Source organism: Streptomyces sp. NPDC031497, assembly GCF_055580905.1.
Genome location: NZ_JBVIKO010000003.1, coordinates 338,281 through 395,951, shown reverse-complemented (window position 1 = coordinate 395,951; position 57,671 = coordinate 338,281). Strand labels below are relative to the sequence as shown.

Below are 57,671 nucleotides of genomic sequence, written 5' to 3'. Positions count from 1 at the left end.
CGTACTGCGCCACCCGGGACGGCCCGAGCGGGACGTCGCCTTCGTCGGCGGAATCGACCTGTGCCACAGCCGCCGCGACGACACCGCTCATCAGGGCGACCCGCTCAGCCAGCCGTTCGCCGCCGCCTACGGGTCGCGTCCGCCCTGGCACGACGTCCAGCTCGCGATCCACGGCCCCGCCGTCGGTGATGTCGAAGCCCACTTCCGCGAACGCTGGGAGGACCCGGCTCCGCTCAGCCGCAGCCCGCTGGGGCGGCTGCGAGAACTCCTGCACCATGAGGACACCACAGCGGACACGCTGCCTCCGCAGCTGGACGACCCGGAGCCCTGCGGAACGCACACCGTGCAACTACTGCGCACCTATCCGGCCCGCGTCCACGGCTACGACTTCGCCCCGCACGGCGAGCGCAGCATCGCCCGCGGCTACCAAAAGGTCATGCGCCGGGCCCGCTCGCTGATCTACCTGGAGGACCAGTACCTGTGGTCCGCCCAGGTCGTCAGGTGCTTCGCCGAGGCACTGGCCGCCCACCCCGGGCTGCGCCTCATCGCGGTCATTCCCGCCCATCCCGACGAGGACGGCCGGGTGACGCAGGCGATGAACCTCGTCGGGCGGATCAGCGCCCTGAAGTTGCTGCGCCGCGCGGGCGGCGACCGTGTCGCCGTCTACGCGGTGGAGAACCACGCCGGGACTCCCGTGTACGTCCACGCGAAGGTCTGCGTCATCGACGACGTGTGGTCCTCAGTCGGATCGGACAACGTCAACCGCCGTTCCTGGACGCACGATTCCGAGTTGAGCTGCGCCGTCGTGGACGAGGCGATCGACCCCCGTGAGCCACGCGACCCCGGAGGTCTCGGCGACGGCGCCCGCGCCTACGCCCGCGACCTGCGACTCGAACTGGCCTGCGAGCACCTGGACCGCGCTGACCCGCAGGGACTGTGCGACCCGGTGAAGGCCTTCCGCGCCTTCGCGGAGTCCGCCGCGGCGTTGGACGCGTGGTACGACGGCGGGTGCCAGGGGCCCCGGCCTCCCGGCCGCCTGCGGACCTACCGCACCCCGCGTCTGTCGCCCACTACGACGGCCCTGGTCACCCCGCTCTACCGACTGCTCGCCGACCCCGACGGCCGCCCTCTGGCCCTCCGCCGCACCAACGAGTACTGAAGCTCCCTGGGCGGACTCTTTCTGACCAGCCGCCGCCCCAACGCGTTCACCGCGCTGGTGCCGGTCCGTCAGGGCGGTCAGCGGTGGATAGCCGTACGTGTGGTGCGCCGAGCCGGACATCGTCCCGGGGCACGCCGACCTCGTACGGCGAGTGCGAGCACCCCGCACACGAGGATCCCGGCGTAACCGACGGAGATGACCGCGGCGACGGCGGGTGGGAGAGCATCGCCTGGGTCCAGGCCGAGCGGGTGCCGATGAACACGCTGATCGTGTCGATCAGTGTCATGCCCCGGTGCCCCTGCTGAGGGCTGTCCGCGTTGCCGGAAGCCGGCGGCCGGTCTGCGGCGGGCGCACGTGTGCAGCGCCGCCGCACTCCCGCATCGGCGGTACGGGCGGCCATATCCACCTTCTCGAGCGTCTCCGTCCTGGGGAAAGCCGGGCCCGCTTGGTGAAGACCCGACCGCTCATTCCGGGCGTGTTCACACATGCGCCGTTTCCGGTACACAAGGCGGGACTCTGATGAGCCCGGCCCCCCGCAGCCCGCCCCGAACACCCGGGAGAAGCCAGATGTCCAGACGTCACGTCAGGCCCGCAGCCGTCCTCGCCGCCGCCGGAGTTCTGACCGGCGTGACCGCCGCCCAGCCCTCCGCGTTCGCCGCCTCCCACCACCCGGCCGCCGCCCGGCACGTCCTGCTGGTCTCCGTCGACGGGCTGCACCAGTCGGATCTGTCCTGGTACATCGCCAGGCACCCGAAGTCCGCGCTGGCCCGGCTGGCCGGCGGCGGCGTGGAGTACACCCACGCCAGGACCACCACGCCGTCCGACTCCTTCCCCGGCATGGTCGCCCAGGCGACCGGCGGCAGCCCCGGCACCACGGGCATCTACTACGACGACACCTACAATGCCGCGCTCCTCCCGGCGGGAACCACCAGTTGCAAGGGCGTCAAGCCCGGAGTCGAGGTGGACCTCACCGAAGACCTGGACAAGGACCAGGCCTCCATCGACGCCGGTCAGGGCCTCGTGGGCCTGCCGGACAGCATCCTGTCGATGACCGGCCGGCCGCAGAGCCTGATCAACGCGTCGAAGCTGCCCGTCGACCCGAAGACCTGCAAGCCGGTCTACCCGCACTCGTACCTCAAGGTGAACACGGTCTTCGAGGTGGCCCGCCAGGCGGGTCTGCGTACCGCCTGGTCGGACAAGCACGCCGCATACGAGATCCTCGACGGCCCCTCGGGCACCGGCGTCCAGGACCTGTTCACCCCGGAGATCAACAGCGACGCCCTCGGCTACGCCGCCGGCAACGACTGGACCACGGACAACAAGGCCACCGAGCAGTACGACGGCTACAAGGTGAAGGCCGTCCTCAACGAGATCGACGGCTACGACCACAGCCGCACCCACAAGGTCGGCACCCCGGCGATCTTCGGCCTCAACTTCCAGTCCGTCTCCACCGCACAGAAGCTGCCCGCCTCCGACGGCCTCACCGGCGGCTACACCGCCAAGAACGTCCCGGGCCCGCTGCTGGTGAAGAACCTGGACTTCGTCAACACGGAGATCGGCGCCCTGACCGCCGAGATCCGCAAGCGGCACCTGTCCGGCAGCACCGCCGTCATCCTCTCCGCCAAGCACGGCCAGTCGCCCACCGACCCCGCCGCGCTCACCCGCGTCGACGACGGCCCGCTGCTTGACGGCCTCAACGCCGCCTGGAAGAAGCTGCACCCCGGCGCCGCCGACCTGGTGACGCACGCGGTGGACGACGACGCCATGCTGCTCTGGCTGTCCGACCGCTCCGCGGTCGCCACCACCTTCGCCAAGAAGTACCTGCTCGCGCAGAACGGCACCGGCACCGACATCAACAAGGCGCCCAAGGCCTACACCCACAGCGGGCTCCGCAAGGTCTACGCCGGCCAGGCCGCCGCCGACTACTTCCACGTCAAGGCCGGCGACGCCCGGGTCCCTGACCTCCTCGGAGTCGCGCAGTACGGCGTCGTCTACACCGGCGGCACCAAGAAGATCGCCGAGCACGGCGGCGGCCACTCCGACGACCTCGACGTCCCCCTCGTCGTGTCCGGCGCCTCCGTCCCGGGCGGCGTGCGAGACTCCGCGAGCGTGCAGACCAAGCAGATCGCACCGACGATCCTGAGCCTGCTCGGTCTCGACCCGCGCTCCCTCAAGGCCGTGCGCGAGGAGCACACCGCCGTCCTGCCGGTCCGCTGACCTGGTCGTTTACGAATGGCCATGAGGCCGCCCAGGTGATAGTCAGCCGGGCGGCCTCATGCATGGTGCGGGCTCAGCCGTTGGACCCGGCCGGGGTCGTGGTCGTCTTGAAGCCCTCGGTCTTGTTGGCCCGTACGGCGAAGTCATCGGTGAACGTCTTGCCGAGGTCCACCGACCCCTTCACGTTGCCGACCAGCTTCTCCGTCGCCAGAGAGGTCTTGGGACCGCCGGCCGGCATGAGACCGTCCGGGAGAAACTGGCCCTTGTCCTCGGTCAGGGCGGTGATGTAGTCGGCCTTGGTCACCAACTGGTTCGAGACGAACGAAGGTGGCCAGGTGCGTTACCGCGGCTGTCGTCGCCCGGTATCCCGCGACGACGCGGCCGCTGATACGGGGTTCGCCGGCGCCGTGCAGTCGCTCCGTCCCACGATCACATCGCCTGCCGGGTACCCGCTGTCAGGGCCGGCCCAGGAGGGTGCGCAGCCGGCCGAACTCACGCCCACGGATCATGGATTCGATCACTTTGCGCAGGGCGGGCTGCTGGGCGGGGCTGGCTCGGTAGAGCCGTTCGACGCCGTCGAGGTCGTCGCTGCCGATCGCCCCGGAGAGCAGGCGTTGCACCATGCGTACCCTCTCGTCGAGTGGCATGTCGCGAAGCGCTCCCTCGGGCTGGCGCGCGATCCATTCCCTGGCGCGCGTGTCGCCGTTCACGGCCAGCTGTCCCGGCAGCTCCGACCAGGCCAGCTGTCCGATCTCCGCGGCAAAGTCGTCCTTTCCCCAGCGATCCTCGGTCCAGTTGTCGACGATCGGCACGAGTTGCTCGGCCGTGAACGGCCCGCTCGGCACCTTGCGCGCGTTGATGGCCCTCTGGATGTCCGCCTTCGATGCCTCGACGGCCTCACGGGCGATGCGCACACCGTCACCCTCCATCAATGGCGAGGGAGGCACCATGCCGGGAATCGGCTGCCGTCCGGCCAGCGCGCCGAAAGCCCCCTGGATGTCCGGCGCCCGTGCCTCGAAGGACTTCTGGACCATGTTCTGGACTTGGTTGAGGTGGTCGTCGCCGTACGCGAGCCAGCGGTCACCTCGCCGGTTGTGGACCGCGACGCCGAACTCGTTGTCGAGGTCGTGCCATATCTTGCTCTTGACACTGCCCAACCCCGGTACCGTGCTGTGCACTTCGCGTACACGGTCCGGGCGCAGATGGCCCGCGGCGAACGCGTCGGTGAGGAAGTGGTCGGCGGCCGCGTTCATCGCCCACGCGGCGTTCGCCTGGCCGGTGGCGGCGAGTGTGAGCGCGGCCTTGTGCCCTTCCCGCCAGGTGCCGATGTTGTTGTGGCCGTCGCCGACGTTGGAGAAGTGCGAGACGTTCTGGGCCGCGAGGCTCAAGTAGCGGCCACCGGTCGCGGTCTCGATCCTGTTGGTGGAGGCGATCTCGAACTCCCCGGTGGCCGAGCGCGAGTGCAGGATCGGGATGAGGTCGTAGATCTCCACCAGGGACGCGGTGTTGATCCGCTGCATCGTCCCGGCCACCGAGGTGGCCAGGGTCTGGGGGTCGATGTCGGCGTACATGTCCCCGGACAGCGCCAGGATCTCGCCGTACGTCAGTCCCTGGGTGATCGCGCGGCGCTGGTCCGCCGAGCCCTTGTTGTAGCGGGCGATCCAGTCCGGCGGCCAGCCGGCGGTCGGCGTCGCATGCTGCGGCAGGTCGCGGGCGTGAGCGTCGAGCAGGAGATACCCGGTGGGACCGCCGGCGGCCGTGTCGCCGAGCTGGACGTGCTCGAAGCTGTCGAACCGCTGGACGTGTCCGGCCGCGGCGGGGTCCCGGCGCACCGCTACCGGCGGCTGCACGTGGCCGGCGCCGGCGGCGCCGCGAGCCACGGCGTTCGCCTCGCGTTCCGCCGCCGCCGGGCCGGGACCGGAGCGCGGCGGGGCGGTCCCGGGACCCTGCTGCACGACGTGCGCCAGCTCGTGAGCCAGCAGGTACCGGCCGACAGGTGTGGAGGGGGCGTACTGCCCGGCGCCGAAGACGATGTCGGCGCCGACCGTGTAGGCGCGCGCTCCGAGCGAACGGGCGGCCTCGCCGGCCTCGGTTCCCGTGTGGACGCGTACCGCCCCCAGGTCCGTGGCCAGCCGCGCCTCCATCTCGCGCCGCACACCGGCGTCGAGCGGATCCCCGGCCGAGTCCAGCGGGTGATCGGCCATGGACCCGGGCCCACGCGCCCAGATCGGTACGCGCGCCAGGGAGCCCGTGGAGGCCGCGGTCCCGGTGTCACAGTCGCCGGACTCCGGCGTCGGCGTCGTTCGGCGGACATCGTGGCGACCGCCTCGCCCGCGTGCGAGTTCGCTCATGCCCGCCATGGTTCACAGCCCGCGTCACCGTGCCGTCAACGGCCGCGAACAGTGCGGCAAAGGCGTCATTCCGCCTGCCTGCACGGGCCTTGACCCCCGAGTTTGAACATGTCCCGGCTGACCCAGGTGGTTTGGCCCCGCGAGTTCACCGGCCGCCGTTCGGGGCGCTGCCCGGAGTAGGTGGCCCAGGCGATCGCCGTGCCGGCCACGTGATGCTCCGCTCATAGGACCGGCCGCCCGGCTGGAGATCCGGGCGGCCGGAGTGTTGCAGAGAACCGTCGAGCCGAGAGTGTGGGCGTCCGGGCACGGCCCCTCGCCCGGTGTGAGCTGGAGTTCTTCCACCTGCTGGCTGACGGGGTCGGTGCTGCACAGCGGATGACTCGCCCGCGCGCGGGACGTCGCGGATATCCCGGCCCCACCGACCGGCAGCGCCGCAACCGTCGCCGTACACACGTCGAGGACGCCGATGTGGGCCAAGCAGTGGTGGCCCGCCGGGTCTTGGACGTCCTACGTCCTACGCAGCATGTCCCTGAGGTCGGTCTCTCGGGCAGTCCGGGAGAGGGCCACCACGATGCTTCTACGGCGTTGATCGGCGGCCCCGATGCCGTCCCGGGGCGCTGATCGCAGGTGAAACCCCGTTAGCCGGGCAGTCGTCCCGTTGTACCGTCCGCACCGCCGAAAAAGCCTCACATATGCCCCGTGCTCAGCGGGGGTGGCCGGCGGGTTGTCGCCGGCCTGCTCCTCGCTGTCCGTGATCACGCCGATTGCCGCGGCGTCGGTGACCGTAGGGCTCCGGAACTATCAAGGGACGTTGATGGAGAATCGCAGAGAAGAAGAGGCACGCGCGCCGAAGCGCAAGGTGCTCGACCTGACTGCCGTTCAGGTGGTGGCGAGCGCACTCGCGACGGTGGTGGGCGCGGTGCTGGCGTCCCTGCTGGGAGTGGCCGGGACGATCATCGGTGCCGGCGTGGTCAGCGCCAGCGCGACCACCGGCGCAGCGGTCTTCTCGCATGCTTTCCGGCGGACGGGCGAGGGGATCCGCAACCGGATACCGCCGGTGGGAGTGCCGAGGACGCCGGGCGAGGAGCGGGCGGAACACCGCGCGGACGCCCGGGCTGCGTTCGGGCTGCCGGCCGATGCCGCGGATGCCGGCGCGCCACGGTCCTTCGTGGACTCCGACGGCGAGTCGGTCACTACTTATCGGGGCGGATCCCTCCGGAGGTCCATCGGCTGGAAGAAGTACGCCCTGGCGACGGGCCTGGTGTTCGCCCTGGCGATGGTCACGGTGACAGTGGGGGAGCTCATCATGGGCAAGCCGGTGGCGGCCGTGGTCAGGAACGAGCAGGGCAGGGGAACCTCGGTGGGAGGGGGATCGGCCGGCAGCAGTGGTCCCGCAGACAGCGTGACGCCCACTCCGGGTGCGCCCAGTGGCTCGGCGCCGCAGACGGGCGGCTCTGGCTTACCGGACGCGAGCGTGGCGCCGGACGCGAGCGCGGCGCCGGACACCGGTCCCGGCCCGAGTCACAGTCCCAGCGCCACGGCTTCGGCGTCGTCCGGGCCGTCCAGGCCGTCCAGGCCGACCAGCGGCGGAGCCGTGAGCAGTTCCGATATCACCGCTCGCTGACCGGTAAAGAACCGGTCCGGTCCGGGCCGGCCGGCGGTGTTCGCGGACCTCGGGCGACAACGGGCTCCGTGAGGGAGCTGCGCTCCCTCACGTGCTGTTCGGCGGCTTGACGTCGCCGTTGTGGTCGGCGTCGGCCCCCCGCCGCGCCCGCGCGTCGTGAAGCCGGGAATCCAGAGGACCAGAAGGGCGGCGGCGCTCCACCAAAGGGCCTGCATGGTGAAGACGAACCCGAACACCACCAGGATCAGCAGAAAGAGAAGAATCCACAGGAGCATCGGCCGGCCTCCGGATCGCGGGAACTTACCTGACTTCCGCGGGGTCCGGGCGAAACGGGAGGGGGAATGTGTCACCCGAGTGGTCCCGAGTGGTCCCGAGTGGTCCCGAGTGATTCCGAGTGGGATGGCCCTACACCGTGCTGTCAGTCAACGAGGGGCGACCTCCCTTGTCAACGGAGTGTCGACACCCAGGAGTTCGGTAAGCGGGGCAGGGGCAAGCGGAGCCTCGCCGGAGGCTTCGGCCGGAAGCCGCGGACATGGGTCGCTGTCCGTAACCTCCAGGGAGAGCTAGGCTGTTTGAACAGGCCCCGGCCCCCGGCACTGATGCGTTGCTCCGCTCCGGGGAGGCCCGCCGTGTTCGTTCTGCTTCTCGTCCTGATCGTGGTCCTGTTCGGCCTCGGCTTTCTCCATTCCCTGTGGTGGGTGGCCGCGGCAGTGTTGATCTTCGGCATCACCCGCTACGGTCGCGATCGCGGGGGAGGCTGGATCCGCGGCGACGGGTCCGATCTGGGTGACTACCGGGATTACCGGGAGCGCCGGGACCGTCAGGACCGCTGGGACCGCCGTTACAGCCGTCAGAACCGGGCGCGCTGGAGGCGTGAGGACCGTCGGGACGAGGAACGCCGCGGGTGACCGGTGAACCGGCCTGGCATCCGGAGATTGCCCGGCGGCTCTTCGGCACACCGGGCACGCGAAGATCGTGGCGAGGCGGATGTCATGCATCGCACAGCCGGGCTTCCGAAGGACTGGTGGGGGCTGAGGGCCGAGGCCTCGATGGAGGACCCGCCGCGTCAGGATGTCGTGGCGCTGCGCGCCGAGAACGATCACATCGCGCCGAGAACGATCACATTACGTACGGCGCGGGAGAACCGTGCGGACTCCGCCCAGCGCTCGCGGTGACCCGCCACCGGTCACCTGGCTCGACCCGTCCGAGATGGCGAGTGGATGAACAGATCCGGCGGGCCGTCGCACAAACGCGATCCGTGCAAGTGTGGGAAGCGGACGGTCCGATGCGGAGCACCCGGATACCGATCGGCTGCCCAGGTCGGCCGTCCGCCACAGTGAGGAGCGCGCCATGAGCGCGAACACGGCCGAGACCCGGTTGCCCGACACCCTTGAGAAGCTCACCGACCATCTGACGGCCCTCTACGCCGACCTGCTGACGGCCGCAGTCGTGCGGGATGTCGTGCAGGACTGCTACCAGCGGCTCAGTAACGCTCGCATCGCCGCCTACGTGCCGATCCTCGTCGAGCACAACAGTCGCACCGTGCTACGACGACTCGCCCGGCGTCCCGGTCTCACGACTCCCCTTCGCGAGAAGTCCGACACCTGACCTGCTCGGCACGGACACCGTGCCCGTGGCCGCACACCGTGCCTGCGGGTTCGTGATCAGCACGACAACGGTTCTCAGGACGACGCCGACCGCCTGCCCGGCGGGGGCGTTTTCCGGCGCAGCTCCCAGAGCGGCCGCGACGGCGGCGGCCACGGCGAACAGCCACCAGCCGCCCGGCAGTCACTGGCCCGCGGCGGCGCAGAGCCCGACGCCCGAGGCAGCCACTGTGTCGAGCGCCAACGGCCGGGGCCCTCCGGGCTTCGCCGGGGTCGGAGCACGCTTCGGAGACTTACGGGTCCCGCGCACCGGCGGCCGGCGACTCACCACTGCTCGTGGCCACGGTCGTCGTCGCACCGTGGCGGCGGCCGTCCGGACCGCGCATCCCGCGTGGCGGCGGCCGGCGGTGGCGCCGAGTGGGTCAGGGCCCCAGTCCGGGAAGGGGTTCGAAGCCGTCGATGAAGGCGCGGGCCACATCGGACAGGCGCCGGTCGTGGGAACGGGCGTAGCCGCGCAGGGTGGTGAAGGCCTGTTCCATGTCGATGCCCTGTCGTTCGGCGTGGTGCGTCGACCTCATCCGGACCACCGCGTCCAGGCATCGTGCGCAGGTTGCTGCAACCGCGCCGTGGCTCGTTCGTTGACGGGAAGCACCAGCACGCGGAGCAGTGTGGCGCCGAGCGGCGGCTTCCAGATCTCTCCCACGTCCAGCCACCCCCAGGAACGGAGCGCGGCGAGGGAGGGGAGATCGGTCCCGTCCACCAGGGTGGCGCCGAGCTTCGCCTGATGGTCGACCAGCAGCCGGTCCTGTAACCGGCGAGCCACGTGCGCGTTCCGCGGATGCGGGCGGACCAGGATGTCGGTGACCGCGAAGACACCGTTGGGCCCGGTGAGTTGCCCGATTCCGCGCGACAGTGGCGCGTCGAACCCGAGCCACCAGAAGCCGTCGCCGCGCACCGGGAAGCCGAATGCGCATCCCACGAGGCCGTTCGTCTCCGCGACCACCATGGCGAAACCCGGCCGCCGGATGTCGGCGGTGAGACGGTTCAGGAAGCGCCGGCGGCTGAGACGCCGGCACGCCTCAGGAGGCGACATGTCGCGGGAATCCACGTACAGATCCGTCAGCTTCCCGCTCAGATCCTGCGCCTGGCAGCGGTTGACCCGACGCAACCGGACCGCGTCCATGGCGGACGACTCGCTGTCACGGCGCTTTCGGGGTTGTCCCTGCCCTGCCCGGGCCGTCACCGCGCATCGCCTGGGAGCACAGAGGCAAGCGGCTGTGTCCCGTGCGGCGGGATGTGGGCGGCCGGGGCCGGGACACCCCAGAGAGGAGGCGGCCGATGCCCGGACGGAACGCCGAGGAGCAGGAACCTGGAGCCGGTCAGGTCGAGGATCAGGCCCAGTGTCGGTGGCGGGTGGTGCAGTCGCAGGGTTCCACCGGCCTCGGTGGACTGCTGCGCGGCGTGCAGGAAGGTGTTGAGGCCGCTGCAGTCGCAGAAGGTGACGGGAGTGAGGTCGATGTCGATGGCGCGGATACCGTCGCTCAGGCACTGCGCCAGTGCCCTGCGCACCAGTGGGGCGGATTCCAGGTCGATCTCGCCGGCCAGGGTGATGAGTGCTCGTTTCCTGCGGTCATGACGGTAGACGGTGAGCTGGGGGAGGGGCATGACGCCTCGGTTCGGAGGACCGTACGGCAGCGGACACGGTGGCGCCGGGAAATCCCGGCCTCCTTGGCGCGCTGTCGGCCAGGGCGTGGGTTCGGCGGAGGTGAAGCAACGGCTGGGTCCGCGGCCTGTGTTGCAGAAGAGCGGATCCACCCGGTTCCTTCCGGTGATGCGCCGGGTGGCGGACGAAGTCTCCGCTCCCCGCAGCCATCTGTGTCGATCAACGACAAGCCGCCGGGGTCTGGGACGTCCGTACAGCAGCATAGTCCTCACCCCGGTCCGGCGGACGGTTCGAAGCCGTCCGCTCCCCGTACCGGGGCGATGCCGGGAGATGCTGCCGCGCGGGTGTCCCGTGCCCCGCACGGCATTTGGGCGGGCAGCGCGAAACACGGCGACCGACGGCCGCCCGGATACGACGGTCCGTGCACTGTCCGAGGAGATGGCTTTGCACGACGGGGTGGTGGAGGAGATCGCCGGGATCGCTGCGCGGGAAGTCCCGGAGTCAACGCGCCGGGCGGCGGATTCACCCGCGCCATGGGCGCCGTGCGATGAGCAGCGTCGGGCACCCGACCGCCGCCACCGATCGAGGCTGTACGCCTCGGCGAGGATCGCCCGTGCCGCGAGTGGCCCTTGCGAGGCACCGTGCCGGATGTCGCGGGACAGGCGGCAAGGTTCCGGCAAGGCGATCTGCCCATCGTCGTCATGTGCACCGAGGCGACCGCACCGGCCACCGGAGCGGAAGGTGCCGACGGCGGGCGCCTCCGCGACCATGCGCACAGGGCCCACCACCGCTTGCCCGAGTGCAGGTAGCTGATCCGGTCGGAGGCGGCATTCTGACGGCGCTTACTGTCACCCTGTAGGCCGACGGTAAAATGAGGACCTTTGAGACCTGTGGGCCGGAGTGGTCGGAGTAGTTGGCGATGGATATGACGCTTCGAAGGATGTCCGCCGCGGATGCGGACAAGGGATTCCGGCATGTCGTATCCGGGTTCTCGGGTGAACGCGGCGGTGCGGAGGGCGAGTGCTTTCTCGGCCGCGAGTGGGAAGTCCTGGAGCAGATCCTGCTGGCTCAGGGGTCTGAGGAGATCAGCGAACTTCCCATCACCATGGGCGACCTCCTCGGTAATGATGGCCTCGGCACCGCATGCTTCTACCTCCCGCCGGACGAGGCGGCGGTCGCGGCCCGTTTCCTGGTCTCCATCGACGCCGAACGGTCCGTCGCCGACCACGCCGACGAGATCGCGAGGGCGTTTCGCCACGGCGATGTCCCGGCCGGCTATCCGGAAATCCTCGGCCGTTACCTGGAGAAGGTCCGTGATCTCTACACCGCGGCCGCTCAGGCAGGCGAAGGCGTCGCGAAACTCGTCCAGGGCTGAGACCCGCCGCTCCGGGCGACGGCCAGTAAGGGCTGCGTCGTCGGTTGCCTGCCACAGACGACGGCCGGGGTGGCGAGCGTCGCACCCAGATGAAGGGGGCGCGGCGGCCGTGACCGTGTCGGACCGTGCGTTCAGCCGGGCAGAGACAGTCCGTTGAGGAGCACTTCGGCCACGTTCTCCGCGTAGAGCCGTACGCGTGTCTCCTCCGTCGACGTCAGCTCCGGGTTCATCATCGAGGCGAGCGCGATCTGGCCGTAGAGTGCGGATCCGCCCGAAGTGAGCAGGAAGTAGAAGGTCTCGTAAGGGATTTTCTTGATTCTGCCCTGTTCGTGCAGGAGTTCGAACACGGGCAGGTAGCGTGATCTTATCGGCTCGATGTAGTTGTGGTAGAGATAATCGAGCCGATCCGTGGCGGCCGCGCCTTCCAACGTGACAAGGCGAGCCAGATAAGGGCGAGTTGCCGAGTACTCGATGAAATTCCGGATCAGCATTCTCAACCGGATCATGGGGTCGGCCGATTCATCGTCCGAGGCCACCAGGTAATCCACGAGAGGGTGAAAAGCCCAGTCGACGGCCGCCTGCCACAGTTTCGCCTTCGATCCGAAGCGCTGGTAGAGCAGATTTCGGCTGACGCCCAGCTCGTCATTTACTGTCCGTAGCGACACGCCGTTGTATCCGTGCACCGAGAAAGCCTCGATCGCGGCGGCCATGACCTGGTCGGTCGGGGCGGGTTGCGCGTCTTTGGGCGGACGTCCACGGGGGCGGGTGACGCGGGGCGGATTATCAGGCATGGGGCCAGCTTAGCGGCCCCTCCTCTCCTCCGTGGGGGCGGAGGAGAGGAGACGAGAGGCGGCCGGACAGGGCGGATATTCCTTTACCGCGTGAGCCTGTCGACCGGCTTGAACTTCGCTTCGCCGCCTTCGAGGTTCGTATTGAGGAATGCGTGACGATCGCGACGGTTGACCTGGTCGATCCATCCGGCCACGCCGGGGACGTTCCGGCGCAGGGTCTCGCGCGTCAGGTTCCCGGGCACCCGGGCGAGAGGAGCGAAGCGCCACAGGCCGGCGCCGGGCAGGCCCGTATTCCGATAGCTTTCCTCGCCCAGATAGAAGCGCGCATGACCGAGCTGTGCTTTGTAGCGCAGCTTTCCGTATACCTGGCGCAGTCCCCTCGCGTTCTCCGGGGGAAGGTAGGTGTCCATGAACGACCGGCACAGTTCCCGGGAATCGTCGTCGATCTTCGGCTGCTCCGAAAGCCCGAGCAACAGGTTGGCCTTGAAACCCTCGGCCACCGTCTCCGGGTACCACGGGGCGTCGACGCCCATGAGGTAGCCGACATAGCGCCAGTGATGCATCATCGCCTCGACGTCGGCGTCGGTGGGGCGGTAGCCGAGCAGCTTCAGCTGCATCCCGGGGGCGAACGAGCTGAGCAGGAGCGTCCCGGTCTGCGCGAACTGGCTGATGGGCATGCCCAGCCGGTCCCGGTCCCACTCGGGGTGCGGCAGCAGGGTGTGCCGGATCATCGAGTGCAGCACGCGTACGAACACCGCGGAGCGGCGTCCCACGGCACCGGGCCGCATGGCTCCGGGCTCGGTGGTGTCGGTCCACAGGCGGGAGGTCTCCACGAACCGGCCGAACGCCGACCCGCCGGTGTAGGCGCCGGTCAGCGCGAGCGGCTTGGCGACGGTCTCCAGACCGTAGGCGTTGAACGTGGACATTCCGAAGAACGGGTACAGCTCCTTGTACCGCCGGAAGACCTCCGCACCGTGCTCGACCTTGTCCCAGTCCACCCACTCGGGGTCGGTGTTGATCTGGTCGAACAGCGCCTCCAGTTCCGGGGAGGGGTCGCTGACGCTCCTGATGCCGCCGTGCAGTGCCAGCTCGACGTCCTTCCGGGCACGGGACTTGCCTTTGGGCGAGGCGAAACAGGCGTCGATGTAGGCGTCGCCCAGCCGGTCTCCGGTGTTCATGGCCCGTCCGAAGGCCTTCGCCAGGTCCTCGGGGACGTCGAGCCGGCACTTGGCGTAGCGTTCGAGTTGCGCCTTGAACGCCTGGCCCTTGGGGCTCGCGGCCGTCTCGAAGTACGTGAAGATCGTGGGGATCGCCACTTCGGTCGGCTGCGTCGTCGACTGCGTCATTGGTCTCACCGCTTTCAGGTGGTCGGGGTGTTTCCGGTGGCCAGGTCGCCCGCCAGGTCGCGGGCGACGCGGAGGGCGGCCGCTTCGTCGGCCAGGGATGCGTCGCGGCGCAGCAGTCCGGTGACGAAGGCCGCGCCGCGCAGGTCTCGTCGGGGTGGTCCCAGCAGCACATGGGTGTGCGGACTGCCCTCGCCGAGTGAGTAGGTGCAGACCCGTTCCGAGCCGGTCACCCGCGTCACCGCGGCGCTCAACCGGGCCAGGAGCGGGCCGAGTTCGCCGGCCTCGGCGCCGTCCAGAGCGGCGAGTCCCTCGGTGTGCCGCAGTGTCTGGACCGCGACCCAGCCGGGCGCGGGTATCGCCGGGTGCATGGACACCCCCCAGTGCCCGGTCCGCAGCAGCCAGCCGGGATCTTCGTGCGCGAGCGTGCCGGCCCGTCCGCAGAGCACGCATCCGTCGCCCGTCATCCCTCCTCCCGCCGGATTCCGGCCCGTGGCGGGGCGATCGCGTTGGCCAGCGTGCCGATCCCGGCGAGCGTGACCGACACCTCGTCGCCCGCCGCCAGGAACCGCCCGTCCGCGATGCCGGTCCCACCAGGGGTCCCGGTGAGGATCACGTCACCGGCTTCCAAGGTCAGGAACGAGCTGACGTACGCGAGGAGTTGAGGGACGGAGAAGATGAGCTCGGCTGTGGAGGAGCGCTGGCGTACGACACCGTTGACCTCGGTGGTGAGGGCCAGCGCGTCGTGCAGGCGCAGTTCGTCGGCGGTGAGCAGGGCGGGCCCGAGCGGCTTGAAGCCGTCGAACCCCTTGGCGAGGGCCGGGCCGGCCATCGGCAGTGCCGGGTTCTCACCGAACTGGACGTCACGCGCCGACAGGTCGTTGGCCACGGTCCCGCCCGCGACGAAGTCCCAGGCGTCCGCCTCGGGAATGTCGCGGCCGGTGCGTCCGATCACGACGGCCAGCTCGCCCTCGTAGTCGACCCGCTCCTGCGCGGATTCCGGCAGGTGGACGACGGCTCCCGGCGAGGTGACGGCGGAACCGGGGATCAGGTGGAAGCGGGGGAGGGCGGGCGGCGGGCTGCCCGTCTCGGCGGCGTGGTCCCGGTAGTTGAGGCCGACGACGACGATCTTGCCCGGACGTCGTACCGGCGGTGCGAAGGCGACTCGCTCCCGGTCGATCTCCTTGACGGGCCGCAGGCCCGCCACCTCGGCCAGCCGGCCTTCGACGATGAAGTCCTCCAGCGTTCGGCCCCGGGCGTCGAGGAGTCGCAGTCCGTCGGGGCCGACCCGTGCGATGCCGTCGCCGGTCTGTGCGAGCAGCATGATGTTCTCCGTTCCTCAGTTCGTGGGGTGCCGGGCGTCCCGGTGCCCGGCCGACCGGCCGACCACCCGGTCCACCAGCGCGTCCGGGTCCGCGGGGCAGGTGTCTCCGCGCCAGGCGACGATGCCGTCGGGGCGTACCAGCGCGATGGCGCACCCGTACGCCTGACGGGCACCGTCGGCGCCGACCCACTCCTCGTCGAGGGGGATGCCTCGGGTTCGGAACGCCTGGGCCAGGGCCCCGCTGTCCACCGCGGGGGCGAGGTTCAGCAGGGCGAAGCGCCCGCGGAAGAGGTCGAGGACGGAGCCCCCGCCGGCCAGTGGGACGTGCGGGGCGCGATACCCGGGGCGGGCCGTGGGGACGTACTCCTCCGCATCCTCGGTCTCCTCCGCATCCTCGGTCTCCTCCGCGTCCTCGGTGGGCTGGGGGAGCCCGTCGGAGACGACGAGCGGCGACCGCGGGTAGCCCACGCCGAGCTGGACGCCGAGGGAGCGCCACTCGGTCCGGCGGGTGGCCGTGATCCGCTCGCCGACGAGGTCGCGTGCCTCCTTCTGCGCCGGGTCGTCCAGGGTCGGGTCGGGCAGGATCGCGTTGTCCGCGCGGTAGTTGCGCCAGGCGCGGCGGACCATGCGCTCGGCGTGCGGCCGGCGCTCGGCGGTGTACGTGTCGAGCAGGGCAACCGGGGCCCAGCCGCGCAGGACGCCCTCCAGCTTCCAGCCGAGGTTGGCCACGTCGCCGAGGCCGGTGTTCATGCCGTGCCCGCCAGAGGGCCACATGCGGTGCGCGGCATCGCCCGCCAGCAGCACATGGCCCGACCGGAAGGACTCGGCGACCACCGCGTCGCCGCTCCACTCCCGGGCGTCGAGCACCTCGACCTCCTCGACCGGACAGTCGAGCGCGTCGGCGACGGTGGCACGCACCTCGGTCGCGGCGGGCGACTCGCCGTCCCCGAGCGGATAGGTGACCCGCCACAGATCATCGCCGTCGAGCGAACCGAGGATCATGCGACGGGGGTTGAGCAGGTAGTACTGCACGGCCGGGGCGTGCGGGACGCGGTCGCGCAGCCCGGGAAGGCTGACGAAGGCGCCCTGCCAGCGGGCCCGGACGTCGTCCGAGTCCCGCAGCGACCCGATGCCCAGGGCCTTGCGGACCGGGGAGGCCGCGCCGTCGCACGCCACCAGGGAGCGCGCCCGCACCGTCCGGCGGCCGTACGCCTGAGAGGAGAGCCGTACGGTGACACCGTCCGTGCCGTCGTCGAACGCGTCGCACGTCCACCGGTAGCGCAGGTCCACCGAGGTCTCGGCGGCGGCGCGCTCCCGCAGGGCGAGGTCGAACCAGAACTTCGGCCACCACACGCCCCCTTCGGGGCTCAGCCCGTGCGTGGTGTCGCGCCGGTCCGCGTTGCAGGGGCGGGGGAAGCGGGCCAGTTCGTACGTGGTCATGCGGGAGACGAAGGAGATGTCCCGCCGCGCGTCGGCCGGGAAGCCGCTGCGCAGGACGGCGGAGTCGGCGATGCCCCAACGGCGCAGGAGTTCCATGGACGCGGTGTCGACGGACTCCGCTGTCGGGTAGCGGACCACGCCGTCCTCGCGCTCGACGAGAAGCACGGACAGTCGGCGGGAGCCCAGTTCGACGGCGGCCGCAAGGCCCACCGGGCCGCCGCCGACGATCACCACGTCGTACGTCGTGTCGTCCGGGAGGTTGCCGGTGGGGCCCGGCTCCGAGGTGAGTCTCATCGTTCCCAGACCAGTGCGCTCAGGTCCCGGCCGGCCTCGCGGCCCGCCAGCAGACGCTCCGGGTCCAGCGGGAAGCCGTTGGGGTTGCCCTTGAACTCCTCCGTCGTCATGAAGTCCCGCATCTCCTGCCGCGAGGAGAAGTTGAGGGAGGACAGCTCGACGCGGTTCCCGTCCGGGTCGAGGTAGTAGAAGCTCGTCCCCGGGCCGTGGTTGGACGCCTCGACCGGAAGGAAACCGGCCGCCTTCAGGGTGCTGTAGAGATCCAGCAGGGCGTCGGCGGTCGGCGTCCGCAGCTGGAAGTGGTGCAGTCCGCGCGAGGACCTGCCCGGCCCGATGTCCGGGCACTCGAAGACGGCGATGCGCTCGGTGTAGGGATGGTCGAAGTAGAAGTCGAAGAAGCAGATGCGCGACGGCTCGTCCGGGTCGTCGGACGGGGGCGGTGTCATCTCCACGCTGCGCGGCTGACCGAGCAGCAGCGAGTAGAAGTCGCAGAGGCGGTCGTAGTCGGTCGTCCGCAGCACGACCTCGGACAGACGAATCCCTGACATTGTCTTTCGTCCTTGCCTGATAGGGGAGTTGCCGCTCATAAGGGCAGTTCACGGGGGGTCGGCGGCTCAGTGGACGAGGACGGCCTTGACGGCCGCCCCCGAACGCACCTCGTCCACGGCCTTGTTGATGTCGTCCAGCGCGTAGGTGCGGATCATGGCCTCCAGCGGGAAGCGGCCCTTGCCGTGGAGGTCGAGGATGCGGGGGACGAGGACCGCGGGGGCCTGGTGGCCGACGATCGAACCGGTCACGGTCCGTCCTTCGAGGAGCGCGAACGCGCTGGTCCGCAGGTCCGCGTCCGGGGCGACGCCGAGGATCGCGGCACTTCCCAACGGGGCGAGCGCGGCCACGGCCCGCGACATCACCTCGGGGACGCCGCTGGACTCCACGCTGAAGTCGACGCCCGGTCCGCCGGTCAGCTCCCGTATCCGCTCGACGGTGAGACCGCCGGGGGCGTCGGTGGCGTCCGTGGCGTCGAGCACGTCGGTCGCGCCCAGGTGGGCGGCGAGGTCGAGCCGTGCGGCATGCGGGTCGGTGACGATGATCCGTGCGGCCCCCGCCGCCGCGGCCGCCATGACCGCGCTCAGCCCGACGGCTCCGGCGCCGAAGACGGCCACCGTGCTGCCGGGCGCGACCTTCAGCAGGTTCCAGACCGCGCCCGCGCCGGTGATGACGCCGCAGCCGAGGGGAGCGAGCACGTGGTCGGGCAGGTCCGTGTCGCCGACCTTGATCAGGCTGCTGGGGCGGCACAGCCCGTACCCGGCGAAGGACGACTGCCCGAAGAAGTGGTCGTGCACGGGTTCGCCCGAGGCGTCGCGCAGTCCGACCGAGCCGTCGGCGCGCCGGGCACCGAAGTTCAGCGGGAAGTGGAGGGGGCAGTACGCGGGCCGTCCGCTCAGACAGTTCCGGCAGGTGCCGCAGTAGCTGAAGCTGGCCACCACCCGGTCGCCGGGCCCGAACCCGGTGACGGCGGCGCCGACCGCCTCCACCACACCGGCCCCCTCGTGCCCGGCGACGACGGGGAGGGGCGTGGGCATACGTCCGGCGGCCACTTCCAGGTCCGTATGGCACAGCCCGGCCGCGGTGAAGCGCACCAGCACCTCGTCCGGGCGGGGATCGCCGATGCTCAGCTCCTCCAGCGCGAAGGGATCCTCGCTGTCCGGCCGGCACACCGCCGCTTTCACACTGTTCATGGCAAGCCCTTCGGAGGGGGCGGCCGGTTCATCGGAGCGAGACCGGCCGCAGTTCGGGGAAGTGCGGGCCGACGAGCGGCGTGTCCGTGGCGCGCAGCGTCTCCAGCCAGCGCGCCCGGGTGGCCGCCGCGGCCGGTGCGTCCCAGTCGAAGCCGCAGCGCCAGTGCGGGTGGTCCAGCGCCGCCGGGTGGTGGAAGAGGTCACCGACCAGGGCGAGGCTCCGGCCCCGCGACTCGATCAGGGCGACGGAGGCGCCCGGGGTGTGGCCCGGAGCGTGCACGAGACGCAGCCAGTCGTACGGCGAGACGGAACCGCCCTCCCACAGCACGGTCGCGTCCCGCAGCGGAGCGACCTTCCCCCGGACGGCGTCGTCGGCGTCCCCGTCCACGAAGTGCTTCCAGTCCTCGGCGTGGATGTGATGCCTGGCCTGGGGGAACGTGGGCACGCCCGCGGTGGAGGCCCAGCCCACATGGTCGATGTGCAGATGGCTGAGGACCACGTCGGTCACGGAGTCGAGTGGGCAGTCCAGCTTCTCCAGCCGCTCCGGGAGGAGTTCGCGGACCGGGGGCAGCTCGCCGTCGGGCAGCAACTGCGGGGCGAGGCCGCCGCCCAGGTCGAAGAGGACGCGATGGCCTCGCCGGTCTGTGGCCAGGAATCCGCCGAACGGGACCTGAAGCATCCCGTGCCGGTCGAGGACGCCGGGCAGCGCCTGCCAGACGGCCACCGGAACGTCCGGGTAGAGCAGGTTCGGCGGCATCGGTATGACGCCGTCGGTGAGGGGTTCGACTGTCACATCACCTATCCGCATGCCTCGACCGTAGCCATTAAAATGTCGACCGTCAATTTAATGAGCTCACGAGAGTGGCGGCGCAAGGCGTGTCTGACCGTCTGGCCTTGCGTGGAGCAGAGTCGAGATGGCATATAAATTGACTGGTGACATTTTGCTGCTTAGGGTCGGCGGCACACCACAGAGCAGAGGAGCAGCGTCGTGCCCGGTCAACGGATTGATGTGCACACTCATGGCGTCTCGGACGAGGCGATGGCGGCGATCGCGGGCCGGGGCTTCCGGCCGACCGGTGGATACCGCATCTCGGTGCGATGGACCCCGGAGGCCGCGCTCGCCTACATGGACAGGCAGGAGATCGCCGCCCAGCTCGTGTCCCTGCCGATCTCGTTCGCCGGGACGGACGACGACCCGGACTTCGGGACGCGCCTGGCCCGCCTGATCAACGATGGGCACGCCGAACTGATCGCGAAGCATCCCGATCGCTTCGGAGCCTTCGCGACGCTCCCGGCGGACGGTCCTGACGAGGCGCTCACGGAAGTCGTGTACGCCCTGGACGAGTTGGGGCTCGACGGAGTGGTGCTGACCTCGAACGTGCTGGGGCGCTACTTCGGCGATCCCTCCCTCGAACCCCTGCTCGCCGAGCTGGCGCGGCGCGAGGTACCGGTCTTCGTCCACCCCGAGGACTGCCCGCACGTCGACGTCCTCGGCTTCGGCCGGCCGAGCTCGATCGTCGAGTTCCCCTTCGACACCGCGCGCACCATCACCAACGCGCTGTACACGGGAGTCTTCCAGCGGTATCCCGGGCTGCGGCTGATCCTGGCGCACTGCGGAGGGGCGCTGCCCACGCTCGGTTGGCGGATCGGCGAGCACACCGTGATGGGGCGGGGGCCGGCGGACGCGGACATCGATCCGGCGCACGTGGCGGAGGTGCTGCGGGGGCTCTACTACGAGACGGCGCTGGCCGGAAGCCGCAACTCCCTGCTGCCGACGCTCGAAGTGACCTCGGCGGACCACATCCTGTTCGGCACCGACTGGCCCGCGGCCCCGGAAACCACGGTCGTGCACAACATCGGGAACCTCACCGGCTTCGACGGCTTCACCGCGGACGAGCTCCGGGGTGTGGAACGCGACAACGCGCTCAGGCTGTTCCCGAGGTTCGCCTGAGCCTGTGCGTATGGCTGTGCGTATGGCTGTGCGTATGGCTGTGCGGTCGGTCGCGACGGCAACGGCCGGAAGGCGAATCCGCTGCCCGCGAGTGTGCCGCGGGGCCGGTCGTCAGTGTGCGGCCGGCCACGGACCCGCCTCCCACCCGCCTCCCTCCCGCCTCCCTCCCTCCGGTACACCGCTGTCGGGTCCCGGCCCGTTCCGTGGTCAGTTCCGGGTGTCCGGGCGCGGGTGCCAGGTGCCGTCTAGGGGAACGCCGGCGGCCGCGGCGATTCGGTCGCGTGAGGCGAGCAGCCGGTTCTTCAGCGGTGCCAGGTCCACGTCCACCAGGACGCCGTCGCGTTTGACCACGCGGCCGGCGACGAGGACGGTGTCGACCAGGCCGGGATGGCCGGCGCTGACGACGGTGGCGGCCGGGTCGGTGACCGGGAAGACGGTCAGGTCGTCGGCGCGCAGCAGGATGACGTCGGCGTCCTTGCCGGGCGTGATGCTGCCGGTCCGGGCGTCGAGTCCGCACGACCGGGCGGCGTCGATGGTGGTGAACGCCAGCAGGTCCCGGGAGCGCAGGCCGCCGTCCAGGCCGCGCTGCACGGCGAAGGCGGTGCGCATGGTGGAGAACATGTCGCCGCCGACCGAGGGGACGTCGTCGACGGACAGCGTCGGGCGCAGGCCGGCGGCCAGCGCCCGGCCGGTGACCGGTGATCCGAACCCCATCTTCAGCTCGACGTCCGGGCTGATGGACACCGAGCCGCCCGCGTCGGCGAGCATCCGCAGCTCCTCGTCGCTGATCCCGTTGGCGTGCACGAACGTGGTGGTGTCCCGCAGCAGACCGTGCTCGCGCAGATCGGCGACCGGACGCTGTGTCCCGTCGGAGGCGATGTGCAGGCTGGTGCGCAGGCCGAGTTCGGCCGCCAGCTTCAGCTCCCGGGCGACGGTGTCCATGCTGGTGTCCTCGGGCCCGCGCAGCCCCAGGGCCATGGTGACCAGGCCGTCCCCGGCCAGGCCGGAGCGGACGCGGCGGATGTCGGCGTCGACGGGGTCGAGAGTGCCCCAGCCGGCGCCGAGGCAGAAGACCGACCGCCCCGGCGCGTCCCGCAGTGCGGCGACGGCGGCGTCCTCGTGCGCGTGGGTCTGCGCGACGTGGTACCAGTCCAGCATCGTGGTCACGCCTGAGTGCAGGGCCTCCAGGCGGCCGAGCAGGGTGCCCGCGTAGACGTCCTCGGGCTGGTAGTGGGGCTTGACCGTGCCGTGCATGGCCACCGCCCACTCGGGGAACGTCCAGTCCGCGCCGACACCGCGGAACGCGGTCTGCCAGGTGTGGCGGTGGTTGTCGACGAAGCCGGGCATGACGATCCGGCCGGTCGCGTCGATCACCTCGGCGTCCGGCGCGTCGATATGTCCGGCGACCTTGACGATCACGCCGTCCTCGATGAGCACGTCACCGCGGTCGAGGTCTCCGACAACCGGGTCCATGCTGACCACGGTGCCGCCGGTGAGCAGGGTTTTCATGGGGTGAACTCCTTCACAGGCGTTTGCTGTTCGTCAGATCGGGTGGTGGCGGCAGTCGCGGCGGCCCGGCGCGTCGACGTGTGGTCGTCGCGAGACGTGGCGACGGCGTAGACGCTGTCCGTCCACGGGGCTCTGGTCCCGGGCGTCCACGGCGCTCTGGTCCCGGCCGCCGCGAGGGCGGGGCGCCCGAAGTCCCGGCCGGCGTGCGGCGGGTGTCGCCGGTCGCCGCGCGGCCGGTCGCTCAGGCGCTCACCGCGTCGGCGGCGGCGAGCGCGTCGGCGACCAGGTCGGCCGTGTCCTCCGTGCCCGCGGCCAGCCGGACCAGGCCCAGCGGGACCGACTCGGCGAGCTGCTCCTCGCTGAGCATCCCGCGCCACATGGACGCCGGGTGCACGGCCAGGGATTCCACGCCGCCGAGACTGGCCGACCGGCGGGCGTAGCGGAGTCGGCCGAGGAAGTCGTCGGCCGTCTCGAAACCGTCGGCGAACTCGACGGCCAGCACTCCGCCGAAACCGCTCATCTGGTCGGCCGCCAGTCTGTGCTGCGGGTGGGTCGCCAGACCGGGATAGTGCACCCGGCTCACGGCTGGATGCCCGTGCAGTGCCTGGGCGAGCGCGAGGCCGTTGGCGTTGTGCCGGGCCACCCGCAGCGGCAGGGTGCGTATGCCGCGCAGCAGCAGCCACGCGTCGATCGGACCGAGCGTGGCACCGGTGAGCAGGCCGACGTCCCAGATCCGGTCCAGGAGCCCGGCCCGCCCGGCGATCACCCCGGCGGACACGTCGGTGTGGCCGTTGAGGTACTTGGTCGCGCTGTGCCAGACCAGGTCGATGCCGAGGTCCGCCGGCCGTTGGTTCAGCGGGGTGGCGAAGGTGTTGTCCGCCAGGGTGAGCACGTCGTGCGCGCGGGCGAGGTCTGCGACGGCGCGCAGGTCGGTGATCTGCAGCAGCGGATTGCTCGGTGACTCCACCAGGATCAGCCGGGTCCGCGGGGTCAGAGCCTTCGCGCACGCCTCCGGGTCGGTCTGGTCGACCAGGGTGGTCGACACGCCGAGCCGCGGCAGCAGGTTCAGCAGCACCGACGCCGTGCCGCCGTAGGTGGACCTCTGCCCGATGACGTGGTCACCGGCGGACACCAGGGCCAGTACGGCGGTGGTGAGCGCGGCCATCCCGGACGCGGTGACCATGGCCGCCTCGGTGTTCTCCAGTTCGGCGACGACGGCCGCCACCTGGGCGTGGTTCGGGTTGCCGAAGCGGGTGTAGAAGTCCTTGCCCCGCGGGGCGACCGCGCCCCGCGCGAACGACTCCCCGTCCTCGGCCCAGAACGCCGCCGTCTGGTAGATGGGCGGTGCCACGGCGCGGCTGGGATGGACTTCGCGATCGGCGTGGACGGTGATGGTGCTGTTGCCCGGCATGGCTGCCCTTCCGTGGGCCGTGGATACGACGCCATCCACCGTGGCCGACCGGCTACCCGATGCGAACAGGTCCGGGCAATCTTGGCAGCAAATTGCGTGCGGAGCGGGCGCAGAATTGTGGTACGCAGGCCGAAGGAGCAATAATCTGCCACCATGGATGAGGTTGACCGGTCGATTCTGGCCGTGCTCGAACAGCACGGCCGCATCAGCAATGCCGAGCTCGCCGCCCGGGTGGGACTGTCGCCGTCGCCCTGCCTGCGGCGGGTGCGTCAGCTGGAGGACGCCGGGGTCATCCGCGGTTACCGCGCGCTGATCGATCCCGCCGCGGTCGGCCGCAGCCTGCGGGTGTTCGCCGGGGTGCGGCTGATGCGGCACACCCGCGCGGACGTGGTCGCGTTCGAGGGCGCGATCATCCGGCTGCCCGAGGTGGTCGCCTGCCACCACATCACCGGCAACTTCGACTATCTGCTCCAGGTCGAGGTGGCCGACCTGCCCGCCTACGAGGACTTCCACGCCAACCAGCTGGCCGGTCTGCCCGGCGTGGCCACGGTGACCAGCTACGTCACCATGAAGACACTGTCGCCCGGCGCCACGTGAGGCTCCCGTCCTGACCCGGGTGGTCCGGCGTACGCACGGCTACTCGTCCGGTGTACGCACGGCGGCGGGCGGGTCGGACGGCGATGGCGGGTCAGACGGTGATGGTGCCGCGGACACAGACCGTGGTGGCACCGCTGACCCACACGGTGCCGTCCGTGTCCGCGGTGATCTCGATGGTCCCGGTCCGTCCCAGCCGCTGCCCCTGGGAGACCCGGTAGGTGGAGGGTGCGGCACCGCCGGCGGTGAGCCACTGGCCGACGGCGGCGTTCATGCTGCCGCACGCGGGGTCCTCGGGGACGCCGACGCCGGGGGCGAAGGTGCGCATCTCCAAGTGGTGCGGGGATCCGTGGGGGTGGGCGCCGATCGCGCCGACCATCGCGTCCGGGATGAGGGAGAGGTCGGGTTCGAGGGCGAGGACCTCCTCGGCCGTGGCCAGTTGGAGCACGGCCCAGCCGGGACCGTTGTCGACCCACTGGTGGGCCACGACGCGGTCACGTGTGATGCCGAACGCGGTCGTGATCCGGTTCAGGTGGTCGTCGTCGAGGGCGCCCTCACGAACCCGGGGCGGGGCGGCGAAGGACAGGGTGCCCTCGCCGCGGCGCACGGTGACCAGGCCGGCGGCGCACTCCTGCACGATGCGGTCCGCGTGCCGCGGCAGACCGCCGCCGTCCAGCCAGGCGCGCGCGGAGCCGAGGGTGGGGTGCCCGGCGAACGGCAGCTCGTCCTGGGGCGTGAAGATCCGCAGCCGGTAGTCCGCCTCCGGGGTGGTGGGGGGAAGGACGAACGTGGTCTCGGACAGGTTCGTCCAACACGCCACTCGCTGCATCTCCTCGTCGCTCAGGTCGGTCCCGTCCAGGACGACCGCGACCGGATTACCGCCATAGGGGTTGGTGGAGAACACGTCGACCTGTGCGAAGGAGCGGGTGCGCGGCATGGTCGTCAACTGCCTTTCCGTGGCTCCCGCGGCGGACCCTGTGGGTCTCGCGCACCGACGGGAGCAGGCCCATCCCAACGGGCGCCCGCCTCGCCGGTACAGGGCCACGCGCGACACGGTGGACTGACCACCGCGGAGGCGGCTTTCCCCGGTCGACGTGAGACGAGCTGACCGTCATTACTGACGTGATATCAAATATCGTCGCCAGAACGGTCGTTGACGGTCGTATGGCGATATCGAAAGGGCGTACGCGCGCCATTCCCGCGGTGTAGCTTCTACCCGTCAGTAGAGGCTTGAGCAAGGGGGGACGCGTGGTTGCCTCTCAGCAGACCGAAAAGTTCGCCGCCCACCTGCGGATGCTGAAGGACCGCAGCGGCCGGGGTTACGACCGCCTCGGCAAGGAGGCGGGCGTCAGCGGTTCCAGCCTGCACCGGTACTGCTCCGGCCTCGGCGTCCCGACCGACTACCGGGTGGTGCACGCCTTCGCCAAGGTGTGCGGCGCCAGTGCGGAGGAACTCCGCGAACTGCACCGGCTGTGGGCGCTGGCGGACACCGACCGGGACGCACCGGCCGCGACCGTCAAGGAGAACCCGGAGCGCGGACCGCGGGAGGAGCCGGACGAGTCTGCCGTGCCCGCGCGGACGGGCGCCGGAGCCGGCGACCTCACCCCGCCGGAGGTCACCCCCGAAGAGACCGTGAAGCCGAGCCGGTCCCGGTGGTCCGAGAGGCTGTCCTCCCGTCCCGCGATGCTGGCCGCCGTGGTCGCGGTGGTGCTGGTGGCCGGCTTCGTGTGGCTGCCCGTCGGGAGCTCCGCCGGTGACGCGCCGGCGACCGGCGGGCTGCTGTACTCACCCGCGTGCACGACGGTGAGCATGGGGCAGCACGACGAGTGCGTGCGCGAGGTCCAGACCCTGTTGACGCGGGCGAAGGGCACGCTCGCCGTCGACGGCGACTTCGGGCCGGAGACCCTGCGGAGACTGACCGCGTTCCAGGTGCTGGCGGGTCTGCCGGCCACCAACGTGGTCGACGACGCCACCAAGAAGGCGCTTTACGCACAGCGGGTGAGCATGACGACCTGGTCGCCGGCGAAGGTGGCGCAGCGGGTCCGGGAGGTGTTCGTCGAGGATCCCGGCACCGCCGTGGCCGTCGCCCGTTGCGCGTCGTTCCTCGACCCGCTGTACGTCCTGCCCAACACCAACGGCAGCCGCAACTGGGGCGTGTTCCAGATCTCCGACGCCCGCCTGCGGGACCTCGACGGCACCCCGCTGCGGGCGTTCGACCCGGACTGGAACATCAGGGCGGCCCACCGGCTGTGGAGCGTCCGGCACGACTTCCACGACTGGCCCTCGTGCGAGGCGGCGCTGAAGAGCACGCCGACGGGCAGGCCGAAGAGCAAGCGCTGAGGCGCCGAAGCCCGGAGCTCCGGGTACCGAAGCGGCGGTACCCGGAGCTCCGCTCCCCCGAGAGCGGCGTCAGACCGTGCCGTTCTCCCACCACCAGGCACGGCCCAGGTCGGCCCTGCTGTCGACGTGCTGGTGGTCGACGGTGTACGTCTCCAGCCCGGAGAACCCGCAGGTCTCCGCCTTCTGGTAGACGGTCTTGGTGGCCACGCCGGGCACGTCGAGGTCGGCCGCCGTGCCGTACAGGTGCATGCTGTCGCTGGCCCCGCCGATCTCGGCGTTGTGCGCGATGCTGCGGAAGCCGGAGTTGACCGTGATCGGCTTGTCGCCCAGCTTCTTGCGCAGCGCCTCCAGCTTGTACATGCAGCGCCGGACGTTCTCCTTCACCTGCGACGCGCTCAGCTTGCCGCCGTTGAAGGTGCCGTCCGTCTGGTTGTAGAACTCGCTCCAGTTGAAGTGCAGCGTGGAGCCGTCCGACTGCTCCAGCGAGTTGAGCTTCGCCTGGGTGTTGGGGCCGACCTCGGCGTCGACGCCGAGACCGTACGCCGCCTGGAACCGGCGTACGGCAGCCGCCGTACCGGGGCCGAAGTCCCCGTCGATGCCGACCCGGCTCTGGCTGGCGCTGTCCGCCGCCCAGCCCGCGATCCGGATCTGCAGTTCGGTCACGTCGGCACCCGTCGCGCCCTGGGTCAGCGTGCGCGACCACGCATAGGCCTGTGCGGTGCCCGAGAACAGCAGCTGGCCGAAGGCGACGCCGGCACCGGCGGCCAGCGTGCCGCGCAGCATGGTACGGCGGTCGATGGGACGGAAGGAGGAGGTCATGGTCGTCCTTTCGGGAACTCTCGGTGACGGTGGTGCGGGCAGAGGTCAGTAGGCGATCTGGAACGTCACGTTCTGCGCGTCGGTGTCGTAGGGGCCCACCCGCAGGACGAAGTGGGTGCCGTCCTTGACGTCGGTGGCGACGGTCGCCCACTCGGTACCGTGCAGGGAGTAGGTGTCGTCGTTGTTGCACTTGGTGGTGTGGTCGACGAACACCACGCAGGCGTACAGGAACACCCCCGCCGGGCTGTCCGTGAGGAGCCTCATGTTGATGTCGTTGCACCGCGAGGATGTCGTATAGGTGCCGTAGGACACGGGCGACGTGGAGTAGTGGTACGTCAGGGTTCTGGCGCCGCCGTAGCAGCTGGTCGCGGCGGCCGAGGGCTGCGCGGAGGCGGGTGCGACGCCCACGCCCAGCAGCGCGCCCGCGGTGATCAGAACCGAGGCGAACGTCCTGTTCCTGGTCATGATGGTCTCCGTTCGGGTGAGGGGGGTGTCAGAAGGCGATCTGGATGGTCGCGGAACTGCCTTCCAGGTCCACGCCGTTGGGCACGGTGAACTTGGTCCCGTCCAGGACGTCGGTGGCGATGGTCGTCCAGCTCCAGCCGACCTTGGTCCAGCGGTTGCAGACGCCGGTCTTCGCGAACTTCACGCAGGCGACGACGTACTCCGCGTCGCCGCCGATGACGCGCATGTTGATGTCGTTGCAGCGGCTCGTCGTCCAGTACGGGCCGAAGTCGAGCACGTCCCCGTAGTGCACCGTGACCGCTCCGCCGTAACAGCTCGTGGCGGTGGCGGTGGCGGTGGCGGCCGAGGCGGGCGCCGGGACGGTGAAGCCAAGGGTGACGAGCAGGGCGACGAGGGACGCGCGGGCGAACCGGGCGGTCATGGGGATTCTCCTCGGTACGACGGTGGGTGCGGCCGGGATCACCGGTTGGCCAGCCGGTCCAGGTCGGCCTGGGTGCCGTTGAACACGTCCGCGGTCGCCGGTGCCTTGATGCCCGGGAACAGCGCGGCGTCGGTGTACTGCCACATCGCCCAGGTCGTCGAGCCGTTCGGCACCGGCGGCTGGGTGATCGACTGGCGGTAGTCCGCGAGTTGCAGCGGATACCGGGCGAAGGCGGTGGTCGAGCCCAGGCAGTCGTCCAGGAAGGACTTCTGGGTGTAGATGACCGGCGTACGGCCGAAGGCCGCCTCCACCTTGTCGAGCCAGGCCCTGGCGTCGGCCACCGTGCCGTAGGTGGGGCAGCGTCCGGTGCCGTCGTCCATGCGCTCCAGGTCGAACACCGGAGGCAGGTCGCCCGCCCGCTGCCCGGTGTAGCCGGTGGCCCGCACGGCGGCGATGAACCGGTCGGCCTGCGCGGCACCGGTGTCGGCCGCGGTGCCCGTGTAGAAGTGGTACGGCGCGACGGCCAGCCCCGCCGCCCTGGCCGCCGGCAGGTCGGTGGCGAGGTATTCGTCGGTGACGTTCAGGCCGCGAGTGGCCTTGACCGTCGCGAACTCGACACCCGAGGCCTTCACGGCCTTCCAGTCGATCGGCGCGCCGCCCGGGTGCTGGTACTTGGCCGTGTCCAGGCCGTCGATCGGATAGCCGGCGGGGCGCGGCGGCGTGCAGTACGTGTTACGACTGGACCAGTCCACCAGCTTCGCCCAGGTGTTGGGGCCCACGACGCCGTCGGCACCGAGGTTTGCGCAGTGCTGGAACTCGATGACCCGGCTCTCGGTGCCGCCCCCGAAGTCGCCGTCGATCGTCAGCGGCGGGTAGTGGAAGGGCTCCATGGCGAGGTTCAGCCGGCACTGCACCTCCTCGACCTCGGTGCCCTTCGCGCCCTTCTGCAGGCTCGGACGGGTGTCGGTGTGGCCGCACACGGTCGTCTGCGCCGTGCCCGACGTGCCCTGGGTCGCGCAGGTGTGCGGCTGGGCGGCCCAGGTGTTCAGCGCCGCCCAGGTCTGCGGGCCGAGCACTCCGTCCGCGTCCAGTCCGGCGCACCGCTGGAACTCCTTGACCCGCGTCTCCGTCGCCGGCCCGAACGAGCCGTCCGCCGCGATCGGCGTGTTCCGGCTCGGCTTCGTCGCCAGATCGAGCTCGCACTGTGCCTCGACGGCCGGATCCCCCGTCGAGCCCCGCTGCAGTGTGGGCTGTGCGCTCGTGTGCCCGCAGACCGCGACCGCGGCGGCCGCGGCGGACTGCGCCGCCTGTACCGTCGTGGACCCGTACAGGGGCAGGACCGCTGCCACGGCGAGGGTCAGACCCCGCAGAAGCGTCCTTCGTCCCATCTGGTGTTCCCCCTCAGATCGGTGACCGGGAGGCCCCGGCACGGATCAGGCTGGCAGGGCTGGTCCCGCAGCGGATCCGCTGCTCCCCGGCAGGGACGGCGGGACAGTCGCACGCCTGTGACCTGCGGGGACGGGGCACCGCTGGGATGCGGTTGGGACAGGAGACGCCGAGGTCCCTCGTGGCCGGGTCGGGCCGCCCATCCGGCGGATGCGGACATCGGTTCGGAGAACGGGGCAACCCGGACCGGCCCTCGCGGGTCTAGCCACCGGTGACACACCATCAGGCTCCGCCGTACGACGAGACGGCGAGGCCGGCCAGCCCGAAGGGGGACCCCATGCGCATCCGCCCGGCCTTCGCCGTCGCTTCCCTGACGACCGCCCTTGCCGTGTCCGTGATTCCGGCGACCGCCCGGGCGGCGGACCGGGCCGCGTCCGGCGGTACGGCGTTCTCGGACGTCGTCGTCAACGGCGGCAAGGACGTCGTGCTCGGCCTGACCACCAGGAAGACCGTCAGGATCACCTGGACGGCGAAGGACCCGGACGGCGTCGCCGCGTCCTGGGCCTACCTGTGGCACGGTCCGAACACCGATGACGCCGACGGCATCCTGCCGCTGTACCCGCCGGCGGGTACCTGCACCGCGGCCTCCGCCGACCGCACCACCGTCACCTGCGAGGTGAGCTTCGGCGTGGACGCCGCACGCGACGTCCGCCACAACAGCCTCGCCGGCACCTGGAAGGTGCTCGCCGCGGCCCAGGACACCGGCGACGACTGGACGGAGACCGACGTCGCCGGCACGGCCCGGTTCAAGCGCCTGGCCAAGGTGACGGTCAACGCCTCGCCCGAGCCGGTGAGGAAGGGCCGGACCGTCACGGTCACCGGCAGGCTCACCCGCGCCGACTGGGAGAGCGGCGGCTACACCGGCTACCAGGGGCAGCCGGTACGGCTGCAGTTCCGCAAGAAGGGCAGCTCCACGTACACCACCCTGAAGACCGTCACCAGCGGCAGCGGCGGAACGCTGAGGACCACGACCGGGGCGAAGACGGACGGCTACTTCCGCTTCCTGTTCCCCGGCACCGCCACCACCGGTCCGGCCACCGCCGCGGGCGACTTCGTCGACGTCAGGTGACGGACCGCCGGCGGCCCACGGGGTTCGAGAGGCCCGGCAGACACCAAAGGCCCGGCCCCGGGTCCGAAGGCAGGACTCGGGGCCGGGGCCGGGCCGGACGCACCCGGTGGTTCAGGAGGTGGGGTCAGCCGAGGAGCTTCGTGGCCAGGGTCGCGGCGTTGTACGAGCCCCAGCCGGTGGTGAAGTCCCAGCCGGAGGCCGCGGAGTAGGCGCCGTTGCTGCCGCTGGTGATGTCGTGGAAGCCGGTGCCGCTCGCCGTGTAGAGGGCGGGGTTGGCGAAGCCGAGGTTGGCCTTGCCCTTCGCCGCGGCCTGCTGGTTGTAGAGGGCCGCGAACGCCGCCCACTCGGGGGCCGCCGCGCTGGTGCCGCCGACCGAGGACCAGGAACCCTGCGAGTAGATGGAGACGCCGGGGCTGGGGTTGGCGTGCGCCGAGACGTCCGGGACCTGGCGGTAGCCGCCGCCCGCGCTCTTCTGGACGGCCGTCTGCCAGCTCGGGATCTTGAAGACGGAGGACTTGCCGCCACCGCCGCCGGACCAGGCCACCTCCTTGCTGAAGGCGTTGGCGGAGGTGACGGTCAGCTTGGTGCCGCCGACGCCCGTGACGTACGGGTCGCTCGCCGGGTAGTCGACGGAGGTGGTGCCGTCGCCCGCGTCGTCCGAGCCGTCGTCGCCGGAGGCCGCGTAGAAGCCGAGGCCCTCGGCGGCGCCCGTCTTGAAGACGGCGTCCACGGCGTTGATGTTGGAGGTGGTGCGCTGGCTCTCGGCGGCGCCCCAGCTGATCGAGGTGGTCGGGATGCCGCTGTCGACGATGGCCTGGTAGGTGTCGACCTCGCCGGCGTCGGAGTTGGGGCCCTCGAACACGGTCACGTTCGCCTTCGGGGCGATCGCGTGCAGGACCTCGATGTCCAGTTCGACCTCGACCTGGCCGTCACCGAGCGAGCCGGAACCGCCGTCCACCTTGGACACGGTCGGGGTGGGCGAACCCAGGCTGTAGTTGGTGTCGTACTTGGTGATGTTGGACTGCTGGAAGCCGTCGAACTCGAGCAGCGCGATCTTCTGGCCGCTGCCGGTGTACGTGCTGGAGACGTTGTAGCCGCCCTTGAGCTGGGCCGGGGTGTAGCCGCCGCCGGGGCCGTCGTGCGGGGAGACGGTGTGCGGGGTCGCCTGGTGGTGCAGCTGGACGCGGTTGTTGAGGCCCGCCACGTCGCTGACCAGGGAGGCGAGGGAGGACGGGAGGGTCGGCGCGTTGTCGTTGGCGTAGAAGGAGCGGCCCGAGGCGGCGTCCTTCCAGGTCGACAGCTCGGTGCCGAAGGCCTTCTGCAGCTGGGCGGCGGTGCCGCTGGCGTCGACCAGCAGGTTGCCCGAGTGCACCTTGCCGACGGTGACCCCCTGCGAGCGCAGGTAGTCCCGGAGCTTCGTCACCTCGGCGTCGGTCCGGCCGAACCGGGCCGCGAACTGCCGCTTCGTCAGATAGTGGCCGTACGAAGCCGAGTGCGGGTCGCTGACCTTGGCCACGAAGGTGTCAAGTGCCGTACCGCCGCGCGGAGTCAGGCTGATCGCCACCGATATCCGCTTGCCGGCCGCGACCTTGCCGGTACGGGACGCGTTGTGCTTCAGGCCGGGCAGGACGTCCCCGGCGACGGCGGCGCGGGCCGTGTGCGGGGCGTCGGACGCGTAGGCGGCCGGGACGACCGCCGTGACCAGGGCCGGCGCGGCGACCAGACCGAGCAGTTTCAGGCGTGACTTCACCGAAGTCCTCCGGAGGGGGGTGGGGGGTGGGGAGTGCGTTCCGTGAGCGGAATCCCGCGGGCGGAACGGGATCACCGTAGGAACTGCGGCCCTTCCCCCATAAGCGGGGTAACCCTTGCGTTGCGTGTTAACTGCGGGTGTCGAAGGTGCGGGGGACGCGGACGCGCGCGGGCTGACTGATCGTCATCGGCGGTGCCGCGGAAGTGGGTTGGTCGTCGTCGACCGCGTCCACCGCCGCTCCGGAAGCGATGACGGCGACCGCCATCGCGTGCGCCAGCGCGGTGCGCGAGCGGACGCCGAACTTGCGGTAGACCCGGGACAGCGCCCCCTCCACCGTCTTGACACTGATGAACAGCTCGGCGGCGACCTCCCTGTTGGTCGCCCCGCCGCCGACCAGTTCGGCGATCCGGGCCTCCGCGGGCGTGAGTTCGGGCCCGCCGGCGCCCGCCTCGCCGCCGCGCTCCCCGGCCGCCAGCCGGGCCAGCTCCTCCCGGGCCCGGGACGCGAGCGGGACCGCGCCGATCCGGGTCGCCGTCTCCAGGGCCTCGGCGAGCGCCGCGCGGGCCGCGTTGCGGCGGCGGCCCCGGCGTTCGACCGCGCCGAGCGCGATCAGCGCGCGTACCAGCTCCACGGGCAGCGGGAGCCGGCGCAGCCGCTCGACGGCGGTACGCAGCCGTACCGCCCCCTCCTTCGCCCGGCCGAGGCCCGCCTCGCGCAGGCCCTCCGCCCGCTCCAGCGCGGCCAGTACGCTGCCGGGCGCGCCGTCCGGCACGCGGGCACGGGCGTCGCGGAGCACGGCGCCGGCCGCGTCCGTCTCGCCCAGGACGACCAGGGCCTCGGCCAGGTCGGCGTACCAGTGCAGCAGGGGCGGGTCGGCGGCGCACATGGCCTCGCCCAGCTCCTTGACGCGCTCCAGCGCCTCGACCGCGGCCGCCGCCCCGCGCGGATCGCCGCCGAGCAGTTCGGCCTGCCCGAGCACCGCCAGCGCACGCAGCAGGAACAGCCGGTCGCCGTCGGCCTCCGAGGCCTGGACCGCCCGCGCGGCCAGCCCCCGGGCCTCGTCGGCGGTGGCGCCGGTGGTCGCGGCGAGTGCCGCCGCGTACAGCGCCGGGGCTGTCTGGGGCAGGGCGCGCGAGCAGCGGGCCGCGGTACGCAGCGCCTCACGGCAGTGCCCGGCGCGGACCTGGATACGGGTCAGCGCCACCAGGGTCGCCGTCACCTCCTCGGCCCCGGCCGACTCGCCGATCTCCTGGAGGAGCCGGACGACCTGGTCGCGGGCCTCGGTCACCTGGTCGGAGTCCAGGGCGAGGATCGCCCGCATCCGGATCAGCCGCCGGCTCTCCGGGCCGCCGCCGGCACCGCCGACCAGGGCGAGCGCCTCTTCCAGCGCGGCGTCGGCGCCGACCGGCTCCCCGGCCAGGGACCGCACCCGGGCGAGGGTGGCGAGCGCCCCGATCCTGGTGTCCGTGTCGCCCGCCGCAGCCGCCTGCCGGGCCGCCCGCCGGGCCTGCCGGGCCGCCTCCGCCAACTCCCCGCACAGCAGACCCCGTACGGCGGCCCAGTGGTGCAGCCGGGCCTCGGAGCGCGGATCGCCGGCCGCGTCCCGCAGGCCCTCCGCGATCAGGTCCTCGGCGCTCTCCAGCGCCTGCCCGGCGCCGAGCAGCAGGACCAGGCGGGCCCGCACCCGCTGTGCCGCGGAGTCCGACCGGGCGAGGACGGCCCCGGCGGCCTCGCCCGCTTCCTCCGGGCGGCCGGCGTCGCACGCGTACTCGGCCGCGGCCAGCAGCCGTTCGGCACGTTCGGCCGGGCGCCCGGCGGGGGTGCGGCGGGCGGCGAGAGCGGCCAGTTCGAAGGCGGCGCCGGGGGAGCCGTCGCCGCGGGCGGACTCGGCCGCGGACATCAGGGTGCGGGCGGTGGCCTCGTCCTCGTACGGGCGGGCGAGCGCGAGGTGCCGGGCCCGCTCCACGGGTCCGGCCGCCGCCTCGGCCAGTCGCGCGTGTGCCTGCCGCCGGCCGTGCTCGGGGGCGTCGGCGTGCACGGCCGCCCGCAGGACGGGGTGCCGGAACCGTACGATCCCGTCGGCGTCGGCCGTCGCGATGCCGAGCCGTTCGGCCTCCGCGAGGTCCGCGGCGGGGTCGGGGAGCCCCGCGGCACGCAGCAGGGTCAGGGTGGGGCGGGCGGCGGCGCTCGCGACGAGGAGGGTGTGCCGTACCGACTCCGGCAGCGAACGGGCCTGCTCCAGAAGGAGGTTGCGCAGTCTCGGGGGTACGGGCGGGGTCGCGCCGAAGCCGAGGTGCGCCGGGGCGTGCCGGGCGGCCCGCCCCAGCTCCCGTGCGTACCAGGGGTTTCCCGCGGCGGTCTCCTGGACCGCCCGCAGCAGTGCCGGGGACAGGTCGGCATCGAGGTCGGCGCGGACCAGGTGGGCCGTCTCGCCGTCGGTCAGGGGCGGCACGGGGAGTTCGACGGTGCCGGGCGGGCAGCAGCGCAGCCGTTCGGGCTGTCCGCCGTCCGCCACCCGCTCGGCGGCGAGCATCCGGATGCCGGGTCCTTCGAGACGGCGTACGGCGAAGGCGAGGACCTCGGCGGTCGGCTCGTCGAGCCACTGCAGACCGTCGACGACCAGCAGGACGGGCCCGGTGGCGGCCAGGGCGCGCAACGCATCGAGGACGGCGACGCGCACCGCGAGCCGGCCCCGGTCGTCCGCCGGCTCCGGGCCGCGCAGCAGGGCCGCCCGCAGCGCGGCCCGGGGCTCGGGCGGCAGGGTCTCCAGGCAGCTCTCCGGGACCCGTGCGAACAGGCCGACGAGCCCCGCGAAGGGGAGCCGGGTCTCCTCCTCGGCGGGCGAGCAGTGCAGTACGGTGCCGGCCGGCGGGGCGTCGGCGGCCAGGGCCGTCACGAGCGTGGACTTGCCGATGCCGGCGGGGCCGTGGAGGAGCACTCCGGGGCGTGCCGCCGCCTGGGCTCGGGCGGCGTCGAGCAGCGCACGGCGCCCGGTCAGAAGCATGTGTTCATGACAACCGTCGGTGATCGGCTTGTCAATGACATCGGTCACCTCCCGGACCCGCCCCGGCCGGTGAAGGCGGCGGTGACGACGGCGAGCGCCCGGTCGTATACAGGGAAGGCGCGGATCCGGCCCTCGAAGAGCCGGCCGCTCAAGTACCCGGACCTGCCCACGCGGTTGGCGACGGTGCCGCCGGAGGCGGCGGGTGAGGACGAAGCACCGGCAGGCCCGGGCCCGGCAGGTCGCGGAGGCGGCGATCCGCAAGGAGGCCGCGGCGAGGAACCGGACCGCCGGCCAGGCCGCGTGATGCCGGGTGCGGCCACGATCGGTGAGGCGGCGAGCAGCCCCGTGCGCGGGCCGGTGTCCGTACCGTGCCGGGTGCCCCCGCGGCGACGACGCGGGCGCCGAGTCGTCAGGCGGGCTGGACGGTGAGGGTGCAGAGGCGCTTGGTGGCCCGGGTCAGGGCTACGTACAAATCCCTTTCCCCACCGGGGCGGGCCGTGATGATTTCCTCGGGGTTCATGACGACGACCCCGTCGAATTCCAGGCCGCGTGCTTCGGACGCCGGCACGATGCGTGCGTGGTGAGCGATGCCCCGGGCCGTCAGCTCGCTCACCCTGGTGTCCGCGCAGATCACTCCCAGAAGCTCGCCCGGGTGCGCGGTGCTCTGGGCGCGGAGTTCCTGAACGAGGGCGGTGACCAACCCGTCCGGAGGCGTGGTCACGGTGCGCGGGCTCTCACCGCTTCGCAGTGACCGTGTGGGCTTCTGGTCCGGAGCGATCCGCGTGAGCAGGTCCCGGACGCCCTCCAGGATCTCCTGCGTGGTGCGGTAGCTGACGGTCAGGTTGTGCAGTGTGAACCGCGGTCCGACGTGGGGGCTCAGTGCTTCCCGCCAGTCGCGTGCTGTCGCGACCGGGCCTGCCTGGGCGAAGTCACCCACCAGCGTCATCGCCCTTGCCGGGCAGCGGCGGACGATCATCCGCCACTGCATGGCGGTCAGTTCCTGCGCCTCGTCGACGACGACGTGCCCGTACGTCCGCTCGGGAGGGCCGTCGACCAGGCTCGCCGCCTCGTCCAGCAACGGCACATCGGCATCGGTCCACGGGTCGTCCGGACCGCGCAGCAGAAGGGACCGCTCCCGCGCGGTCAGGCGGGGCAGGCGCTCGGCGAGAGCGCCGGCGTTCGTCAGGAGCGCCTTCACGAGGTCACCGGGTGCCAGCCGCGGCCACAACACCTCGACCGCTCGGTCGACGCCGGCGTCGTCGAGGAGATCGGCTCGGATGGCGTCCAGGTCCAGCTCGTGGACCGGACCCGAGTCGGCCGCACCTTCGGCACGGCGCTGGGCGACTCCCGTGAACCGGTCGAGGTTCATGCCCGTCATCCTTTCGGCATCGGCGTCGATCTGCTCCAGGAGGTCGCCCATGTCCCTTTGCAGCGCGTCGGTGACGGCGTCGACCAGGAGCTCCCTGAACACCTGGCGCGCGGGATTGTGCCCCGGTGCGGACGCCACGGCGGCGTCGCGTGCCGTGGCGACTTCCGCGCCGGACAGGCGAACCAGTTCCTGTCCGACCCGGACGGTGAAGTCACCGGCGGGGGCCTGGTGGACGCGGAGCAGGCCGGCCAACGCGTCGGCGAGGTCGGAGCTGCCCTTGAGACGCGCCGTATCGAACGGATCCACCGTCTCCGTGGACACTCCTGCCAGTTCCCGGCAGGTCGCCAGAACGACGTCGTTCTCTCCGAGCGAGGGAAGCACCTGGGAGATGTAGTCGAGGAACCGGGCGTTCGGGCCCACCACCAGGACACCCTCCTCCGCGGCGCGCGGGAACGCGTACAGGACGTAGGCCGCCCGGTGCAGGGCGACCACCGTCTTGCCGGTGCCGGGCCCGCCCTGCACCACGGTCACCCCGCGGTGGGCGGAGCGGACGATCTCGTCCTGCTCGGCCTGCAGCGTCGCGACGGCCGCGTGCATCCTGCCCGTACGCCGTGCCGACAGAGCCTCGGTCAACGGGCCGTCCCCCACGACGTCCTCGTCGGTCGGGGCGGTCCCGTCCAGCAGTTCGTCGCTCACCGAGATGACCGTGCGCTCCTCGAGGCGCAGGTGCCGGCGCCGCCGCAGGTCCATCGGGTGGACCGGTGTCGCCTCGTAGAAGGGCCGCGCCGCGTTCGCGCGCCAGTCCACGAGCAGAGGCAGGTCATCCTCCTCCGTATGCAGTCCGATTCGCCCGATGCGCAGGGCCGTGCCGTCCGTCCAGTCGATGCGCCCGAAGACCAGCCCCTTTTCGGCGCCCTCCAGCCGGCCGATTTCCTTGGCCAGACGCTCGGCGGCGATTTCTCTCTCGTATGCCTCACCGGCGCTTTCCGCCGGGGCCTTCAGCACACGCGCTCGGTGTACTCGCGCCTCGGAAAGCCGCTCGGTGAGTAACTCGTACAAGGAGGACACGTAATCCCGCTCCAAGTCAACGGCGCGCGCGGCGGGATTATTCATTTTCGGCAACAGGGGCTCCTTCGATTTGAGCCACACCATACGGTCGAGGTTCCCTCAAGGTAAGTCTTGACTTACTTGGCGAATTCATGTCCCTGCGGGGGAATCCATGACGGCTGACCGTATGGCGGATCGCGCATTCCGCCGTTCCGCATATCGCTGATTGCGCCCCTTGAGCGCCGGCGATGTTTCGACCGAGGAGGCCCCATCTCGGGGCCACGGCAGCACGCCGCCGTCGGTCGCGGCCGACCCGGGGAGCCGTTCCATCGCCGCCTGCCCCCGGCGGCCTGCCAAGTCCCCTTTCGTTTCGCGGAGATGACGTCGCGTTGCGGGAGTGTCAACCGACGGGCATGGCGCTGTCGAGAGTTTTCGAACCATGTCCGGCAAGCCTCACCTGGTGAGGGGAAGGGGAGCGGCGGATTGCCAACTCGCGGCGTTCATGAGGCTTGGAGATGCCGGTCGCGGGGCATGGCCCTCCTACCGGACGGCAGGCCCGGTCAGGGCTCGGCAAGAGGAGGGCGTCATGGACGGTCGGATTCGCGTGCGCGTAGTTCGTCGGCCCGCTCCCCGGGGGCAGGAGATCGACCGCAGGACGCCTTCCGGGCGAATCCTGCCGTACTAGGGCCTGTCCGGAGGCTGCCAGCACGAGTTCCGCCCCTGGCGGGCACGCGACAAGGTCCGGCTCGCCGACCCCCTGGCGGGCCTCCGCCCGGCGCGGCGGTCGCGGCCTGCTCCTGGTCAACCTGGTGGCCGACCTGCTCCGCGGGGCCGAGCGCGGCCGGCAGCGCGTCCCGGAGCAGCTCCGGCGCGGCCCGGTACCGCTCAGCGAGGCGTGCGCCATCAGCACACCGCCGCGCCGGACACCCAACGAGCCCGACTGAGGGGCGAGTTCGTCCTTCCGTGTCGCATCGTCCATGGCGACACAGTGCTGTTCAGCCACGGCAACCCGCCCACTGCGACCACATGTGGGCCACCAACACCGCACCCGTCGCCGTCAGTTCCGACTCGGGCAGCAGGGTGAGCGCCGTGAGGGTGCCTGCCGCCTCCTGGTACGCCTCCCGGCCCAGTTCCTCGTCCGCCCGGTCCAGCAGGGTGCCCGCGGGACTGTCCGGCCGATGCAGGTCGGCCGTCTCGCGCAGGGCGGTGAGCCTGGCCCGGCGGCCGATGCGCGGGAGTTCCCGGGCGAACTCCTCGGGCGTCACGTCCACCGCCACGCCCAGTGCGCCGAACCCGTGCGCGCCGAGCATCAGACCACTGCCCGCCTCCAGCGGCGTGAGGACGGTGGGGCGGAACACGTTCGGGTCGGCGGGCCGGTCCGACGCGTCCTTCTCCATCAGTTCGTAGGCCCGGCTCAGCCGCTCGGTGAACTCGCCGCACGCGAGCGGCGGGGCGGCGGGGACGGGATAGCAGTCGCGGTAGGGGTCGGCGTCGTCGACGAGCGGGCCGTCCCGGACCGGCAGCCGGCCGAGCGGGCGCCAGCGCGTGGAGGCGGGTGCCTCGAGCCGGAGCCAGGCGCCGTCGGGATCCGATCCGTGCCCGCCGCCGCGCACCCGGAAGGCGTCCGGCGCCACGGTGACCTCGATCCGGCCGGGGGCGTCCAGCCGGTAGGTGCCCCAGGTGGGCAGGTGCAGCCAGGGACCGGGCTGGTCCCAGGACAGAGTGGCCCGTACCCCCGCACGCAGAGCCGCGGCGGCGGCCAGCGACACGAACCGGGCCGTGTCGGCGGGGCCGGGCAGGGAGCGCCTCAGGGAGGTGCGCACATAGGGGTGGGCGAGCACCTCGTCCAGCCGTGGAGCGGCCTCGGGGTCGGTGTCCAGGGCCAGCAGCAGCCGCCAGGCGTCCGCCCAGTCCGGCTCGGACGCCAGATGCTCCTGCACCCGGCACAGCAGCAGCCGGTCCAACTCCAACTGGGCCCAGGCGAGGTGGGTGCGGCTCAGCACTGCGGGCGCGAAGGACGGGTCGGTCACCCGGTCGGCGATGCCCTCGACCAGGGAGCGCAGATCGGCGCAGAAGACGCTGGGGTTGTCGAAGCCGTTCCCGGAGCTGTACCGGTGCCCGTACAGACCGCCGCCGCAGGACCGGACCACCGGACAGCGGCGGCAGGTCTCGCTGATCCCGTCGGCGCCCGACTGCCGGGCCCTTACACCGGGGTGCGCGGCGAAATCCGCGAAACCGTGCCGGAAGACGTCGTACCCCGTCCCGGGAGCGCCCGCGTAGGCGGTCTTCAGCCAGTCGGCCTGCTCGAAGGTGCCGTCTGTCTCGATCACGGCGAGGTCGCTGGGCGCCAGCCCCATCGCCTCGGTCAGAGGCGGCCCGCCGCGCAGGGTGCTGAGCACCGAGTCGAAGGTCCGCACCGGCATCGGGCGCCCCTGCTGCTCCCAGCGGTCGAAGACCGCGAGCAGCCAGTCGGCGTAGGGAGTGGCGGCCTGGGACGGGTTGGGCGGCGGGCTGTCCCAGGTGGAGTGCGGAAGCAGGTAGTCGATGCGCGGCGGGGCGAGCTCGGTGAGGGCGTCGTGCACGGCGACCGGGTCGTTCGCCACGTCCACCGTGCACAGCACTCCGCTGAACAGGTGACGGTACTCGGGTTCCTGCAGCAGCCGGATGCCGCGGAGCACGCGGTCGTGGCTGCTGTGCCCCCTGCGGTCGAGCCGGTGCCGGTCGTTGGCCGCACGGTCGCCGTCGAGCGACACGCCGACCCGGACCCCGAACTCCCGGCAGACGTCGAGATGGCGCCGGTTGAGGGTGACCGCGTTGGTGTGCATGCGCAGGTCGAGTGTGGTCAGCGGGGAGAGGGCGCGGGTGAGCTGTTCGCAGATGTCCCGCAGCCGGGCCGGGCCGACCAGCAGCGGCTCGCCGCCGTGCAGGATCACCGACACGGATTCCAGGGCTCGCGCGGCGGTGTACTCGGCCAGCCGGGCGGCGACGGAACGCACGGTCTCCGGGCGGATGAAGGTCGGCCGGGACTGCCAGCTCTGGTCGGCGTGCTGGTACACGTAACAGTGGTCACAGAGCAGATCGCACCTGCTGTGGATCTTGAGGACCAGCTGTCTCAGAGGTGGGCTTTCGGGCGCCTGGCTCGTCACCGGAGAAAGTCTGGCAGCCCTCTCACTTCCAGGGCGCCCCAAACCGTCCTACTGGGAGAGACACTGCGCGTCGTCGCCCTTGCTCAGAGCGCCGAGTTGAACGTGATCCGCCGGCCCGGACGGCGGTCGGGGAGGCCGGTCACGCGGCCCGCAGCGCGTCGCGGGATCGAACGGTGTCCGGTCACTCCGACGCGGGTGACGGCGAGGCGGGGGACCGCCGCGGCTTCGTCGAGATACTCGGTGAGATCGGTTGTCACGGAACGTCCCCCCGTCGCCATCGGTCAGCCCAGCCTAATCCAGGGGCGACCGGGTGCGCAGGGACGCATCGGTACACGGCGGTACAGGCCGAGGGCCTCAGGCGGCCAGTGGATCCAGCACCAGCGGCTCGATGCGGCCCTCCAGCATCGCGCCGATGCCCTGGACGACGCACACGTCCGGCCGTTCCGCGATGTGCACCGGCATACCGGTGGCCTGCCGCAGCAACTGGTCGAAACCGGGGAGCAGCGCCGAGCCGCCGACCATCATGATCCCGCGGTCGGCGAGATCGGCGACCAGGTCGGGCGGGCAGTCCCGCAGCACCTTGCCGATCCCGTCCAGCACCCCGGTCAGCGGCGTCTGGATGGCATCGCGGACGGCGGCGGTGTCGACCCGCACGCTGCGGGCGAGACCGGTGGCCACGTCCCGCCCGTGGATCTCGGTGGAGGCCGGGCCGTGCGGGGTGAGTCCGTTCCCGGACAGGGCGAGCTGCAGGGGCCGTACCGACTGGCTCGGCAGCATCAGTTCGTGTTCGTGCCGCAGGTGCTGCACGATCGCGTGGTCCACGGCCTCGCCGCCGACCGGCATCCGCTCGGCGCACACGATCGACCCGAGGGAGAGCACCGCGACCTGGGTCGCGGCGGCCCCGCAGACCAGGATCATGGTCGCCTCGGGCCGCTCCACCGGCATCCCGCACCCCACCGCGGCGGCGATCAGCGTGTCGACCAGCTCCACCCGCCGCGCCCCCAGCCCCACCAGCGTCTCGATGGTCGCCCGTTGGGCCAGCGGGTCGGCGTCGTGCGGGGTGCAGGCCGCCGCCCGCAGCCGGGGCTTGCGGCGCAGCGAACGGCGGATCTTGTCACCGAGCAGATGACGCAGCATCCGCTGGGCGATCTCGATGTCGACGACGGTACCGCCCGAGATGGGGCGTACGACGCGGATGTAGTCGGGCGTCCGGCCCGTCATCTTCTCCGCGAACTCGCCGACGGCGATCAGGGCGCCGGTCCGGGTGTTCACGGCGGCCACGGAAGGCTGGTCGACGACCAGGCCCAGGCCCTTCACGTACACCCGGGTGCGGGCGGCCCCCAGATCGACGGCGAAATGGCAGCGGCGCAACTGCTCCAGACTGACGGTCACGGCAGATCCTCCCGAGTGCGCGGGCCGTACGGGGTGGCACCGCCGGTCGGCGGCCTGCTTCGCATCCTCCGGGGGATCCGGACGGCGCGCCTTCGGGGGAGGGCCGGGCGGGGCGCGGCTGAATGGGGGGTTTCCCGGCTACAGGGTGCGGGCGGCTTCGAGGAGGGGACGCAGGCCCGGTTCGCCGCCGACGTGGAAGAAGGGAACGTCGGCCTGCCGGGCGGCCCGCCGTTCGGCTTCGGTGGCGCCGACCATCAGGCACTTCGAGGGACGGACGCCGAGGTGCCGCAGGGCCCGCGACACCGCGTGCGGGTCGGGCATCAGCGGTGAGTGCAGCCCGTCGCGCCCGTGGACGCCGCCGTGCAGGCAGTCGAGGAGCCCGCGCCGGAGCAGGTACGCGGCCGTCGTGTAGGGGTCGCAGTCGGTGACGACCGCCAGCTCCAGGCCCATGTCGGCGAGGGTACGGATCACCAGGTCGGCGTCGGGGACGGGGACGAACCGCTCGGCCGACCGCGTCACCAGCGCGACGAGGCGCGCGCGCAGCTCCGGGGAGACGTTCCGCGGGTCCAGTGCCGGGGGACGGCCGAGCGGATCCGGACCGAGCAGCCGGGCCAGGAGCGGGATCTCCGGGGCCGGGTCGTCCGGGCGGAGCCGGGCCAGCGTGCCGTCGAAGCCGAACATGACCGCGTCCGCCCGGCGCAGCCGGGCGTTGAGATCGACCCGCTCCGGACGGGCCGGCGGCACGGGGTAGGGGTCGTGGGTCGTGGTCAGCGTGAGATCCCAGTGGATGGAGAGGCCGCGCAGTGCGTTCCGTCCGGGTCCGGTGCCGAGTTCGGCCTGCGCCTGGTTGACGTAGGTACGCGGGTAGGTCTCGGACAGAGAGCGAAGCTGTCCCCGCAGGCAGTTCACCACGGCGTCGGACGGGGTGGTGAGAATGCCGAGGGCGGCCACCTGGAGCAGGTCGGTGATGCGCCATCGTGCCTCTCCCACGGCGCGGAAGGGCCCCTGGGACACGTCCAGCTCCAGCCGGTGCTCGGTGAGGCCCACCTCGTAGTAGCCGGTCGCCTCGGGGATCCGGGCGAAGCTGAATCTGCCGTCACCCGTGAGCTCGTACACGACGGTCCTGGTGTCTCCCGTCGGCTCGGGGAAGGGGTCCCCGTCCGGCAGCGGGTAGGGCCCGTGCACGGGTGGCGCCCCGCGCGTGCCGTCGTACAGCGGACGTGTCAGCAGGCACAGCCGGTACCAGCCCTCGCCGGTCCCCCGGCGCAGCGGCAGCAGCCACGGGGCGGGGCCGGTGTCGTCCTCCAGCTCGTCCCGGATCAGCTGCGGTACGGCGATGATGCCCCGCCGGTCGTCGGCCGCGTCCAGCGTGCGGCGAACCGTCGACAGGGCCGGGGCCTCGGCACGGCCGTCCTCCCGCACGCAGGAGAAGACCACCAGCCATCGGAGCCCGCCCAGCTTCAGCACCTCGTCCTCGAACCGCCGCATCGTGGCGAGGACCAGCGGCAGCCCGGAGACGTCCGGCTCCGTCAGCAGCGAGCAGCCGTGGCCGTGGGCGGTCATCACGTACTCGCCGGCGCGCAGAGCGGCGTCCGCCACCAGCCGGGTGACCGCCCGGCCGAGCGCCGCCACGTCGTCCGGGTGCCGGGGGGCGTCGGCGAATTCGAAGGTGACCAGGGTGCGGTAGGTGGGCGGGGGCGGCCCCCAGGCGGAGTCCCCGGAGCCGGCGTCGGGGTCGGAGTCGGGGTCGTGTCCGTCCTCGGTCTCGTGGGGCGGCTCCTCCTCGCCCAGTGGATCCTCCACCGCGAACAGGCTCTCGGGTACGACGTTCTGCGGCAGCGGTGCCTCGACGGCGGCGGCCGCCTCCTCCTCGATCGCGAAGATCGACGGCAGTGACTCCTCGGTGGGGAAGGAGCCCTCCGGTTCGTCGGGGGCCCGGAGTTCGGGGCCCGGTCCCTCGTACTCGCCCTCGTCGCCCGGCTCCCGGAACTCCGCCCGCAACTCGTGCCCTATGGCCCGCAGTTCGGGGTCGTCACCGCCGGCGAGCTCGTAGTCCTCGTAGACCTCAAGGGCTTCGTCGGTGCGGCCGAGGCGTTGCAGCGCGATCAGCAGCAGACGCCGGAAGTCCTCGCGGGAGGGGTACACCCGCAGGAGGCCGGTCAGTTCGGTGGCCGCGCGCTCGTACTCGCCGAGGTCCAGATCGAGCGCGGCGACCTTGTGGTGCAGGGCGAGACGAAGCTGCTGGAAGCGGGTGCGGGCGGTACGGGCGGCGGGCCCGGGGAGGTCCGCGAGGGGGTTCGGGTCGCGCCACAGGCCGAGGGCCGACACCAGGCGGGCCCGTGCCCCTCGAAGGTCGCCCTGGGCGGCGAGCGTGGTGGCCGTCCGCTCCAGATCCTCGCAGTGGACGAGGTCCAGATGGTCGGCGCTGGTGTGGAGCGCGTAGCCGTCGGGGGCCACCGCCAGCACGCCGGGACCCAGGGCCCGCCACAGCCGGGCCGCGATCCGGTCCACGGCCTCGCCCGCGTCCGTCGGCTCCTCGCCCGGGCTCCACAGCCCCTTCCGCAGGGTGTCGCGGGTCACCTCGCGACCGTGGCGCAGTAACAGCATGACCAGCGCCGCGCCCTCCAGGGGGCCGAGGACCAGGGCGTCACCGGCGATCTCGGCGGTCAGCGGGCCGAGGACGCGGTAGAAGCGCTGCCGGTACTCCCTCCGGGCTCGCAGCAGCAGCTCACCGTCGGTGAGCTGTTCTCTGCCGGACGTCTGCAGGGGCGGCGGGGACAGGAGCAGCGTCAGGGCGTGCGCGTAACGTTCGCACAGGGACTTCGGCAGGTGGCGCAGCTGTTCCGGCGCGATGGGCGGTGACAGCCGGGGGAGTTCCCCCATGGCCAGGAGTACCAGGACCTGGCACAGCGAGGACAGGTCCTTCGACCGTGTCGCCGCCCCTGGCGTCTGGTCCAGCACCAGGCCGACCAGCTTGATGGTCCCGTCGGGCAGCAGCATGATGCGGGAGGGGCCCAGGTCCACGGGCGCGACACCGGCGTCATGAAGGGCACCGACGGCTTGGGCGAGCTGCGTTCCGATCGACACGAGGAGGGGGCCGGGAAGGCGGTAACCGTTCGGTGCCGCAAGTCTGTTGAGAGGGATCCCGTCCACGTATTCCATGGCCAGGTACGGCGTCCCGCCCTCGATACCGAAGTCGCTGACGTGCGCGACGTTGCGGTGCCCGAACGCGTACAGCCTCTCCGCATCGCGCAGGAACGCCTCCTGCCCACCGGAGACGCGGAGTTGCCGGTGGCGGCGGAGGACCACCTGCCGGCCGGTCTCGCGGTCCTCCGCCAGCCAGGCGGACCCGCCTGGCACGAATCGCCGCAGCAGGCGATAGCGCCCGCTGTCGCCGCCCGAGTGCCCGCTGTCCGCAGCCGGTGCCGCATCGCCTCCACCCCCCGTCAGCCGCCGCACGCTCTCCGTCCGCACCGTCGCGAACGCCTCGCCGTCCCCGCCCTGGGAAGTGCCGCCCGCCGCCGGGGCCACCGCCCGGAACTCCCCGGGTGCCGCTCCCGCCCGTTCCTCGATCAACTCGCCCACCCGGGCCAGTAGTTCGCTCGTGCCGTTCCGGGCCGTCCGCGGCAGGGTGCGCAGCAGCAGCTCACGCACGCCCGGCCGGAACGCGTACGACCCCGGCGGCCCCGGCACCGCCACCAGCACCCCGCTCACGATCACCTCCGCCAGGTGCTGCGGCCGCGGATCCGGCTCCACCGCCCGCTGCACCAGCCGCATGACCGGCAGATCGGGCCGGCCGACCGCGAGATGCCCCGCCAGCCGGAACGCCTCGGAGGACGCGGTCGCCCGGAACCGCAGGACCAGGTCCTCGGCGGAGAGACGGGACACGTCCGTACGGGAGTCGCCCCGCACGCCGCCGTCCAGCAGTGCGGCCGCGCCCGGGAACCGCGCCCCGCCCGCCGACGCCACCAGCCCGGCCCAGTTCGCCAGCCACCGCGGCCCGGCGGCCTCCAGCACCGGCAGGACCAGCGACCCCTCCGGTACCTCCTCCTCGTACGGCGTGAAGGTGAGCGCCGACGTCGGTGCCGCCGGGAACGGCGCCGACAGCAGGCCCGGCGCGGCCGGCAGCGCCGTGTCACGCCACAGGTGTTCGGGCAGCGGCTGGAGCAGGGCCAGCGGCATCTGCCGCGCCCACCGCCGCAGCGTGCGGTACCACCGCGCGCCCGCCTCGCCCGGTCGCCACTGCGGGCCCATGCAGTCGCTGATCAGGAGTGTGACCGTGCGGCCGTCCCCGGGCAGCCCCGCGCCGCTCACCGTGCCGTCCGCGGCCGACCGGTGCACCGTCACCGTCCGGAACACCCCCGACTGGGCCAGCGCCGTGTGCAGTTCGCGGAGCAGCGGGTGCCAGACCGGCATCGTCGGACCGTCGTCGTACACCAGGTTCAGCCGCAGCCAGCGTTCCCGTGCGGGGCGCAGGACCGGGAGCCACCACGCGGGGGCCGCGCCGAGGCGGGCGATGCGGTCGGCGGTGGCCGGTTCGTCGAGACGGTGGCCGGACGGGGCGTCCGTACGGCGTTTGAGGGGGCGCAGGGAGCGTTGCAGGGCCAGCGGGTGGCGCAGCATGGGCGGCGCGGGCGCCAGGAGGGAGGCGTACGTGCCGGGGGACGGGGTCGGGGAGGGGAGGTGCAGCGGGGTGCGGGTGGGCTCCTCCGTGCTCCCCGCGGCCGGGGGCTCCGCCGGGTCGGGCGGCGGCGGGGCGGCGGGCTCTCCGGGCGGCGGGTCCTGCCGTACGGCCGCCTCTCCCGGCGGACTCGCCGGTTCCCCCTCCTGCCGCTCCATCCGCCCCGCCAGCCACAGCAGTTCGGCCAGTTCCCGGGGGGTGGGACGCACGCCGCCGCCCGCCTGTGCCAGCAGGCCGGCGAGGCGGGCGAGCGGGGCCGGGTGGTCAGAAGGCATCGGTCCGGGTGGCCTCGCCGAGGTACGGCATCAGCTGCTCGGCCAGTTCGTCCAGGGACCTGTCGTTCAGGTCGGAGGACCGGGCCAGGTAGATGGCGTTGAGGAGCTGGTCGGTGGCGAGGTCGCCGCCGCCGACCCGGGACAGGAACCGGGTGATCAGCGACTCGGCGTAGGAGTCCGGTTCGCCGAGGTGGGCGCGGACGATCCCGGCGAGCTGCTGGTCGTCGGGCTGGCGGAGCCGGAGCGTGACGCAGCGGCGCAGGAAGGCCGGCGGGAACTCGCGTTCGCCGTTGCTGGTGAGGACGACGAACGGGAAGGCCCGGCAGCGCACCCGGCCGCGCTCCACGCCGACGCGTTCGTCGGTGCCGTCGACCATCACCTCGGCGGCGGGGGAGTGCCGGGCGGCGCGGACCAGTTCGGGGATCTCGTACTGGCCCTCCTCCAGGACGTTGAGGAGGTCGTTGGGCAGGTCGAGGTCGCTCTTGTCGATCTCGTCGATGAGCAGGGCGCGGGGCCGGCCGTAGGGCAGGAGCGCGGTGCCGAGCGGGCCGAGACGCAGATGGTCCTCGACGCCGGACTCGGGGACGGGGGCGCCCGGTGCGAGGGCCGCGGCCGACTGGCGGGCCGCGTAGAGGCGGGAGAGCGGGTCGTACTGGTAGAGGCCGTCGTGCAGGGTGCTGCGGCTGGTGATGTTCCAGCGCAGCACCGGGCCCAGCCGCAGTTCGCGGGCGACCGCGTAGGCCAGGGAGGACTTGCCGGTGCCGGGCGGGCCGGTGACCAGCAGCGGGCGGCGCAGGTAGAGGGCGGCGTTGACGAGCTGGACCGTGTTCGGGGTGGCCTGGTAGGTCGCGGCGCGGTGGGTGCGGTCCGGCGAGGTGGCCGAGGTGTCGTCGGCGTCGGCGGGGGTGGCCAGTTCCGGGCCGCCGTCGAAGGCCCGCCAGGGCGGCGGCGCGGGCAGCGCGGTGATGCCGTCGTGCGGCTCCTTCGTACCGGTGTAGACGGGCCACAGGGGCATGGGGGTCCTTCTCCGTTGGCGGCGGCGGGGTCAGGCGACGGGGGTGTGCAGGCTGGCGGGCGGCTCGGGGTAGCAGTGGGGGGCGTCCCAGAGGAGCTGGACGTCCCGCGCCCAGTGGCCCTCGGGGTCGAGGGCCGCCGCCTCCTCCCGCAAATGCCAGATGCGGCGCGGAAGTTCGGTCGGCGGGACACCGGCGACATACGGGCTCAGGGCGTCGAGGAAGGCGCTGCCCGAGCACGGTCCCGCGTGGTCGGTGCTCGCACAGCCGGTGCGCGGCCACAGCAGCACCGGGACCGGCATGTTCACGCTGGCCTCGAAGTGCTCCGGGGCCGCGGCCGGCGGGGCGCCGAAGCCGGCCAGGGCGGCGTCCTCGTCCCGCAGGCGCTTGCGCAGGCCGAGGGGGTGCTCGGTGCTGCCGCAGTCGACCCGGTGCAGGACCGTCCTGCCCGGACTCTGCTCCAGGGTCCGCCACTTGCCGGCCAGCTGGTGGCGCAGCCGCGCGCTGCGGTGCCGGGAGCGGTCGGTCACCACCACCGGGTGCGCACAGCCGAGCGGGGTGGAGTCCTCGGGGCCGCACTGCCAGTGCGCGACCGGCTCGTTCAGCCACTCGCGGGGCAGCACGAAGGTGAGCAACGCCTCGGCGTCCTGGGCGAGATGACCGAAGGCGTCGTCGACGCGCTGCTGGACGTAGGCCCGCACGTCACCGCGCGGCAGCCGCTCCACGGCCACCGGCCGGCGCTGTCCCTCCCGGTATGCCGACACCCGCACCGTGACCTGATCCTGGCCCTCGCCGCTGCGCTCCAGCTCGATGACGATGGGCGCCCAGCCGGCCGTCCGCGCGGCCGCCGGCGGCCGCGGCTCCAGCAGCGCCCGCAGCCGGTCGGCGAACTTCTCCACCGCTTCCGGGTCGTCCACCTGCCACTGCACGTACGCGGCCGCCGCCCGCAGCGAGGCGAACCCGTCCGTGGGCGGATCCGGGGCGAGGGGGCCCGCCGCGTCCCGGTAGAGCTGGTCGGGACGGCAGTCCAGGCCGGCCTTCTCGGCCCGCCGCACCATCCTGTGCAGCCGCCCGGTCGCGACCGGGGTGTCGGCCCCGGGCGCCGGGACCAGCGCGCCCAGGTCGTACCAGTAGCGGGCCATGACCTCGGTGGGCAGCATCCGCCCGGTCCGGACGCCCGCCTCGTCGGAGGCCTGCACGACCATCCCGACCACCCGGTTGTCCGGCAGTGCCAGGGCCGCCCCGCTGAACCCGCCCGCCAGCGGCTGCCCTTGCGGCTCGGCGGCCTCCAACTGCAGCCACTCGTCGGCGATCAGCGTCCGGGACACGGCACGGTAGAAGGCCTGAGCCCCTTCGCCGTAGCCTTCCGGGAACCCGTACGCCCCCAGTGGCGCCCCGCTCTGCTCCGCCCCCGGCGGCGCGAACAGGGCCGGCTCCAACGGCACCTCACGGTCCAGTTCGAGTACGGCGAGGTCGCCCGGGTCGGTCCAGCCGCCCGCCCAGCCGCCGTGCACGGCCACGGTCGCGGTCAGCCCGCCCAGGTCCCGGCGGTTCGGGAAGCTCACCGTCAGCGGCGCCCACTCCCGCTCCTGGACGACATGCGCGCAGGTCAGCACCGTGCGGGGGGCGACGAGGAAGCCCGCTCCGGACACCGCGCCCCCGCACTCGATCCGGGCGTGCCAGGCAGGACGGCTCATGTCGCGTCGGCAGCCCCGGAGGCCCAGCTCAGCCGCACCACCAACTGCCCCTCGGCCGCGCCCTTGGCGATCACGGCACCCGCCTCCGCGGTCAGTTTCACCCCGAACTCCAGCTCCACCGAGTCGGGCCGCAGCGCGCCGTCGCGGAAGACCCGCAGCGCGGACTGGGCCGCCGCCCGCACCCCGTCCAGGGCGCCCTCGAAGGAGCGGGCCGCCTGCGCCGCCGGTCCCGTACCGCCGTCGCGGGACACCGGACGGCTGCCGGGGACGCCCTCGGCCGACTCCACGAGCACGACAGCCCCGTCCTCGGTCTTGAACTCCATCATCCTCGCCATGGTGCCCGTGGCTCCCCCGTGTCCTCGACCCCGTAATCGGTCCATTGTGGCCGAAGCCGACCTCCCTTGTCCTGGCGTCGTGGCGGAAACCCGCCCGGGCACCTTCCCGCCAGCACCGCTCAACACCCGCGCAACACCAGCGCCGTGACACTCTTCCCAGCACTCGACGCACCTGATCGCATCCTTCGAGAAGAGGCGTGGATGAGAAGACGACGAACCACCGGGCGCGGGGCGACCCTCCTGTCCGCGGGCCTCGTGATCGGCCTGCTCCCGGCGACAGCGGCGACAGCGGCGGTGAGAGCGACGACGCCGACGGCGCCCGCGGCCTCCGTCGGCTCGCCCACGGGCACCACCACGGTCACCCTGGTCACCGGCGACAAGGTCACCGTCACCGACGTGGGGCAGGGCAAGAAGACGGTCACCGTCCGGCGCCCGCCCGGCGCCACCGGTGCCGTCCGCACCCAGGTGGCCGACGGTGACATCACCGTCGTACCCGACGAAGCCCTGCCCTATCTGCGTCAAGGCACCCTGGACCGGCGGCTGTTCGACGTCAGCGGGCTGATCCGGCAGGGGCTCGCCGATGCCAGGAGCGACGCCCTGCCGCTGATCGTGACCTATGCGGGCAAGGCCGTCCCGCTGAGCGGCGCCGAGCGGACCCGGTCGCTGCCCAGTCTGCGCGGGGCCGCCGTCGACGCCGGCCGGGGGCGCACCTTCTGGCGGACCTTCACCGCACGCAGGAGCCTCGGCAAGGTCTGGCTCGACGGCCGGGTCAGGGCCACCATGGCCGAAAGCAACGCGCAGATCGGCACGGCCGCCGCCTGGGACGCCGGCTACACCGGCAAGGGTGTCACCGTCGCCGTCCTCGACACCGGTGCCGACCTCACCCACCCCGACCTGGCCGGCCGGACCGGTGCCACCAAGAGCTTCATCGACGGCGAGGACATCGCCGACCGCAACGGCCACGGCACCCACACCACCTCCACCGTCGGCGGCAGCGGAGCCGCCTCCGACGGCACCGAGCGGGGCGTCGCACCCGGGGCCACGCTCGCCGTCGGCAAGGTGCTCAGCGACCAGGGGTCGGGCAGCGAGTCCCAGATCATCGCCGGCATGGAGTGGGCCGCCCGGGACGTGCACGCCAGGGTGATCTCCATGAGCCTCGGCTCGACCGAACCCAGCGACGGCACCGACCCGATGGCCCAGGCGGTGAACACCCTGTCCGCCGAGACCGGCGCCCTGTTCGTCGTCGCCGCGGGCAACACCGGTGCCGCCTCCTCCATCGGCTCGCCCGGCGCCGCCGACGCGGCGCTCACCGTCGGCGCGGTGGACGCGGACGACCAGGCGGCCTACTTCACCAGCGCGGGCCCCGCTACGGCGACAACGCCCTCAAGCCCGACCTCTCCGCCCCCGGCGTCGACATCCTCGCCGCCCGCTCCCAGCTCACCTCCGGCAGCGGCTACTACACGACCATGAGCGGTACGTCGATGGCGACCCCGCACATCGCGGGGACGGCCGCGCTGCTCGCCGAGGAGCACCCCGACTGGACGGGCGCCCAGCTCAAGGACGCCCTGATGTCCACGTCGAAGCGGCTCGACGCCTCCGCCTATGTGCTGGGCGCGGGGCGGGTCGACGTCGCCGGTGCGGTGAACGCGCGGGTCACCGCGACCGGCAGCGCCGACCTCGGCTTCTACGCCTGGCCGTACGACGCGGACAAGCCGGTGACCAGGACGCTCACCTACACCAACACGTCCGACGAGGACGTGCGGCTGAACCTGACGGCGCAGGGCGCCCCGGACGGTGTCGTCACCCTCGCCGACGCCACCCTCACGGTCCCGGCGCACGGCACCGCCGCCACCACCGTGACCGGGGACGGCGCCGGCGCGGCGGTCGGGACCACCAGCGGGCAGATCGTGGCTGCCCTCGCCGGAACCGGGACCCCCGTCGCGCACACCGTCTTCGGGCTGGTCAAGGAGGAGGAGCGGTACACCCTCACCGTCCACGTCAAGGACCGGGCCGGCGCCGCCACCGCCGCCGACCTCGTCGTGCAGCGCCTGGCCGAGGGGGCCGACGCCGAGCCCGCCCGCGTCGGCGACTCCGGCACCCTCAGGCTCCGCCTCCAGCCCGGTACCTACAGCCTCACCTCCTTCCTCGACGTGCACGGCAGCCACGGCGCCGACTCCCTCGGCCTCGGCTTCCTCGCGGCCCCCGAGATCACCCTCGACCGGGACCGCGAAGTCACCCTGGACGGCCGGAAACTGCGGGAGATCAAGGCCGTCACCGAACGGCGCACCGAGACCGATCAGCTCCTCATGGAGTACGACCGGAACGCGAACGGCACCGACCTCTTCGGCGCGGTCCAGGTGCCGCTCACCTACGACAGCGTCTTCGCCGCGCCGACCGCGAAGGTCACCCGGGGCACCTTCGAGTACCGGACCGTGTGGCGGCTCGCGAAGCCGCTGCTGGCGGTGGCGGGGATCGGCGAGGCGACCGTGCAGTCCGGCGGGACGCTCGTCGAGGGGCGCACCCGGCTGCCGCTCGTCGACGTCGGGGACGGCCCGTTCACCGGGGTGAGGGGCATGGCGGTCCTCGCCCGTCTCGCCGAAGGCGCCGACCCCGCCGCCCTCGCCCAGGCCGCGCAGGACGCGGGCGCCAGGGCGCTGTTCGTCACCGATGACACGCCCGGCCGGCTGATGGCCTGGTGGGGCACCGACGACAACGCCGACCGGCCGCTCCAGATCGCCACGGTCGACGCCGCCGACGCGGCCCGGCTGCGGGCGGCCGGCCGGGTGGACATGACCGGCACCCGCAACTCGCCCTACGTGTACGACCTTTCGGAGGGCCACCGGGGCGCGATACCGGACCGGGACCTGACCTACGCCCCCACTCCCCGCCAACTCGCCGCCGTGGACGTGAAGTTCCACGCCGTGCGGCCGGTCGGCGGCGGTGAGTTCCGTTACTCGATCACCGACGCCTTCCCGGTCGGCCTCGGCTTCCAGCAGCGGGTCGACTTCCCGGCCGAACGCACCGACTACGTCTCCACCGGCCCCGGCCAGCGCTGGCACGAGTCGGTGACCGCCGGCGACGGCGCGCTGGAGGAGCGCAGCGGACTGGTGACGTACACCGGCGGATCACGGCCGGCGCTGAACTGGTTCCGCCCGGTGTGGCATCCCTGGCTCGGCACCGGGCTCGGCTGGGGCCAGCAACGCGCCGGGAACCAGCTGGAGTTCAACACCCCCGGCTGGGGCGACTCCGGGCCCGACCACACCGGCTTCGGCGACGTGTGGAGCGAGGACAGCGGGATGACCCAGCAGACCTCGGTCTACCGGGACGGCACCCTGGTCGATCGGCGCACCGGCTCCGGGGCGTACGCGTGGGACGCGCCGGCCGACGAGCACACGTACCAGGTGGTCACCGACACCGCCCTGGACGCCGGCAGGTGGCCGTTCGCCACCCGGGGCCACGCCGAGTGGACCTTCCGGTCGGCGGCCACCCCGGAGGACCACTGGACCTACCTCCCGCTGATCAACCTCGCCTTCGACGTCGACACCGACCTCGCGGGGGACGTCAGGGGCGGCCACCGGGTCCCGGTCGGGATCGGCGCCTCGTACGTGGCCGGGGCGAGCGGCACCGGGACCCTCGGCGGACCGCGCCTCGCGGTGTCGTACGACGACGGCGCCTCCTGGCGGAACGTCCCCCTCACCCGTGCCGGGCGGGGCGTGCTCGCGGTGCCGCGCGACGCCGCGTACGTCTCGCTGCGCGCCTCGGCGAGCGACGACCGGGGCGGCTCGGTCACCCAGGAGATCGTCCGGGCGGTGGGGGTGAGGTGACTCAGCGACGGGGGTGACCGGTGATGCCCCGGATCACCCCCAGCTCCACCAGGTCCTGCGGCCGGATCCGCAACTGGCCGGCGGTGGCCTCGACCTCCTCCGGGGGCCGTTTGAGGATCGCCGCCGCCAGCTCCGGGGCGATGACCGAGAAGTAACTGTCGGGCGTGGCCCAGGTGTTGCCGGGCGCGGCCAGCGCCAGCGCCCCGCCCGAGCCGCCCTCGCCGATGACCAGGGTGGTGATCGGCGTACGGGCCGAGGCCACCGCGCCGAACAGCTCCGCGATCGCCGCGCCCACGCCCTGCCGTTCCGCCTCGGCGTCGTTGGCGGCGCCCGGGGTGTCGACGAGGGTCAGCACGGGGATCCCGAGCCGGTCGGCGAGGCGTATCAGGCGGGTCGCGGTCCGGTATCCGGCGGGCCGGGTCGCCGTGCCGGTCTGCGCGGCGAAGGCGACGGTACGGCCGTCCCGCTCGCCGAACCCGCACAGCATCCCGCCCGGATCCGCGCCGCCGCACCGGTCGCCGACGAGGGCGCCCCGGCGGTCACCGAACCAGGCGTCCAAGTAGGCCTGGGCGCGGGGCCGCCGCGGAGACCGGGCCCGCTGGACGGCCTGCCATCCGGTGGCGGGCAGACCACCGGTGTCACCCAGGGCGTCCGGTGGGTCGGCGGGGGCGTCCGGTGGGGCGCCGAGGGCGTCTGGTGGGTCGGCGGGGGCGTCTGGTGGGTCGGCGGCGGTGGGGGTGGTCGGTGGGTCGGCGGGGATGTCCGGCGGGGCGGCGAGTGCGTCCGGCAGGCAGGTGAGGGCGTCCGGCGGGTCGGCCGGGGCCGTGGCCGGGTTGGTGAGCAGCCGCAGCCACAGCCCGAGCGTCGTCTTCAGCTCTTCCAGGGGCACCACGGCGTCCGCCGACCCCGCCGCGAGCTGCGCCTCGGCCGTGTACGCCGCCGGGTCCGCGTCCGGTGGGCGGACCCGGGAGCCCGCGAAGCCCACCTGCGCCCCGGGCAGCGCCAGGATCACATCGGCGCCGGCGCCCAGGGTGGCCCAGCCGCCGCCGGTCGTCGGATCGCGCAGGACCGCGATCTGCGGCAGCCCCGCCTCCCGGGTGAGCGCCGACTGCCTTGCCACCCGCTGGAGTTGGGACAGCGCGAGCATGCCCTCCTGCATCCGGCTGCCGCCGGTGGCGACCAGCGGGACGACCGGGAGCCGGTGCCCGCGGGCATGCGCGTACGCCGCCTCCAGCCGGTCCCCGGTCCGCTCGCCCAGCGAACCGCCGAGGAACCCGAACTCGAACACGATCAGCACCGCCGCCGTGCCCTCGACACACGCGGTGCCGACGACGACGGACTCCTCCTCGCCGGTGCGCCCGGCGGCGCGGGCGCGCGAGGCGTCGTACCCCTGCCAGCCGAGGGGCCCGTCTGGCCGGGACTCCCGTGCCGGGTGCGGGAGTTCGGCGAAGGTGCCGGGGTCGGCGACGAGGCCGAGGAACTGCCGGGCGGAGAGCCGGACCGGCCGGTGCTCAGACACCCAGGGACCGCTTCATGATCTTCCCCATGTCGTTGCGGGGGAGCGCGTCCAGGTAGCGGACGACACGCGGGCGCTTGTGCGGGGCGAGCCGGCCGGCGACATGGTCCGCTAGCTCCCGCTCCCCGGGCGGGGACTGGGGATCCGCCGGGACGATCCAGGCGACGATCCGCTCGCCGAGGTCCGCGTCCGGCTCCCCGGTGACGGCGGCCTCCCGCACCCCGGGATACTCCAGGAGCGCGTTCTCGATCTCACCGGCCCCGATCTTGTAACCGCCGCTCTTGATCAGGTCGGTGGCCTTCCGCCCGACGATCCGCACATATCCGTCCACCTCCCGCACGGCCATGTCGCCGGTCCGGAACCAGCCGTCGGCGGTGAAGGCGGCGGCGGTGGCGTCGGGCCGGTTGAGGTACTCGGTGAACAGGTTCGCACCGCGCACCTGGATCTCCCCGACGGTCTCCCCGTCGAACGTGGCGATCGTGGTCCCGTCCTCCTCCACCAGCCGCAGTTCCACACCCGGCAGCGGCACCCCGACGGTCCCCGCCCGGGCCTCCCCGTCCGCGCGCACACTGGTGTTCATCAGGGTCTCCGTCATGCCGTACCGCTCGATGACCCGGCGCCCGGTCGCGGCCGCGATCCGCTCGTGGTCGTGGACGGGCAGCGCGGCCGAGCCGGAGACCAGCAGCCGTGCCCGGCCGAGTGCCTTCGCCAGCGCGGGGTCGGCGGGCAGGGCCTCGGCGATGCGGTGGTACATGGTGGGGACGCCGAACAGCATGGTCGCGCCGGCGTTCAGCTCGCGGGTCACGCCGTCGGTGTCGAAGCGCCCGAGGTGCCGCACGGAACCACCGCGCCGCAACGGTCCGAGGATCCCCAGCACCAGCCCGTGCACATGGAACAAGGGCAGCCCGTGCACCAGCACGTCGTCCCCGGTCCACTGCCAGGCGTCGGCGAGCGCGTCCAGGGTGGCGGCCAGCGCCCGGCGCGGGAGGACGGCGCCCTTGGGCGGTCCTGTGGTGCCGGAGGTGTAGACGACGAGGGCGGGGTCGGCCTCGGTGGTGCGGTCCTCGGGGACCGGGCCGGAGGCGTGCGCGTCGACGTCGATCCGCGGCAACCCGGCGAGTGCGGCGGGGAGTTCAACGCCGGGCGCGGCCAGCACGGCCGCCGGTGCGCTGTCGGAGAGGATGTGCGCGAGTTCCTTGTCGCCGGACTTGGGGTTGAGCGGCACGGCGGCCTTGCCGGCCAGCAGGGTGCCGACGACGGCGACGGCCGTCTCCAGTTCCGGGGTCGCCCACACGGCGACCCGGCCGGCGTCCCGGACCCGGCCGGCGAGGGCGCCCGCGGCGGCGGCGAACTGCCCGTACGTCAATGACCGCTCGCCGAACCGCAGGGCGACTTTCCCCCAGACTTCGTCCGGGGGGACCCCCATCCCGCTGCGCTCGCCCGGACCGTCCACCAGCGCCGGAAACAGAAGGGACACGCGACGACTCCTCACCGGTCGGAACCTCGACAGACCCTTCCTACACCAGCCACCACCCTCCGGAAGCCACTGGCCTTGATCACAGCCGGCCTCCACCGGGTGCTGCTTCGCGAAGGCGCCGGTGGTCAGCCGCTTCATGCCGTGCCTCGTGTTCCTCGGCGTCTGCCACCGATGCCGGGGCTTCACCGAGGGTGAA

43 protein-coding genes and 1 pseudogene (1 of these 44 running past the window's edge) are annotated in these 57,671 nt (G+C 72.4%); 12 read left to right on the top strand and 32 right to left on the bottom strand.

Annotated elements, in window-relative coordinates:
• A protein-coding gene (locus ACZ5K7_RS07785; RefSeq protein ID WP_468911642.1) for a phospholipase D family protein crosses the window boundary here: on the top strand, positions 1-1,159 show its 3' portion. Its footprint begins 437 nt before the window's first position; only the last 1,159 of its 1,596 coding nucleotides appear in the window; its start codon lies beyond the left edge, outside the window; its stop codon occupies positions 1,157-1,159.
• Positions 1,160-1,726: 567 nt separating this feature from the next.
• On the top strand, positions 1,727-3,376 hold the full coding sequence (locus ACZ5K7_RS07780) for an alkaline phosphatase family protein (RefSeq protein ID WP_468911639.1): 1,650 nt from the start codon (positions 1,727-1,729) through the stop codon (positions 3,374-3,376).
• A 73-nt stretch (positions 3,377-3,449) separates the two neighbouring features.
• Here the strand turns inward: ACZ5K7_RS07780 and ACZ5K7_RS07775 are convergent, their stop codons facing one another.
• Both ACZ5K7_RS07775 and ACZ5K7_RS07770 read right to left on the bottom strand, forming a co-directional pair.
• Positions 3,450-3,680 carry a hypothetical protein gene (locus ACZ5K7_RS07775; protein ID WP_468911636.1) on the bottom strand — a complete coding sequence of 77 codons (231 nt, stop codon included), beginning with the start codon at positions 3,678-3,680 and terminating at the stop codon, positions 3,450-3,452.
• 151 nt (positions 3,681-3,831) lie between these two features.
• Entirely contained in the window at positions 3,832-5,727 is a 1,896-nt protein-coding gene (locus ACZ5K7_RS07770; RefSeq protein WP_468911633.1) for an eCIS core domain-containing protein, read from the bottom strand.
• A gap of 751 nt (positions 5,728-6,478) precedes the next feature.
• Here ACZ5K7_RS07770 and ACZ5K7_RS07765 point away from each other — a divergent pair.
• The 3 genes from ACZ5K7_RS07765 (at position 6,479) to ACZ5K7_RS07755 (ending at position 8,959) form a co-directional block, all read left to right on the top strand.
• Complete coding sequence (locus tag ACZ5K7_RS07765; protein ID WP_468911630.1) at positions 6,479-7,351, top strand: hypothetical protein; 873 nt, start codon at positions 6,479-6,481, stop codon at positions 7,349-7,351.
• Positions 7,352-7,980: 629 nt separating this feature from the next.
• Positions 7,981-8,259 (top strand): hypothetical protein, encoded by a 279-nt coding sequence (locus tag ACZ5K7_RS07760; RefSeq protein ID WP_351691754.1) that lies wholly within the window; start codon positions 7,981-7,983, stop codon positions 8,257-8,259.
• A gap of 442 nt (positions 8,260-8,701) precedes the next feature.
• Positions 8,702-8,959, top strand: a complete 258-nt coding sequence (locus tag ACZ5K7_RS07755; RefSeq protein ID WP_351691757.1) for a three-helix bundle dimerization domain-containing protein — start codon at positions 8,702-8,704, stop codon at positions 8,957-8,959.
• Positions 8,960-9,377: 418 nt separating this feature from the next.
• On the opposite strand, the gene ACZ5K7_RS07750 is transcribed toward ACZ5K7_RS07755, so the two are convergent.
• The 3 genes from ACZ5K7_RS07750 to ACZ5K7_RS07740 are packed head-to-tail and all read right to left on the bottom strand — an operon-like array spanning position 9,378 to position 10,620.
• The gene (locus ACZ5K7_RS07750) at positions 9,378-9,533 is read right to left on the bottom strand and encodes an ANTAR domain-containing protein (protein WP_468911625.1); all 156 of its coding nucleotides are present in this window, start codon (positions 9,531-9,533) and stop codon (positions 9,378-9,380) included.
• The gene (locus ACZ5K7_RS07745) at positions 9,530-10,138 is read right to left on the bottom strand and encodes a hypothetical protein (RefSeq protein ID WP_468911622.1); all 609 of its coding nucleotides are present in this window, start codon (positions 10,136-10,138) and stop codon (positions 9,530-9,532) included. The genes ACZ5K7_RS07750 and ACZ5K7_RS07745 overlap by 4 nt, the downstream gene beginning before the upstream one ends.
• A gap of 56 nt (positions 10,139-10,194) precedes the next feature.
• The gene (locus ACZ5K7_RS07740) at positions 10,195-10,620 is read right to left on the bottom strand and encodes an STAS domain-containing protein (RefSeq protein WP_468911619.1); all 426 of its coding nucleotides are present in this window, start codon (positions 10,618-10,620) and stop codon (positions 10,195-10,197) included.
• A 938-nt stretch (positions 10,621-11,558) separates the two neighbouring features.
• Between ACZ5K7_RS07740 and ACZ5K7_RS07735 the strand changes: the two genes are divergently transcribed.
• Positions 11,559-11,993, top strand: a complete 435-nt coding sequence (locus ACZ5K7_RS07735; protein ID WP_351691772.1) for a hypothetical protein — start codon at positions 11,559-11,561, stop codon at positions 11,991-11,993.
• 131 nt (positions 11,994-12,124) lie between these two features.
• Here the strand turns inward: ACZ5K7_RS07735 and ACZ5K7_RS07730 are convergent, their stop codons facing one another.
• The 8 genes from ACZ5K7_RS07730 to ACZ5K7_RS07695 all read right to left on the bottom strand — a co-directional run bounded on the left by ACZ5K7_RS07730 (position 12,125) and on the right by ACZ5K7_RS07695 (position 19,717).
• The gene (locus ACZ5K7_RS07730; RefSeq protein ID WP_468911617.1) at positions 12,125-12,784 is read right to left on the bottom strand and encodes a TetR/AcrR family transcriptional regulator; all 660 of its coding nucleotides are present in this window, start codon (positions 12,782-12,784) and stop codon (positions 12,125-12,127) included.
• Positions 12,785-12,867: 83 nt separating this feature from the next.
• Entirely contained in the window at positions 12,868-14,130 is a 1,263-nt protein-coding gene (locus ACZ5K7_RS07725) for an oxygenase MpaB family protein (RefSeq protein ID WP_468911614.1), read from the bottom strand.
• Positions 14,131-14,144: 14 nt separating this feature from the next.
• Positions 14,145-14,594: a hypothetical protein gene (locus tag ACZ5K7_RS07720; protein ID WP_351691781.1), complete on the bottom strand. Its 450-nt coding sequence runs from the start codon at positions 14,592-14,594 to the stop codon at positions 14,145-14,147.
• Positions 14,591-15,451: a fumarylacetoacetate hydrolase family protein gene (locus tag ACZ5K7_RS07715; protein WP_351691784.1), complete on the bottom strand. Its 861-nt coding sequence runs from the start codon at positions 15,449-15,451 to the stop codon at positions 14,591-14,593. Before ACZ5K7_RS07715 ends, ACZ5K7_RS07720 begins: the two co-directional genes overlap by 4 nt.
• Positions 15,452-15,466: 15 nt before the next feature.
• Positions 15,467-17,185: an FAD-dependent monooxygenase gene (locus ACZ5K7_RS07710; protein ID WP_468911610.1), complete on the bottom strand. Its 1,719-nt coding sequence runs from the start codon at positions 17,183-17,185 to the stop codon at positions 15,467-15,469.
• Positions 17,182-17,733 (bottom strand): VOC family protein, encoded by a 552-nt coding sequence (locus ACZ5K7_RS07705; RefSeq protein ID WP_468911608.1) that lies wholly within the window; start codon positions 17,731-17,733, stop codon positions 17,182-17,184. Before ACZ5K7_RS07705 ends, ACZ5K7_RS07710 begins: the two co-directional genes overlap by 4 nt.
• A gap of 66 nt (positions 17,734-17,799) precedes the next feature.
• On the bottom strand, positions 17,800-18,924 hold the full coding sequence (locus tag ACZ5K7_RS07700; RefSeq protein ID WP_468911605.1) for an NAD(P)-dependent alcohol dehydrogenase: 1,125 nt from the start codon (positions 18,922-18,924) through the stop codon (positions 17,800-17,802).
• A gap of 28 nt (positions 18,925-18,952) precedes the next feature.
• Positions 18,953-19,717, bottom strand: coding sequence for an MBL fold metallo-hydrolase (locus ACZ5K7_RS07695; RefSeq protein WP_468911602.1), 765 nt, complete (start codon positions 19,715-19,717; stop codon positions 18,953-18,955).
• 195 nt (positions 19,718-19,912) lie between these two features.
• Here ACZ5K7_RS07695 and ACZ5K7_RS07690 point away from each other — a divergent pair, with 195 nt between their 5' ends.
• Positions 19,913-20,875 (top strand): amidohydrolase family protein, encoded by a 963-nt coding sequence (locus tag ACZ5K7_RS07690; RefSeq protein ID WP_468911599.1) that lies wholly within the window; start codon positions 19,913-19,915, stop codon positions 20,873-20,875.
• Positions 20,876-21,082: 207 nt separating this feature from the next.
• Here the strand turns inward: ACZ5K7_RS07690 and ACZ5K7_RS07685 are convergent, their stop codons facing one another.
• Both ACZ5K7_RS07685 and ACZ5K7_RS07680 read right to left on the bottom strand, forming a co-directional pair.
• Complete coding sequence (locus ACZ5K7_RS07685) at positions 21,083-22,384, bottom strand: amidohydrolase family protein (protein ID WP_468911596.1); 1,302 nt, start codon at positions 22,382-22,384, stop codon at positions 21,083-21,085.
• A gap of 241 nt (positions 22,385-22,625) precedes the next feature.
• Positions 22,626-23,795, bottom strand: a complete 1,170-nt coding sequence (locus ACZ5K7_RS07680) for a trans-sulfuration enzyme family protein (RefSeq protein ID WP_468911593.1) — start codon at positions 23,793-23,795, stop codon at positions 22,626-22,628.
• 153 nt (positions 23,796-23,948) lie between these two features.
• Between ACZ5K7_RS07680 and ACZ5K7_RS07675 the strand changes: the two genes are divergently transcribed.
• Complete coding sequence (locus ACZ5K7_RS07675) at positions 23,949-24,392, top strand: Lrp/AsnC family transcriptional regulator (RefSeq protein WP_351691807.1); 444 nt, start codon at positions 23,949-23,951, stop codon at positions 24,390-24,392.
• Between the two features lie 91 nt (positions 24,393-24,483).
• Here the strand turns inward: ACZ5K7_RS07675 and ACZ5K7_RS07670 are convergent, their stop codons facing one another.
• Positions 24,484-25,326: a PhzF family phenazine biosynthesis protein gene (locus tag ACZ5K7_RS07670; protein WP_468912006.1), complete on the bottom strand. Its 843-nt coding sequence runs from the start codon at positions 25,324-25,326 to the stop codon at positions 24,484-24,486.
• Between the two features lie 311 nt (positions 25,327-25,637).
• Here ACZ5K7_RS07670 and ACZ5K7_RS07665 point away from each other — a divergent pair, with 311 nt between their 5' ends.
• Positions 25,638-26,729, top strand: a complete 1,092-nt coding sequence (locus ACZ5K7_RS07665) for a helix-turn-helix domain-containing protein (RefSeq protein WP_351691810.1) — start codon at positions 25,638-25,640, stop codon at positions 26,727-26,729.
• A 69-nt stretch (positions 26,730-26,798) separates the two neighbouring features.
• On the opposite strand, the gene ACZ5K7_RS07660 is transcribed toward ACZ5K7_RS07665, so the two are convergent.
• Genes ACZ5K7_RS07660 through ACZ5K7_RS07645 form a run of 4 tightly spaced genes read right to left on the bottom strand, consistent with a single transcriptional unit; the run spans position 26,799 to position 29,822 of the window.
• Positions 26,799-27,548 (bottom strand): D-Ala-D-Ala carboxypeptidase family metallohydrolase, encoded by a 750-nt coding sequence (locus ACZ5K7_RS07660; RefSeq protein WP_351691813.1) that lies wholly within the window; start codon positions 27,546-27,548, stop codon positions 26,799-26,801.
• A gap of 45 nt (positions 27,549-27,593) precedes the next feature.
• Positions 27,594-28,013 (bottom strand): hypothetical protein, encoded by a 420-nt coding sequence (locus tag ACZ5K7_RS07655; protein WP_468911588.1) that lies wholly within the window; start codon positions 28,011-28,013, stop codon positions 27,594-27,596.
• Between the two features lie 28 nt (positions 28,014-28,041).
• Positions 28,042-28,434 carry a hypothetical protein gene (locus tag ACZ5K7_RS07650; protein WP_468911585.1) on the bottom strand — a complete coding sequence of 131 codons (393 nt, stop codon included), beginning with the start codon at positions 28,432-28,434 and terminating at the stop codon, positions 28,042-28,044.
• 38 nt (positions 28,435-28,472) lie between these two features.
• Entirely contained in the window at positions 28,473-29,822 is a 1,350-nt protein-coding gene (locus ACZ5K7_RS07645) for a GH25 family lysozyme (protein ID WP_468911583.1), read from the bottom strand.
• Between the two features lie 335 nt (positions 29,823-30,157).
• On the opposite strand from ACZ5K7_RS07645, the gene ACZ5K7_RS07640 reads away from it, so the two are divergent.
• Complete coding sequence (locus ACZ5K7_RS07640; protein WP_351691824.1) at positions 30,158-30,949, top strand: hypothetical protein; 792 nt, start codon at positions 30,158-30,160, stop codon at positions 30,947-30,949.
• A 124-nt stretch (positions 30,950-31,073) separates the two neighbouring features.
• On the opposite strand, the gene ACZ5K7_RS07635 is transcribed toward ACZ5K7_RS07640, so the two are convergent.
• The 3 genes from ACZ5K7_RS07635 to ACZ5K7_RS07625 all read right to left on the bottom strand — a co-directional run bounded on the left by ACZ5K7_RS07635 (position 31,074) and on the right by ACZ5K7_RS07625 (position 38,185).
• Positions 31,074-32,699, bottom strand: a complete 1,626-nt coding sequence (locus tag ACZ5K7_RS07635) for a S53 family peptidase (RefSeq protein ID WP_468911580.1) — start codon at positions 32,697-32,699, stop codon at positions 31,074-31,076.
• Between the two features lie 127 nt (positions 32,700-32,826).
• Entirely contained in the window at positions 32,827-35,703 is a 2,877-nt protein-coding gene (locus tag ACZ5K7_RS07630) for a helix-turn-helix transcriptional regulator (RefSeq protein ID WP_468911577.1), read from the bottom strand.
• 409 nt (positions 35,704-36,112) lie between these two features.
• Entirely contained in the window at positions 36,113-38,185 is a 2,073-nt protein-coding gene (locus ACZ5K7_RS07625; protein WP_468912003.1) for a HelD family protein, read from the bottom strand.
• Between the two features lie 743 nt (positions 38,186-38,928).
• On the opposite strand from ACZ5K7_RS07625, the gene ACZ5K7_RS07620 reads away from it, so the two are divergent.
• The gene (locus ACZ5K7_RS07620; protein ID WP_468911574.1) at positions 38,929-39,063 is read left to right on the top strand and encodes a hypothetical protein; all 135 of its coding nucleotides are present in this window, start codon (positions 38,929-38,931) and stop codon (positions 39,061-39,063) included.
• Between the two features lie 51 nt (positions 39,064-39,114).
• On the opposite strand, the gene fxsBH is transcribed toward ACZ5K7_RS07620, so the two are convergent.
• From fxsBH to ACZ5K7_RS07585, 7 genes are all read right to left on the bottom strand, one after another.
• Positions 39,115-41,265 carry a radical SAM/SPASM protein FxsBH, inactivated beta-hydroxylase extension form gene (fxsBH, locus tag ACZ5K7_RS07615; RefSeq protein WP_351691897.1) on the bottom strand — a complete coding sequence of 717 codons (2,151 nt, stop codon included), beginning with the start codon at positions 41,263-41,265 and terminating at the stop codon, positions 39,115-39,117.
• Between the two features lie 83 nt (positions 41,266-41,348).
• Complete coding sequence (locus tag ACZ5K7_RS07610) at positions 41,349-41,522, bottom strand: hypothetical protein (RefSeq protein ID WP_468911570.1); 174 nt, start codon at positions 41,520-41,522, stop codon at positions 41,349-41,351.
• Positions 41,523-41,619: 97 nt separating this feature from the next.
• On the bottom strand, positions 41,620-42,657 hold the full coding sequence (locus ACZ5K7_RS07605) for a rod shape-determining protein (protein ID WP_351691903.1): 1,038 nt from the start codon (positions 42,655-42,657) through the stop codon (positions 41,620-41,622).
• Between the two features lie 138 nt (positions 42,658-42,795).
• Complete coding sequence (locus tag ACZ5K7_RS07600) at positions 42,796-47,613, bottom strand: SAV_2336 N-terminal domain-related protein (protein ID WP_468911567.1); 4,818 nt, start codon at positions 47,611-47,613, stop codon at positions 42,796-42,798.
• Positions 47,603-48,628: an AAA family ATPase gene (locus ACZ5K7_RS07595; RefSeq protein ID WP_468911564.1), complete on the bottom strand. Its 1,026-nt coding sequence runs from the start codon at positions 48,626-48,628 to the stop codon at positions 47,603-47,605. Before ACZ5K7_RS07595 ends, ACZ5K7_RS07600 begins: the two co-directional genes overlap by 11 nt.
• Positions 48,629-48,658: 30 nt before the next feature.
• The gene (locus ACZ5K7_RS07590) at positions 48,659-50,323 is read right to left on the bottom strand and encodes a VMAP-C domain-containing protein (protein ID WP_351691911.1); all 1,665 of its coding nucleotides are present in this window, start codon (positions 50,321-50,323) and stop codon (positions 48,659-48,661) included.
• Positions 50,320-50,658, bottom strand: coding sequence for a CU044_2847 family protein (locus ACZ5K7_RS07585; protein ID WP_351691914.1), 339 nt, complete (start codon positions 50,656-50,658; stop codon positions 50,320-50,322). The genes ACZ5K7_RS07590 and ACZ5K7_RS07585 overlap by 4 nt, the downstream gene beginning before the upstream one ends.
• A gap of 201 nt (positions 50,659-50,859) precedes the next feature.
• Here ACZ5K7_RS07585 and ACZ5K7_RS07580 point away from each other — a divergent pair.
• Positions 50,860-54,482, top strand: a pseudogene (locus ACZ5K7_RS07580) (S8 family serine peptidase).
• Position 54,483: 1 nt separating this feature from the next.
• On the opposite strand, the gene ACZ5K7_RS07575 reads toward ACZ5K7_RS07580, so the two are convergent.
• Positions 54,484-56,001 (bottom strand): carboxyl transferase domain-containing protein, encoded by a 1,518-nt coding sequence (locus ACZ5K7_RS07575; protein ID WP_468911561.1) that lies wholly within the window; start codon positions 55,999-56,001, stop codon positions 54,484-54,486.
• Positions 55,994-57,475, bottom strand: coding sequence for an acyl-CoA synthetase (locus ACZ5K7_RS07570; protein WP_468911557.1), 1,482 nt, complete (start codon positions 57,473-57,475; stop codon positions 55,994-55,996). The genes ACZ5K7_RS07575 and ACZ5K7_RS07570 overlap by 8 nt, the downstream gene beginning before the upstream one ends.
• Between the last annotated feature and the right edge of the window lie 196 nt (positions 57,476-57,671).

Bases quoted from the DNA above. Each gene is read 5' to 3' on its own strand.
- ACZ5K7_RS07595 (WP_468911564.1), bottom strand. From the start codon at position 48,628: ATGCCCCTGTGGCCCGTCTACACCGGTACGAAGGAGCCGCACGACGGC.
- ACZ5K7_RS07660 (WP_351691813.1), bottom strand. From the start codon at position 27,548: ATGACCTCCTCCTTCCGTCCCATCGACCGCCGTACCATGCTGCGCGGC.
- ACZ5K7_RS07650 (WP_468911585.1), bottom strand. From the start codon at position 28,434: ATGACCGCCCGGTTCGCCCGCGCGTCCCTCGTCGCCCTGCTCGTCACC.
- ACZ5K7_RS07685 (WP_468911596.1), bottom strand. From the start codon at position 22,384: ATGAAAACCCTGCTCACCGGCGGCACCGTGGTCAGCATGGACCCGGTT.
- ACZ5K7_RS07710 (WP_468911610.1), bottom strand. From the start codon at position 17,185: ATGAGACTCACCTCGGAGCCGGGCCCCACCGGCAACCTCCCGGACGAC.
- ACZ5K7_RS07700 (WP_468911605.1), bottom strand. From the start codon at position 18,924: ATGAACAGTGTGAAAGCGGCGGTGTGCCGGCCGGACAGCGAGGATCCC.
- ACZ5K7_RS07645 (WP_468911583.1), bottom strand. From the start codon at position 29,822: ATGGGACGAAGGACGCTTCTGCGGGGTCTGACCCTCGCCGTGGCAGCG.
- ACZ5K7_RS07675 (WP_351691807.1), top strand. From the start codon at position 23,949: ATGGATGAGGTTGACCGGTCGATTCTGGCCGTGCTCGAACAGCACGGC.
- ACZ5K7_RS07705 (WP_468911608.1), bottom strand. From the start codon at position 17,733: ATGTCAGGGATTCGTCTGTCCGAGGTCGTGCTGCGGACGACCGACTAC.
- ACZ5K7_RS07750 (WP_468911625.1), bottom strand. From the start codon at position 9,533: ATGAGGTCGACGCACCACGCCGAACGACAGGGCATCGACATGGAACAG.
- ACZ5K7_RS07770 (WP_468911633.1), bottom strand. From the start codon at position 5,727: ATGAGCGAACTCGCACGCGGGCGAGGCGGTCGCCACGATGTCCGCCGA.
- ACZ5K7_RS07740 (WP_468911619.1), bottom strand. From the start codon at position 10,620: ATGCCCCTCCCCCAGCTCACCGTCTACCGTCATGACCGCAGGAAACGA.
- ACZ5K7_RS07730 (WP_468911617.1), bottom strand. From the start codon at position 12,784: ATGCCTGATAATCCGCCCCGCGTCACCCGCCCCCGTGGACGTCCGCCC.
- ACZ5K7_RS07780 (WP_468911639.1), top strand. From the start codon at position 1,727: ATGTCCAGACGTCACGTCAGGCCCGCAGCCGTCCTCGCCGCCGCCGGA.
- ACZ5K7_RS07720 (WP_351691781.1), bottom strand. From the start codon at position 14,594: ATGACGGGCGACGGATGCGTGCTCTGCGGACGGGCCGGCACGCTCGCG.
- ACZ5K7_RS07745 (WP_468911622.1), bottom strand. From the start codon at position 10,138: ATGGACGCGGTCCGGTTGCGTCGGGTCAACCGCTGCCAGGCGCAGGAT.
- ACZ5K7_RS07590 (WP_351691911.1), bottom strand. From the start codon at position 50,323: ATGAGCCGTCCTGCCTGGCACGCCCGGATCGAGTGCGGGGGCGCGGTG.
- ACZ5K7_RS07680 (WP_468911593.1), bottom strand. From the start codon at position 23,795: ATGCCGGGCAACAGCACCATCACCGTCCACGCCGATCGCGAAGTCCAT.
- ACZ5K7_RS07755 (WP_351691757.1), top strand. From the start codon at position 8,702: ATGAGCGCGAACACGGCCGAGACCCGGTTGCCCGACACCCTTGAGAAG.
- ACZ5K7_RS07715 (WP_351691784.1), bottom strand. From the start codon at position 15,451: ATGCTGCTCGCACAGACCGGCGACGGCATCGCACGGGTCGGCCCCGAC.
- ACZ5K7_RS07630 (WP_468911577.1), bottom strand. From the start codon at position 35,703: ATGCTTCTGACCGGGCGCCGTGCGCTGCTCGACGCCGCCCGAGCCCAG.
- ACZ5K7_RS07585 (WP_351691914.1), bottom strand. From the start codon at position 50,658: ATGGCGAGGATGATGGAGTTCAAGACCGAGGACGGGGCTGTCGTGCTC.
- ACZ5K7_RS07725 (WP_468911614.1), bottom strand. From the start codon at position 14,130: ATGACGCAGTCGACGACGCAGCCGACCGAAGTGGCGATCCCCACGATC.
- ACZ5K7_RS07625 (WP_468912003.1), bottom strand. From the start codon at position 38,185: ATGAATAATCCCGCCGCGCGCGCCGTTGACTTGGAGCGGGATTACGTG.
- ACZ5K7_RS07600 (WP_468911567.1), bottom strand. From the start codon at position 47,613: ATGCCTTCTGACCACCCGGCCCCGCTCGCCCGCCTCGCCGGCCTGCTG.
- ACZ5K7_RS07640 (WP_351691824.1), top strand. From the start codon at position 30,158: ATGCGCATCCGCCCGGCCTTCGCCGTCGCTTCCCTGACGACCGCCCTT.
- ACZ5K7_RS07735 (WP_351691772.1), top strand. From the start codon at position 11,559: ATGTCCGCCGCGGATGCGGACAAGGGATTCCGGCATGTCGTATCCGGG.
- ACZ5K7_RS07655 (WP_468911588.1), bottom strand. From the start codon at position 28,013: ATGACCAGGAACAGGACGTTCGCCTCGGTTCTGATCACCGCGGGCGCG.
- ACZ5K7_RS07670 (WP_468912006.1), bottom strand. From the start codon at position 25,326: ATGCCGCGCACCCGCTCCTTCGCACAGGTCGACGTGTTCTCCACCAAC.